The following is a 52,689-nucleotide window of genomic DNA, read 5'->3' on the forward strand; positions in this document are numbered from 1 at the left end:
ACATTGAGGTCTTTTATAATCGGCAACGTCGGCAGAAAAGGCTTGGATATTTATCCCCCGTTGTTTATGAACGGCAATTTTATGCAGGAAGGAAGGCAGCATGAATATGATTGGTGTCCACTATTGACATCAGGGGTCAGTAAATGCATTTACTTGCGTCCCAGCGCAAGCGGACGTCCAAGCGAACATAAGTGAGCGGACATCCTTCGTGCATACGGAAAGGTGGAGGGGGCGACGTGAGCCCCATTAAATGATCTTTTCTTAGCCCGTTCTCGGGCGAGAAGGGGAGGCTCCGACGGCTTGGCCGGTGGAGGGGGCGACGTGAGCCCCATTAAATAGTGAGCCCCATTAAAATAATAGAGGGTAATATGTCCGATAATAAGTTGAGAAGTGCAGACGGAGCAACTATTGAACTTCTGGACAAGGCTCAGAAGGAAGGGATAAGCACAGCCTTTTCCCGTGCAGATGAAATAAAGCCGTGTCCTATAGGCATGGAGGAAAGCTGCTGTAAGGTTTGTGCAATGGGACCGTGCAGGCTCCCCAGGTCTAAAAAGGATGAGCATAAGGAACGCAGGGGAGTATGCGGCGCTACAATCGACACGGTTGTTGCAAGGAACTTTGCCAGGAAGATTGCTGCAGGCTCTGCCTCTCATTCCGACCATGCGAGAGAAGTTGCGGAGACATTTATAAAAACAGCACGAGGCGAAGCCCAGGGGTTTGCGATCAAAGATGAAGTAAAGCTCCTTGAAGTTGCCCTTGATTTTGGTATTGAAATTGAAAATAGAGAGTTGAAGGACATAGCCGTTGAGCTTGGCAACAAGGCTTTGGAAGAATTTGGAAAACAACATGGTGAACTTGTTTACACAAAGAAAGCCCCCCTGAGAAGGCAGGAAATCTGGAGAAAATATGGAATTATGCCAAGAGGCATCGACAGGGAGGTTGTGGAGGTCATGCACAGGACACATATGGGCGTTGACCAGGATTACCGGCACATACTTCTTCAGGCAACAAGATGCGCTCTTGCAGACGGTTGGGGCGGTTCAATGATATCCACCGATTTACAGGATATTATGTTTGGTACGCCGGTGCCTGTTCTTGGCAGTATAAATCTTGGTGTTTTAAAAGAAGATCAGGTAAACGTGATAGTTCACGGCCATGAGCCTTTGTTGCCGGAACTTCTTGTTACTGCAAGCAGGGATCCCGAGATCAAAGGACTTGTCGAGAAGGTTGGTGCAAAAGGTCTGAACCTTGCAGGTATGTGCTGTTCTGCCAATGAAGTGCTAATGAGACATGGCATTCCATGCGCAGGTAATTTTCTTCAGCAGGAGCTTGCACTCGTTACCGGTGCCGTGGAACTGATGACTGTTGATGTGCAGTGCCAGATGCAAGGTCTCCAGAGTGTGGCAGAATGCTTCCACACAAGGCTTGTCAGCACATCCGACAGGGCGAAGATAGAAGGCGCAACCCATATGGAATTCCATCCTGAAAATGGTCTTGATACCGCAAAGAACATCCTGAAAATGGCGATAGAAAATTTTCCGAATAGAAAACACCAGGTATATATCCCTGCTTATTCACAGGACATTGTGGCAGGTTTCAGTCATGAAACAATCAATTACCTCCTTGGCGGACTTTTCAGGGCAAGCTATAGACCTTTGAACGATAATATCATAAACGGAAGGATCAGAGGGGTGGCTGGCGTTGTGGGATGCAATAATGTAAGGACGCCACATGATTCAGCGCACCTTGCAATGATAAATGAATTGATAAAAAACGATGTCCTTGTATTGACAACAGGTTGTGCGGCAATGGCATGCGGAAAGGCAGGACTCCTGACGCCGGAAGCAGCCCGTGAGTATGCAGGTGCCGGACTGGCCGAGGTTTGTGAAACAGTGGGCATCCCGCCTGTGCTCCACATGGGTGCATGCGTTGACAATTCGAGGATTCTCATAGCTGCAACTGCCATGGTGAAGGAAGGGGGACTTGGCGACGATATCAGTGATCTGCCTGCTGCCGGTGCTGCACCGGAATGGATGAGTGAAAAGGCACTTGCCATCGGACAGTATTTTGTAGCCTCAGGCGTATTTACGGTCTTTGGAACAACCTGGCCGACAACAGGGAGCGACAATGTTACCCGCCATCTTTTTGAAGAATACGAGGATATGTTTGGCGGTACATGGGCATTTGAGAACGATCCTGTGAAGGCGGCCCATCTTATGATCGAACATATTGATAAAAAGAGAAAGGCCCTGGGGATTGACAAGGCAAGAGAACGGGTGCTTTTCGATATGGCCATGCGCAGAGCACTGGTATAAAGGCAGTGAATAGTGAATAGTGAATAGTGAAAAAGGCAAACAAAATACTCAAGAACCGGAACAATACAATAGTAACTTTTGACAATACCAGGTAAGAGGCAAGAGATGAAAAGCAAAAATATTAGAAAATCGATTTTACGGTGTGGGGGCTAAAATGTCCAAGATTATCGCATCTGCGGCTATAAGAGGAGCGCAGAAAATCTATCAAAAGGCGGAGGAGAAATATAAGAAGGTGCTGGAAAAATACGGTCCGGGACATGAAGTCGGGTTTCCGAATACGGCCTACTATCTGCCAATCATTTATGCAATAACAGGTATCGGTGTTTCCAGAATAGGGGACATGAGGCAGATTCTCGATATCTGCAAAAGACTTATTCCGCCTCCGGTAAAAGAAAAAACACCTCTGCCGTACCTTGCACCTGCCCTTGATGCAGGCATGGCCACTTTTTTTGCAGAAGAGATTATTGAAGCTATAAGATATCTTGAAGAGCCGGACTTTTACCTGTCGGACAGCGAAGAGACAACTGACAGCAATATATGGCTTGGCGCAGCAAATGATATAGTTTTCAGAAAAAGAGGGGTAGAGTTTGTAGACGGCACAGCGCCCGGTTTTGCCGCCATTGTCGGTGCTGTACCTGACCCGAAGACTGCTGCGAGGATTGCCCTTGAGCTTCAGGAAAAGAACCTCTATGTTTTTATGTGTGCCGAACATGAAGGCAAGAAATTCTCAGAGCAGCTTGTTGAATCGGGCACGCAGATCGGCTGGCCCACGAGGCTTGTATCCTTTGGTCCGGATGTATCAGCGGCCGTATTTGCCATAGGTTTTGCATGTCGTGTTGCCATGGCTTTCGGAGGTATAAAGCCGGGTGATTTCAGAAAAAATCTTATATACAACAAAGACAGAACATACGCCTTTGTCCTTGCTCTCGGGAATGTAACAGACGAGTGGTATGCTAATGCGGCAGGGGCCATCAACTGGGGATTTCCCACGATTGCCGACACACCTATCCCGCAGGTGCTGCCAACCGGCATATGTACATATGAGCATGTGGTTTCCAATATTCCCCATGACCAGATTACGCAGAAGGCAGTTGAAGTAAGGGGATTGAAGTTGCAGGTTGCAAAGGTTCCCGTACCTGTTTCTTACGGCCCGGCGTTTGAAGGTGAAAGGGTCCGCGGTGAGGATATCTATATCGAGATGGGCGGCGGAAAGACAATCGCTGTTGAGTGGACAACCTCGAAAAGGATGGAGGAGGTTGAAGATGGAAAGGTGGAAGTCATCGGAAGGAATGTGGCTGATGTAGCACCGGGAACGAGGTTACATTTTGCTATGGTGGCGGAAGTCGCAGGCCGTAACTTTCAGGATGATTTTGAGCCGATTCTCGAGAGGCAGAACCATCATCTTATCAATCAGGCACAGGGTGTTATGCATATCGGCCAGAGGGATATAGCATGGATACGCATATCTAAACAGGCAGTAGAAAAAGGTTTCAGTCTCGAACATATCGGTAAAATTATATATGCAAAGTATCATCAGGATTTCGGGGCAATCTTTGACAAGGTGCAGATTAAAATATATACGGATGAGGAGAAGGTGCGGGAAATCCTTGAACTTGCCCGTGCTTCCTATCACCACAGGGATGCGAGAGTTGAAGGCATGACGGACGAGACCATCGAAACATTCTATTCGTGTATATTGTGCCAGTCTTTTGCGCCGGATCATGTATGTATTATAAGCCCGGAGAGAACAGGGTTATGCGGCGCCTATAACTGGCTTGACTGCCGTGCTGCTTATGAGATAAACCCTGAAGGGCCGAACCAGCCTGTCCGGAAAGGTGAATGCCTTGATGAACGATATGGCCAGTTCAAGGGGTGTAATGAATATGTAATAAAAGCGTCGAGACAGAGGGTGCAGAGCGTGAGTCTGTACAGCCTCATGAATGACCCCATGACTACCTGCGGATGTTGCGAGTGCATTGCAGCAATTATGCCCATGTGCAACGGCATCATGACCGTTGACAGGGATTATACAGGGATGACGCCCTGTGGTATGAAGTTTACAACCCTTGCAGGTTCTGTGGGCGGCGGAGCCCAAACCCCTGGTTTTCTGGGTCACAGTAAATATAACATAGCGCAGAGGAAATTTTTACGTGGCGATGGAGGGCTTTTGCGCATTGTATGGATGCCGAAGCACTTAAAAGAAGAAATCCATGAACGCCTTAAAGCGAGGGGCGAAGAGCTTGGCTTCCCGGATTTTCCTGATATGATCGCCGACGAGACTGTGGGCACAACGGAAGATGAGGTGCTCGCCTATATCACAGAGAAAGGCCATCCGTGCCTGACAATGGAATCTCTGATGTAATCATTACGTTTTCTATTCTTCCAGGTTTTTTCCTTTGGACGGTCAACGGCATGGAAGGAATGTCCATCTGCGGCGGTCTGCTTCGCCTTGCGATCCTCCGACGTACGTTGAGTACGCCTCCGGCCTGCAAAGCTTACAGCCCATCCACATCTGAGCCATTCCTCCCATGCCGTTGACCACTCAATCCGGATTCACATAGGCCTCTACCACGCATATGTGAATCCGGAAATAAAAAGACAGATGTCTTCATTTTCAAGATTTTATTCTCCCTCTTTTTTTTGTATTAAGCCAAAAATTATTATATCGGTTTATAATGTTTATTATCATCGGAAGCGAATCTTAAACAGGATAATATGAATAATATTATATATTTATTTCTTGCAATTCTTTGAAATAGTTATGTATTATTGAAAGAAAAGTGATATCGTATATTATATTGTTGGGGCATAAACAGGTTCACATCAAAAAGGCTGGAGAATATGTCGATACAAGAAAAGCGAAACAGGAATGATTTGCCAAACGTAGATCATTTCGTAAACCAATATAATACTAAAAAACCACTCTATGAACAATTCACGGGTAAATTGAAGGAACTTCTCAAAGACCTCCTAAAAACATGCAGTATAGATATACACTTGATAGACGGCAGAACGAAAAATACTGAAAGCTTTAGGGAGAAAATAAACCGTTCTACCAAAAAATATGTAGATCCAACCAACGAGGTTAAAGACCTATCCGGAATCCGCATTATTGTGTACTATGAAGAAGACCTCAACATTGTGTGCCGGTTAATTGAGAAGGAATTTGAAATAGACAAATCTAATTCATTAGATAAAAGGACTATTTTAAAGCCAGAAGAATTCGGTTATGAGTCAATTCACTTTGTGGTCAAGCTATCTATCCAATCCTCGTTGTGATCTTCCAGAATGGCACCATTTAGCTGGTCTGCAAGCGGAAATCCAGGTTAGAACTGTTCTAAAGCATGCGTGGGCTGCCATTTCACATAAGCTTCAGTATAAACGTGAAGAAGATGTACCTCAGGTATTGAGGAGAAGGTTGTTCAGATTATCCGCGTTGTTAGAATTAGCAGATGAAGAATTTATGTCTTTACGCAATAAGACTACAGCTTTAACACAAGAAATAGAGCAACAGTTATCAAAAGGAGAGACCAACCTTGAAATAAACCTGCTTACAGTCGAAGAGTTTCTTCGTACATCTCAGGAAGTCATACAATTAATATCACACGCAGATAAGTCAGGCTTCTCTTTTGAGGATTACGAGTCTGGAGAAACAAGCAATAGTACTTCTGATATCGTGACTTTTTGTAAGAAAATAGGCCTTCCAAGCATCTCATCGCTTAAAACCGTGATACAGGAGTCACTTGAATGGTCTCAATCATATCTGCAAAACCAAAGGAAAGCATCAAAGTTGGGGTGGGAGGTTTCTCCTGGATTTATATGCACTTTAATTTTGATTCGAAAGTTCCAGGATCAGTTTGAAGTACTTGACTTAAGTAATCTCGGTTGGGATAAAGAAGTAGCTTTACGTGTATTGAGCATAGCGAAGGCAAAGGACCATTAGATGTGACCGAACGGAGGGGCGAAGGGGACATCTTAAGAAATCAAATAACTCTGAAAACAGAGGTATTATTGAAGACTGAGAGTAAATTGTCGACGACGGCTGGAATCTGCGGACACTGTGTCCGCAGATTTTTCAGCAACAGTTGCTGAAAAAGATTAACTCTTCGCAAAGCAAGGACTGGCCGTGGTTTGGAGCATTAATACTTTTTTCATTCAATGTGAATGAAAATATGAAAATACAGTGAAAAAGGAACCCCCCCTATGGTCGGTTCTTAATTTATTAGTTCTCTATGTTAATTGATCTTTATGGCTTGCCTTACTTCATTAAAAAATATATTATGGTAAAAAATATAAAATTGCTTAGAATAGACAATGAGACAGGTATTCGATGCCGGTGAATAATTCATAATAGCCGGCGTATCACTCATAAAAAGGAGGAAGGGATGGCAAGAATCGGTATTTTAACCTGCTCTAACGCTACACAGGATTTAGGCTGCTCGTCATATCTTTGCTTTCAGGACCTAAACGACGGCGCTGGTGAATTTGCCCGTTACACAGAAAGGGGCGATAAAGCGGTAATTGCAGGAATTATAAATTGTTCCGGCTGTCCCACTGCACATGCCCCGGAGAAGCTTCTTAACCGTATAAAATCATTAACTGAATTGGGGATTAACGCCATCCATTTTGCAACATGTGTAAAACTCCTGTGTCCCTTCAAAGAGAGATACCTCACAATGCTGAAGGAAAACTTTCCTGAAATTGAATTCATAGAGGGAACTCATGGACATGCACCGGGCGTGACGCCTGAAATGTTTGCGGGCGCAATGAAACGTATGCTCACCCAGCCAAAGCCGACACTTGCAAACATAATGAGTAAGACTGTAAAAAAATAGGATAAGCAAGGAATTTAACAACATATCTCAACATCAACTACTAAAGATCGGATTGCAGCCAATCGGCAATAAAGCCGTCTTTTGCTGATGTCTGTGCTATGTGCAAAATTAGCTTGACTATAAGTGACAATTGTGTACACAATTAATACACAAGTTGGAGGTTAGGTTATGAAATTTATAAGTGTGCGTGATTTACGAGGGAAATCTGCCGAGGTCTGGAAGAATCTCCCGACGGAACGGGAGATAGTTGTCACCAGTAATGGTCGGCCCATTGCCATTTTGTCGACAGTCAATGAATCAAACCTGGAAGAGTCTCTCTCCGCATTTCGACAGGCACGTGCTGTAGAGGCGGTTATGAGCCTTCAACGCCGGTCAACGGCACAAGGCACAGACGGAATCACCATGGAGGAGATTGACGCTGAAATCAAGACAGTGAGGAAAAAAAGGCAACGATGAAGATCGTCCTTGATACAAATGTCCTGGTCTCAGGTCTTCTATCGCCATTTGGTCCGGGCGGCAATATAGTTCGTATGCTTTTCTCCGGTAACCTGACTTTGTGCATTGATGCCCGTATCCTGTCCGAATACCACGATGTATTGAGGCGTCCCAAGTTTCATTTTGAAGAAGATAAGGTTATTGCCGTCATTGACTATATTGAGCATAATGGCCAAAACGTAGCAGCTTCTCCACTTTCCGCTTCTTTACCCGATCCTGACGATGAGCCGTTTCTTGAAGTAGCTCTGAAAGGTCGCGCAGAGTGCCTGATTACCGGCAATCAGGCCCATTTTCCTCCCGGCTTATGCCAGGGGGTTACGGTGATCTCACCGGCAGACTTTATAAAGTTTTTTCTGAAACGAAAAAAGACCGGGAAGTGATTGAAACGACCTTTCGGCTTCTTTCTCTTCTTTCTCTTCTTTCTCGTGGCCTTGCTTATAAAATAGGGTATGAAAACCCGAATTGTATTTTCAGACTAAAGAAGTAATATTCTAAACCGTTGCATAAGCAGAAGTATTAAATCAGGACACGAGTAAATGTTGCTGTCTTAAGCGTGATGAGCGTGTTTGTTTTAGGACAGCCTGATACCGATACTTATCTTAATGGAAAACATGGAATTATCAGATAAAAAAAGGCAGGGTCGAAACCCTGCCTTTTTGATGTTAACTAACGATGCTTATTTGCTGAATCTTCTTCTTAATCCTGCAATACCTATAAGGCCAGGTCCAAGAAGCCAAATCGCGCCTGGGATGGGGACGGGAGGATTAACCGGATCAAGTGTGAATTTGAAGTTACCTCCGAAATATCCATAAAAAACATTGTCAGGGTCGAAAGGAACAATGCTCTCCGGAAAAGCAAGTGGTGTCCCCACTGTATATCCGTAAGACTGATAGGTTATATGTCCATCATCGAATTGGATCTGAGATGGCTGATTAGTCCAACCATCACCAGTGGTGGCCGCCATAATGTAGTAAGTTTGATCCTTGTACAGATGTAGACCTTGCTGACTTTGCGGATATACCATATTGGTCCAGGCCCACCAGCCAATAGGGTCTTGTTTTGTTCCTTTAGGAAACGCTGCAGGAACCGTTCCCGAAACGAGAAGAGTTCCGGCTGAGTTATAAATACCGACAGCGTGCGAAACAGCTAAGCCATCAACATCGTAAGTCCCCAAGGCAGTCACAGTCATATTATCTGTTGGCGAAAATCCCCAGCCCATGGAATAGTCACCGACGCCAGGTGCACCAGGACCAGCAAAATTTACTGCCTGATAAGCTGTATAAGCGTGAGCGCGTATTGGGCCCATAGCAAGCATAATCAACCCGACAACTGCCAAAATAACAAAAAATCTTTTCATGTAAAACCTCCTTGTTTAATGTTTTTCCAAAATATCTGATTCAACTTTACATAAAAACAAACTTCTATCCCTCCCTTGTAAAAACAAACCTTTTTCTATTTTTCCCCTCCACCTCCTTTAAAAATGAATTATGCTTTACAAAATCCTATTATGCCTGTACATCTAAGTTCCTTACTCAATAACCATTTTTGCTCTATCACGCACATTTATTTTGCATATCTTATCCATGATTAACATTTGTATAACATTAAAAGTTTTTTGTCTGTAGGATAAGTAATACAAATTGTGTAGGTAAATATAGAATATTTTAGTAGCCTGATACTTACATTGCGTGTAGTCAGTGCCACCACTTTTTTGCCCTCCTTTTTTATAGTTTTAGAATATCACGCTGTATTTCCTTAAAGTTTCCATAAAAGGTTTTCACAAAACAGCATGATGTCCATTTTGGCAACCCGGCTGTCTCACTTGTAAAAAATTATCTTAGTGTTTGAGACCCGTTGGCTTTCCGTCCCATCCTCACGAATGGTTTGGCTTTATCATAACAGTTAACAATGTAAAACAATTTGAATTTATTGTATGTAGGATAAGTACTACAGTTTGTGTAGGACAAGTTGATAAAATGTTGTAATCCGGTGTCAAATCTTTACGACCTGTTGCCCAACTTTCCCTTTGATCCTGATCCCATGTGTATTCTTGCCGACTTTAGGCATTTTAGTGAGACCTGTTTCTGCGTAGCTCATGTTAGTGTGACAGGCGGAAAAAGAAGCGGGTTTATTGCCCCGCCGGGTCAATACCCCGAAGCTTGCTTAGAAATGGTTCCATATTCTTGCATTTAATACCCCGTCCGTTTGCGGCGGGGTGATTTATTTCGAAGCAACATCCAGCTTCATACGGACTATCTGGATGTGTTCTTCCAATATGAACAGCTCATCATAAAATGCAATGGACATGTGGATATTGTTGACAGCATCTTCGATACGATTAAGCCGGGCTTCATATGTTTCGGTATTTTTAATGGGCTGGTTCTCCAGAATCTCCTTCTCCAGCTTTCTCAATTCACGATACCAGGGATAATACTTTGATCGGTTTCGCCAGGTATAGATCCATGGTGCAATTCCTATCAGTGGCACAATAATCATCCCCAGCGGGATAAGAATCAGGGTCAGACGTTCAGCGAAAGCTGCCACCCAAAAAGGCATATAGGCATAGAGCCACGATCCTCCAGTTTTGTAAAACCTTCGCGCCTGTTCGCTGATCGGGTCATCCTGCTTTATAAGAGTAGGGAATTCCCCGGCTTTATTAACCCAGCTTGCACCGCCAAAATTTTCTACAGAGGCCTTCAACAGCAGGTAAACCAGTGCCGGGTGGAGGTCTTTGTGGACTATGAGATTTGTTGTTGGAGACAAAAGGTGGACGTCAGACAGAGGATTCCGTCTGCCCGGATCAATGATGCCCCTTGGCAGCACAACATGCGAAAGGTCTAAAAATCGGCGGGTATAAGCTTCTGCCTGGCCTATGCTCATCAGCTTGATGTTCTTCGCGTTGAGCAATTCCCAAATCAATCGGTTGTCCGGCGTACCGAAGGTCATTGCCACATCTACCTTGCCCTCAAAAAGTGCCTTATTTGCCTCGGCATACGGGAGATCAAAAAATTCGGTTGGTGGACTGGTCACATTGGCAAACTTCAATAATTCAAGGGAATATTTTCTGACGCCGCTTCCTTCCGGCCCGATGGCGATCCGCTTCCCCTGTAATTGCGTCAGATCGTCATAGGTATCTTTTCCTTTATAAAAGATCCACAATGGCGTGTATGCCAAACCGCCGATAGATACAAGATTCGATGATTCCTCAATACTGCCCACGGTACCCTGAACGAATCCCACCTTAACCCCCTGGGATCTGTCCTTGAGGAGTCTCAGGTTCTCTACGGCTCCGGCTGTTGGGTGCAGTATAACGTGAATACCATTCCGGGCCAATGCTTGTTGATACAACTCACCGAAAGTGGCATATGATCCACCTGCCATGCCGGTGGCCATAATCAGTGTTTTTGGCGGGAAAGGTTGGAGAAAACGATAACTCATCCAGAATAAAAACATAACAATCAACAGGATTGAAAAAATTGTAATGGACAATGTGCTTAATGTTAATTGCTTGATTTTTTGTCGACCCATTTTTTATCTCTTAAAAAATTTATTTATCACTTTCTTGCCAAAACCGATAAAGCCAGGCAATTATGATTCCCAAAACCATGATAATTCAAGTATATTATCCGATTATTTAGTCTACTTGTCAACCAGACCCGCCTCTGCAATGAACTTTTTGACACACTCAGGACAGTAGCCATTTCATTCCAGGGATAAGCCGTACGAGGATTGATATAAGGAATGATCCGGGTATTGAAAGAAACGATACTACAACAAAAAGAGTAAAAGCCCCTGCCTGCACAGGATAAAATGCGTACTGGAGCGCGACTGCTAACGGTACATGAAAGATGTACGTCCCGAATGTGTTATCCGCAAGTATTTGCATAATATATATCCAGTTCGATTAAAAAAAGTTTTGAAAAGAGCAAGAAGTCCGATACAGACCCCGACACATCGGTCATTTGTCATATATTTTGAGACAGAAAAAAAGTTAATCTACGTGTGTTGCGCGCGTATCATACCGGATTCAATCTTAACTTTTCATTTTAGAAATTTTCGATTTTTTATCTAATATTTTCAAATTTAATCAATACAAATATGGAATTCGTTTTCTTCAACTTTCGTGTTAATGAAATCTTTTTTTCAAAGTTATTTAATTTTTTACTTTCCTTAGTTTCCCCGATTCATCAAGCATTAAGGCTACAGAAAGCTGGACAGTCTATCGCCCATTTCCTCCGCCTGTTTACTAAATTCCTTCAAGCTGTATTTTAAGCCTTCGGTAGCCATCCTTGATAATTTCAGGGATTCCATATCATCAGGGATAAACTCGCTCAGAATACAAATTTGACTTGAAAGGCAGTATAATTTTTCCTGCAGCATTGACAGCTCTTCTTCACTAACAACTATCTTTTTGTTTTGAACTTTACTAACTACAAACATATTTCTTCCCTCCTCATTTTTTATGATACAGAATGCATACCTGTATTCACCAAATTTACATTGTACTGCAAATTTGTTTTTGTGGAGAAGACCAATTTCGTGGTCAGCAGGCTGCAGGCTTCCATTTTAGCCTTTTGATTATCAAGGCTAATCCCTTCTTTCGCTTGTTCTTCTGTTGACACTTGCACATAAACAACTTTTTTCACTAATTTATACCTCATTAAGGTAATAATACTTTGTTATCTTAGCGCTTTTTGTTTATCTTTGTTAAACAACATATTACAAATATTATTATAATTATCTACATGATGTCCTTTTGTAATTTACATTATATTATTATATGTGATATTTACTATATATTTGTCAACAATTATTATATTATTTGACAAAATTACTTTTATGTTATATTATAACAATGTAATACGTTATGGAGGTGAACATCGTGGTGAAGTCCATGGATAAGATTGAAAGAATTAATTACTCAGTGAGATTAAATTCTCATCTCTTGGATCAATTGAAGCATCTTGGTATCGATGAGAAGAAAACCGTTGGACAGTTGCTTGAAGAAGGAATCACGCTGGTCTTGAAAAGTCGGAAAAGAAGAAAACCGGCAGAATTTGTAGAATAACGACCAGAAGTGTCAAATTGTCCAAACCTCGATTTTTCAAAAATAAAATTGGTCAAATAAATCAGCAATAATAAAGACATTCCTTAAAAGGTTAAATTTTAACTTATAATCGTTATTGTTTATGAAAGAAAAGGGGCAAAGCCGGAAATGGCTTTGCCCCTTTTCTAGTGATTGGGTGAGAAGTATTTAAACTTTGTTTATTCTCTTTCTTATGAATACTACTCCTATGAGACCTGCACCTAAAAGATATACTCCAGGCGGAACAGGAACGGTAGCTAGCATATCCTGTCTTAGGTAATATCCATTATCACTTAGATCTCCGGCATGGTCTTTTACCCACAAAGTTACAACCATAACGGGATATGAACGAGTTTGAGTTGACACGTCGAAATTATCCTTCTTGGCTTCTGTTGAACTTGCAAACTGTGCGATAACATTGTTTCTGAATGTATTACCAATGCCAGGGTCAGACGCTTCTCCTTCGAGCCACCATATTGTTTTTTGTAAAGCATCGGCTGAACCTGTCCGTCCGGTTGGCGCATAATTGTAACCTGTCAGAGTATTCTGTGAAAATTGATAATAAAGCCATGCTGTGCCTTTGGACAATGGGTCACTTGGACCACCTTGTCCACCCTTAATTGCTGCGTTGCCAAGAATTACACTGTAAGTAGTACTCGGATATACATATTCATTTTCTTCTATACAGAATGTTTGAAAAGCATTGCCATATTTTGCATTTTCGTGATAATTACTGAGAATCCAATTTAAACCTGTATCAGGTGTGAATGTGAATTCTCCGCCTCGATCATACTGATACGGACCATAACCATTAGGGGCTCCGCCCACTGTAAGATAATCGGCTCTTGCCGTACCAGACAAAAACAATGAAATTATTAAAATCACTATCATTAAAATAAAACTCTTAAACTTCATAAAAACCTCCTATTTTTTTAATTACCCCTTTTTCATTCCATTCTTGCGGTTGGTTTGGAAGCATCAACGGCTTAAAACACAGTGCCGGCGCTAAGTGAGCTGAAACTTAAGAGCGTGGAAAGATCGTCGAAGTTCACGATTGCAGACTGCGCAACGTGAGCCATGAACAGTAACGGTAAAACAAGTAATGCCAAAACCAGAACCTTTTGAAACACAACAAACCTCCTAAATTGATTTGGTCTGTATGGGATCTTCCGGAAGAATGAAAACCTGTTACCCAGTCATTTTGTCATGCCAGCCCGGTTGTCTCATGCAAGACCTGTTAGCTTTCCGTCCTACCCTAACGGATAGTTTGACTTCATCGTAATTGCCTTATCATGCTTAACAAATAAATTTATTTTCATGTAGGATTATTACGACATCCAGTGTAGGACAATTACACCTCGTGTAGTATATTTACCACATCAAATGTAGGAAATCTACGATATTATTGTCAATAGTTTTTGATTTATTTTTGTTTTTGATGTATCAATAAAACCTTTGGTTTCAAAATAAATTACTTATATTAAAGATTGTCCCCTTTGTCCTTCCCAACCAAAAAAATCTGTGAAACAGTTTCACAGATTTCTGAAATCATTGTAAACTCAATACAGACTATGCTTCGCACGATATCTCTTTTAAAACTTTCTCCTGAGATTCAGACTTCAATAAATTGATTCCTCGAAGCTCTGCTTCGGGGTTACCACATTCCCTCGCCCCTTGAGGGAGAGGGCAGGGTGAGGGGGGATAATCATGTTCCCCATTCCTCTGATACCTCGCATCTCTGCTGCGGGGAGGTTCATTTGTTCCTTTGCAGCAAATTGAAATAAAAAGAGGGAGAACAGGGATTTAAAAATGAAAAAATATGTCTTTTTTTATGCTGTTGACCCGTCAAAGAACAAACCCGGGATACATTGAAGAGCGCTACAGAAATTCTATCCTGAGCATGGAGAAATCATCATCAAGATCTTTCCTGCCATGCATCTCCTGGAGGGCAGAGTATAATGCGTCTATCTCGGATGCATCATCCTTTGGAGGCTTTTTAATAAATTCTTTTAACTCGGCGAAACTCCACATGGAACCATCAGGTTTGCCTATTTCGAAAGCGCCGTCTGAAAAGATGTAGAGCCTTGAGGGGGTTTCAACTTCAACAGTACCGCTTTTATACACAATATCAGGCATACCGCCGATAAACATATTCTGTGATCCCAGTTCCTTTGTTTCTATGGAGGGAGATATGAGCAGTGCCGCCGGATGTCCTGCGCTGGCATATGAAATTGTTTTGGCAGCCTTATTAAAGACCCCGTACCACATTGTAAAATAGAGATTATTCTGCTGCTCCATCTGAAAGGTTTCGTTCAGGGTGGTCAGTACCTCTTCCGGTATTCTGAAATTCGTATTCGGCAATGTCTGCGACCGGAGCACGTTAAGCGCGGAAACCGAGAGCAGGGCTGGCCCCACGCCGTGGTCGCACACGTCCAGAAGATACATTGCAAAGTGGTCTTCATCAATCCAGTGATATCCGAGAGAGTCTCCGCCAAGCTGAGTTGAAGGCACATAACGCCAATCTGCGAGAATGCTCCCCTCCATAACAGGTTCTGGTAGAAGGGAGACGACATATTCGGCTGCACTGGCAAGCTGGGCAGCCAATACCTGTTGGCTCCTGAAAAGTGCCTCGTATGCTTCATTTCTCTGGAGAAGGGCAATGTAACCTTTTGAGTGATAGCGTATCCTTGCAATCAATTCGATCCTGTCAGGCAGTTTGACAAGATAATCGTTTGCGCCGACTGCAAAAGCATCGGCCTTGGTTATTGCTTCTTCCTTGCTGGACAGGACTATAAGCGGCACATCCTTCAGCGTCTTATGCGCTCTGAAAAATTTTACCAGGGTCAATCCATCGATCTCCGGCATAACAAGGTCCTGGAGTATCACCGTAGGTGAGACCTGGGCCGCCATTTTTATCGCTAAAGTTGGGTCCTGGCAGTAATGAAATATAATGTCCTGTTCCGGCTCAAGCATACGTCTTACCATTTCACCCACTATAGGCTGGTCGTCTACCAGAAGCACCGTAATGTCATGCCTGGTCAAAGGTTCAATAAATTGTTTGTTTTCAGGAGTATTCATGCAGCCTTCCTTGGTTTTTAATTTCTTGCTGATCTATGTTGTTATCTTGGTCGGTCAGCGGCATATCGGCAATTCTGATCTGCAGCGATCTGCTTCGCCTTGCGATCCTCCGATGTACATTGAGTACGTCTACGGCCTGCAAATCTCACAGCCCATCCACATCTGCAAAATTGCTGCTCAACACTGCCTTCGCAATTAAATCTTGCCGATATGTCGCCGCCCACTCAACCCGGATTCACATATACGTTATGTGAATCCGGAAATAAAACAACATATGTTTTATTTTCAAAATTCTTTTCTCACTGCTATTTACATTTGTTCGTTTAAGCTTGTAATTGCTCAATTTTCATATCCATTTTTCATGTAACCATCTTGATTTGTCGCATAACGGCTTCGGCGATATTTTCAACGGGAAGGATCTCCTTTGCAGCATTTATCTGGGCGGCTGCCTTGGGCATACCGTACACAACAGAAGTCTTTTCATCCTGAGCTATCGTATACCACCCCGCCTTCCGTAATGATAGAAGGCCCTGGGCGCCATCCCTGCCCATGCCGGTTAAAAGTACGGCTACACCTTTGCCGGGCCAGTGATGTGCAATGCTCAGGAAGAAGGCATCCACCGATGGTCTGTAAGGGTTATCCTTTGGCTCAGCAACATAATGAAAAGCAAGGTCGTCTCCCATTATCAGATGATCATTTGTCCCTGCTATATAAATTGTATTTGCTTCAGGGCTCATACCTTCTTTTGCAAGAACAACTTTTAGTTTTGTACGGCCTGCAAGCCATTCCACCAGACTGTTAACGAACTGAATATCCACATGCTGGATTATTACAACAGGTACATTCACCATATCCGGTATGTGCGATACAATTTCAGTAAGTGCCTTTGGGCCTCCTGTTGAAGAGCCTATTGCTATCATGGGCTGTAGGGATTTAAAAGAGCTTTTCCTCACCATCTGTTCGTTTTTTCCATTCATGCTATCCTTTCCGATCAGCCGCTCAATTACAGCGATTTTCTTAAGCAGTTCCTCTCCTCCCCTGATATTCCCCACGGAGTCGATTACGGGCATGCTCTGGGCATCCAGAGCCCCTCTGCCCATGGCTTCGAAAACCTTTGACGCATGTTTTGAAACCTCATCTGTAACTATGAGAATAGCACACGGATTATTCTTCATAATCACCTGAATGGCCTGAATGTCCCCAGTAACAGGAAGATCCAGATCCATCAATATCAGGTCGGGTTTGTCATTAGCGGTATTTTTAACCGCTTCAGACCCATTTGCGGCAATCCATGCAATTTCGTAACCCGGATGAGAAGAAACGACAGTACGAAGAATATCCGTTGCAGCCACATTATTGTTCGCTATTGCAATATGCATATTCTTATATTGCTCCATCAGTTTACATGTATGGTTTTAAATCAAACATTCAAAATCCAACATTCAAAATTATTTACGGTTCTCCGATCAGATCCAGAACCGCATTATTCAAGCTTTCATCATGGAAGCTGCTCTTCGTCAGATAATAATCGGCACCGGCCTCAAGACCCATCATTCTATCTTCCTCTCTGTCCTTGTAAGAAACTATAATTATTGGCAAACTTCTCAGGTTGGGATCACCCTTTATCTTCTTTATGAGTTCTATGCCGTTCATACGGGGCATATCTATATCGGAGATAACCAGATCAAATCTATTCAACGCAAGGGTATTCCAGCCATCCACGCCATCTACGGCTACCGTAACATCATAGCCGCTGTTTTCAAGGAGTCTTCGTTCCACTTCACGCACCGTCAATGAATCATCCACTACAAGTATACGTTTCCTGAAACCTCCTGCCACTTCCTTTCTGTCGCCGACCTTTTGAAGTTTGCTATGGGTCAGCAGATTATCAATAGAACGGACAAGGTCATCTACATCAAGAATAAGAACCGGAGAGCCATCCTCGAGGATTGTGCCTGCACTGATATTGGGTATGCTTCCGAGACGGGTGTCAAGGGGAATAACTACCAGTTCACGCTCACCGAGAAATCTGTCCACAACCAGACCATATTGATTTAAACGATCGCTGATAACCACAATATACAATCCGGGATAACGCTCATCAGAAGCAGGCATTCTAAGAACCTGGTGTGCGTCTACTATGCCGATATGTTCATTTTCAAATGTGTAGAATTGTTTATCCTCTAATATCTTAAGGTTGTTCTGATCGGATTGCAGAATACGGTCAATACGGCTTAATGGAATAGCATAGGGCTCACCGCAGATATCCACCAGCAACGCCCGGAGGACAGATAAGGTCAACGGGAGCTGTAAATAAAAAGAAGTGCCGCTGCCGGGTTTTGTCTCCACCCTCACTGAACCGCCCACCTTCTGAACCATGGATAGTACCACATCGAGACCTACCCCGCGGCCGGAAACCTCGGTAATTTTTTTTGCTGTTGTGAAACCGGGCAGAAAAAGGAAATCCAGAAGTTCTCCCTCAGTAAGATTAGCCGCCATTTCCTTTGATGCATGACCTTTTTCAACTACTTTCCGGCGGATCCTCTCTGCATCAATCCCCCTTCCGTCTTCAGTCAGTCTGATATTTAATGTGCCGGAACTGTGCCGTGCCTCAAGAATCAAAGTACCTTCAGGAGGTTTATTTGCTGTGATACGCTCTTCAGGCGTTTCCAGTCCATGATCTATAGCATTGCGGAGAAGATGGGTCAAAGGGGCTTCTAATTTTTCAAGGATATCCCTGTCTACTTTTGTTGACTCTCCAATAATCCGGAAGGCAACCTTTTTTCCCATACTCTTGGCAAGATCACGGACCATGCGGGGAAATCCAGGCAAACCATCTGAAAAAGGTCTCATCCTGATTGCAACAACCTCTCCGTATAACCTGTCGGCAAGGTGCTCAAGGTTGCGTGAAAAAAGCTCAAAATCCACTATCTGTGTAACGAGAAGATCTCTTATCTGGTCAAGTTGTTTTAAAGATTCACCAAATTTTTCCTGGATTTCTTTCGGGATAGATTTGTTTTTTGTAAATTCGAATATCTCCTCTAATGCGCTGCCCAATTCAAGATGTCCATCTTTCATTTTTAGCAAGGAGGTTGAAAAAGGTTTTGTCGATCTTGCCTGTACAAGACATTCGCCGGCAAATCCCATAAGACGATTTAAACTTTCCGAAGCAACACGAACAAAACTCTCTTCGCTTTTTTCTTCAGGCCTGGCCTTTAATGTTACATCCTGGTTTACAGGGGGACCGGATACCTCGGTCGCCAATATATTTTTCTCAGGTGCTTCAGGCAGAGTCAATTCTTTCTTTCCCTGAACCTCAGACCCTGCTGCCGCCGGTTTGTTTTCAGGCGCTGCCGTGGACTGGCCTGTGAGAATCTCTCTCAGATTGAGGCTTAATAAATCTATTGCTTCTGATTGACCGGCAAGCCATTCAGGAATGGCGGCGATATCGATTGTTGTGAGATGGAGGAATAAATCGTTACCGCGCAAGAGCATGTCAATATGCTCGGCAGCAAGCTTGAGCTTGCCTTGCTGAGCTGTAGAAAGAACGTCCTCCATGGCATGAGCAATCCCGACAACAGCATCCAGACCTACAATGCGTGCTGCACCTTTGATCGAATGGGCTGCGCGCATAAGGGGCTCAATCTTTTCAGGCGTCTGGTTCTGTTCGACCCCAACAAGTCCAGCTTCCAGTATTTTTGTATAATTTTCTGCTTCTATACGGAAGAGATCGAGCATGGAAAGATCGGCCATATCGATTTGGTTTTGTGTTGTCAATTTCCCAGGCTCCTTTTCAAAGCATGAATCAATTTATCCTCACCCAGCAAACCGACTTTCTTTTCATTCAAATTGAAGATTCCTTCAACGAGTGTCATGGGGGATTTGGACAATGTCACAGGGGGTTCTTTCAAATCCGATGACGGTATACGATATATGCCAAGGACTTCATCGACGGGAAAGACATATCGTTCACCGTCTTTATTTATTACCACCATACGCTTATAGACCGCTGTGTTGTCTTCCCCTTTTTCCTCTTCCAGTGTATATTCCAACAGATCGGCTAAAGAAATGCAGAGAAGCAGTTCTCCGTTTATATTCACAATCCCCTTAAAAACATTGTTCGTTTTAAAAGGTACATGGTGAAGAACACGCAAATTAGTAGTCTCCTGTAGAAAGATTGTTTTCAGCGCAAGCCACTCATTCTTTATCCTCATGATAATTACCGATATGGTATCAAGTGCCTCAGTTTCTTTAATGCCGGTAAGGTTTTTTGTCCACTCTTCAAGAAATTCCTCTGAAACCTCACGGTCAAAAAGTGTTCTGCCGGTTTTATTGTATTCGTCGCAGTTACGGCAGTGAACGATATCAACAAGCTTCGGACAGGAAAAATCTCCAAAAACACCGATTTGTTTCCAGCACTGTAGAAGACTGATATTGTTTTTCTTATTCATTATTTTCCTTAGACCTTTGTATCCGTCCTTTCATAGCCGAAGCCTTCGTGCGATCGCCCTTCTTTTCATACAGAAGCTGCATATGCATCAATGCCTCATAATGATAGGGATCTAAGTACAAGGTTTTTTGAAAAAATGCCTCAGCCTTGTCGAAAACATTTAACGCAAGGTTGATAAGCCCCATAAGGTAGTATGCCTCCTTATTCTGCTTATGCTTCTTTAAAAATTGCTCGCACATAGACAGAGCTTCATCAAGCGATCCTCCGTCAGCAAGTTTCCGGATCATAGAGATAGACAATTTATCATCACTTTTCTGTTTTTTCAGGTTTACTTCCGGAACTATTTTATGTATTGCGGTATCAACATTAATATTAGAAGATTTTGCCTCTTCTCTTTTGTAAAAAGACTTTTTCAGTTTTTCATCTCTTTGGAGATAACCGGGAGGATTCAGCCTTCCATAAAGGAGGGAGGATGGATCCTCCCCTGCCTCAGCTTTTCTGCATGCAAATGACCTTGAATGTTTTATTGGACTGAATCCAAATTGCAGAAAAGACATTATCTCGGCATGTCCGGTAAAAACAATACCATTCGGAAGCAGGAGATTGTTAATATTGTCAAATACCTTTTTTCTCGCATCATCGTTAAGGTATATAAGGAGATTTTTGCAGAAAATTACATGATAAGGTCCATGTTTCCACAGGGCATGAGGCTCCATAAAATTATCCCTGGAAAAATTTACCAATCCTGCTATGGCTGGATCCAGTAAAAACTCTTTTTTTAAATATGTAAAATACTTGTCCCTGTAATCTCTTTTTTCGCCTCGAAAAGCGCCTTTTCCGTAAAGTGCCAGCTTTGCCTTCCGTATTGCTTTCGTGTTTATATCTATTGCGTCTATTTCAAAATGCTCAGGCAATAAACCTGTTTCCAACAGCGTAATTGCTATTGAATAAGGTTCTTCTCCCGTAGAACAGGGTATGGAAAGGATTTTCAACATCTTTTTTTCAGGAACCTGGGATTTTATTTCATCTACGTATTTTTTTAAATAGTTATAGGATTCAATGTCACGGAAAAACCATGTTTCGGAGACGGTCAAATCCTCAATCAGTCCTTCAAATTCAGCAGGGTCTGTCTCAAGCTTTTGGAGATATTTATTCACATCATCGATCCGGGAAAGTTCCATACGTGTGTTCACTATATCTGCAATACGTTTTCTCCCTATGGACTCCGGTTCAAGCCCTATTTTCTTTGATAGCAGTTCTTCTGCATTAAGCATCCCTGCCTCATGGGCAGCTATTCCGGCAGGAAAATGATTTGAAGCTGCGCTGCCATGCCTGACGTCGTCCGGTTCTGCATGACAGGCATTAAAAAAAGTGCCTTCATAATATGGTAATGTCATTGTTTTCCTGTAATGCATCAAATTCATACCCCTGTATTGTTTCAGGAGGTAGTTTTTCTATTCTTATTCTTTGGATCATACCCTTCTCGTCAAAGATAACATCGCCGAGATATTTCGCCTCATCAACTTCTATCCCTGGCGGCTGGAATGATTCTTCGTTGCAGAATATTGTTTCCGTGGCCCGCTCAGCTAAAAGTCCGAGAATATGGTGATTCTTGTCAATACCCACATAATCAACCAATATTACGCGGGTGCTGAAAAACGGCTTTGAAGGTTTCCCGGAAATTAAAACCGAAAGATCAATTACAGGCACAATGGTTCCGCGGTAATTGAATAATCCTGAGAAGTACGCAGGGACGTGAGGAATTTTCTTAAAAACAACCATAGGCGTAACTTCAATAATGCTGGAAACTTCCAGGCAATAACGCTCATTATCTATCTCAAAAATAAGAAAAAGCATATATACCTATGAGTTTATGGAAAATCGGGTTACCTCATTCTCCAGATCTTTTACTGCAGTGTTAAGTTGTTCGGTAACGCCTCTGAATTCAATCAAGGAGTCTCTGGTCTGTCTGGCAGCCTGATTGAGATGTCCCATGGACTCACTGATTTGGGAGGCGCTCTGAGATTGCATCTGCATTCCCTGGTTTACAGACTCAAATTGTGGTACCAGCTCCTGAGTATGCTCAATAGCCCTCAATAAATCTACGCTGATTTCCGCAATCCTCTCTGTGCTTGTCCGCGTCTGGTCCGTATATAGTTCGACAGCACGGGCACCGTCCCTCATTGCTTCCCTGGTTTCCATGATCATACCTTCTATATCCAGAGCAGACACGGCAGTTTGATCTGCAAGACGCCTGATTTCCCGCGCGACTACGGAAAATCCGATGCCGTATTCTCCGGCTTTTTCTGCTTCAATAGCTGCGTTGAGAGAGAGGAGGTTAATCTGGTTTGCCACTTTTGTAATGGTTGTGATTACCTGGGTAATATTATCCATCTTTTCATTTACCACTCTTAATTTCCCGGAGCTTTCCGTTGTATTTTCCAGAAGCTTCTTCATGGTTGTATTTATATCAGACAGACTGGACATACTGGCGCTCGCCATCTCTGCGGCTTCCGAAGCCATTTTCGATACTATATTCATGGTTTTTGCAAATTCTTGTGAAGTAGCGGAAATTTCATTGCTTGTTGCACTTACTTCATTGATTGATGAGGCCTGCTCAGCAACAGTTGCTTCAAGCTGCCTTGCTGATGCTGCTATCTGAACAGATGATGTGCTCACCTGAATACCTGATTTGCCTACCTGTATAAGCAATGCATAAAGGCTTGAAGTCATAGTGGCTATTGCACGAAAAAGCCGGTGGATTTCGTTTCTATGATTTTCTATATGTCCTTCAGTTTTTTCTTGTAAATGGAGGTCAATTCTCCTTGTTTTATCAAGGTCTTCCATTGCTTTTTTTAAATTTCCTTCGGCAATTTCTCCGGCAATATCTATTACCCTTCTAAGAGACCTGGTAATCCCCTGGGAGATAACAACAACTATAACCGAAGCAAAAAACAACATGCTCAGGCTCATGAAAAGTGCTGAAAATCTCTTATTTACAAAACTTTTTTCTCTTTTATCGAGCAGTCCCTGCAACTCCAGCATAGACGTTTCCCTGAGTCTGGCGCCTGAATCAAGCACATTTTTTGCAGATTCAAAAAATTCCATAGCCGGTATTTTGAAATTAGGATCGTTGGAAAAACGTTTCAATATAAAAAGAAAAGGGATAATAGATGTTTTGTATTCTTCCAACAAAGGAGGAATGTTTTTTTGAAGCAAAGTATCGGCATCATGTAATTTTTTACTTTCTCTAAGTATTGTTTCCACACTCTGGTTGATATGCTTAAGTTCGTCTTCAAGCATGGCAGAAAAAACAGCAAATTTTATCCTGTCTTCCTGGGATGTATAACCCTTGTAAATCACAGATTCTGCAAAAAGCATGAATAAACCGAGTTTTTCCTGAATTTTCGGCATAGTGAGAAGCCCGATATCGATTAAATAGGTAGTATCCAAACTTGGATCAAGGACCATGTTTGATGTATCCCCAACCCTTTTGATTAACTCACAAACCGGTCTTAGTATCATTACTTCATGGGCGTCGTCATTCTCGGTGGTTCCGTTATTTTTCCAGTTAGAACGTAGTCCCTGCCATTTTTTGTATATCTCCGAAATATGACCATGCTCAATACCCGCAGCCTTCAGGTTCTTTTCACTAATCTGCAGCAGGTCTTCCGATTTTCTCCCCTCTGTTTGAAGAATGGAAAATTGTTTTTCTATATCCTGGGCGAGAAGGTTTATTTTTTCTTCCGCATTTTTATCTCCTTCAATATGGAGGCGTACCAGCAATTGATGCTTAGGGATGAGTTCAGCAATAGTTTCCAGGGGCATGAGCAGCTTATTTCCACAGGATTCGAGGCGGGCAAAACTAATGTCATGGTTAAACCCTGAAACCATATAAGAAAGGAGGACAATGATCGGCAGAGCAAAAATAATGCTTCCAACAAAGATTTTTTCTAAAATCGTAAATCTATTAAAGTATATTTTCATAAATTATCCGCGATTCAATTTAAAGCGTGATACTTCATTCTGTAAAACCTGCACTGCAGAATTGAGTTGTTCTGTAACCCGTTTGTACTCCAGGAGAGAATCCCTCGTTTGATCTGCTGCTGTCGACAACTGGTTCATAGCCTCACTTATATGTTGTGCTCCCTCAACCTGCATGTGCATCCCTTCATTTACCACCTCGAATTGTGGACCAAGCTTCCTTGCCTGATCAATAATATCGCCAAGCTGATCGCCGATAATTTCAACGGCTTCGACATTCCGTCGTACCCCCTCGGCAAATTTATCCATTTCCATAACACCGGATGAGACTGAAGACTGCATTTCCTTAACCATATATTCTATATCTTTTGTAGCTATCGCTGTTTGATCGGAAAGTCGGGTGATCTCACGGGCGACAACCGAAAACCCCTTCCCGTATTCTCCTGCCTTTTCTGCTTCAATAGCAGCATTAAGAGAGAGGAGATTGGTCTGGTCTGAAATCTTGTTGATTGTGGTAACAACACCGGAAATCTTGTTTGCTTTCTCATTAATAATGCCCAGTTTTGAAGATATGTAACCGGTAGCCTCTATAAATGCTCGCATTGACAATTGCATACGGTTAAGGGAATTACGCCCTTCTTCGGCCATACCGGCAGTATCTGAGGCTGTTTCACTCACGCCACCCATAGTCTGCATCAAATCTTCAGATGTACCGGATATCTTATTTGTTATTGCTGTAACTTCCCGAATTGATGCAGCCTGTTCTGCAACTGTTGACTCAAGCTGTCTTGCCGATGCGGCTATTTGTGTTGTAGATGACGTTACCTGTATGCCTGAGAGCTGTACCTGTCCTATAAGTGAATCGAGATTTCTCCTCATGTGATTGAGGGCGTTTAAAAGCTGACTGATTTCATCGGTCCCTCTGGCTTGCATCTCTTCCACAGCATTATTTATCCGCAAATCGCCTTCAGCAACCTGCTGTAAACTTTCCTTCATAACTGATAACGGTTGTGTGATGCTTTTCGCAATGAGCCAGGATACCGTCACAACAACAAAGGTTAATATAACCATTATCAGCGCCAGTTTCAGAGCTTTATTCAGGAATATCCTGTCGACATCATCTGTATAGACTCCTGAGCCTATTACCCAACCCCATGGTTCAAATCCTTTAACATAGGTAATTTTTTGGGTATGTTTTTCAGTACCGGGCTTTTTCCACAAATATTCAACAAAACCGGCTTTTTGAGCCCTTACCTTTTCAACAAATGCAACCACAATCTTTTTACCTGTAACATCTTTCAGGTCTGTTTGGTCTTTTCCTTCCAATTCAAAGTATGGATGAGCAACCATAAATGCCTTCATGTCGTTTATCCAGAAATATTCATTTCCTTCATAGCGCAAAGATCTTACAATATCTTTTGATTTTTGCTGAGCTTCTTCTTCGGTGATTTTCCCGTCTTTGGCAGAATTGTAATAGAACTGAACGACATCATATACTGTTTCTACAACGTTTCTTGTTCGCGTTTTTTTTTCTTCAAGGAGATCTTCTTTTAAAGAGACAAGGAATATGAACTCTGTTAAAAAGAGGCTGAACAATGCTATGCCTACAATAATCCAGAACTTGTACTTAATCTTTAATTTACCCATAAAATTAGCCATTTAATACCCCCATGCATAGCCCTTGAGACATATTATCATAATAAATCATAATAAATCATGAAAAATTGGTACATACGGAATACTATAGTATCACGGCTTGCATCACATTTTAACACATTTTTCAGCATCCGAGATAGGCTTCCTTGACTCTTGGATCGCCGATGAGTTCAGCCCCTGAACCGGAAATGGTAATCCTTCCGGTCTCAAGCACATAAGCCCGCGAGGCAATGGATAGAGCCATAAGCGCATTCTGTTCAACAAGGAGGATCGTGACGCCTGCCCGGTTTATCTCAGCAAGGACTTGAAAGATATTACGTACCAGGAACGGAGCAAGACCCATTGAAGGCTCATCCAACAGCATCATACTGCCTCTGCTCATAATTGCACGGGATAAAGCAAGCATCTGCTGCTCGCCTCCAGAAAGTGTTCCTCCAGGCTGTTTCCTTCTCTTATAAAGCTGGGGAAAAAGGGTAAAGATGCGGTTATAATCTTTTGAAACTTCTGCTTTATCCTTGCGCTGCCATGTAGCAAGCTTCAAATTTTCCATAATCGTGAGGTTTCCGAAAATGCCGCGGCCTTCCGGTACATGAGCAATGCCCATGGCCACAATCTGATGGGCTGGTACGTTGTGCAGATCCAGATGATTGTAATATATACTGCCCTTGTAAGGAGACATGCCTGAAACAGCACGCAGCGTGGAAGACTTGCCTGCACCGTTTGCCCCGATGAGCGTAACAATTTCACCTTCATATACATGGAATGATATGTTATCTACAGCCTTGATATTTCCATACGTAATGGTAAGGTCTTTTACCTCAAGTATAATCCCACTTTCGCTCATCCCTGCGTCTCCTTACCCAGGTATGCTTCAAGTACTAAAGGGTTATTCTGTATATCATAGGGTTTGCCCTGGGCTATAGTTTCACCAAAATCAAGCACTATAAGGCGTTCACAAATATTCATAACAAGGTGCATCTGATGCTCAATGAGCAGTATGGTAAGGTTAAAATCATTCTTTATCCTTCGGATCAGCTCCATAAGCCGGTCAACTTCGTTGGGATTCATACCCGCGGCAGGTTCATCAAGGAGTAGAAGCTTCGGTTCTGTGGCAAGAGCTCTGGCAATTTCCAGTCTCCGTTGCAACCCGTAAGGAAGATTTTTTGACAGTTCATCGGCGTTAGCTTCCAGGTTCAGATGGGCAAGCAAGTCCATGGAACGGGATATTATCTTTTCCTCCTCCCTGCAGAAACGTCCTGTATGAAGGAGCGCTTCAACAGGGTTGTATTTTACTCTCGCATAGTATGCAGTTCTCACATTATCAAGGACAGTCATCTCCTTGAAAAGGCGTATATTTTGAAAAGTACGCGCAATGCCGAGGGCAGCAACCTGGTTAGGCTGTTTTCCAACAATCCGAGTGCCTTCAAAGATAATGCTTCCCTCTGTTGCACTGTATACACCTGTTATGAGATTAAAAACCGTAGTTTTCCCTGCACCGTTCGGTCCGATAATCCCGACAAGCTCATGTGCTTTCAGATCCAGGTTGAAATTTGATACTGCTGCCAGACCGCCGAAATTGTGAGTTACCCCTTGGGCACTGAGGATGGTCATTGACTATCCCCATTTTTTTCACGCCACCGCATGCTTGCAAAAACATCGCGCACAGGGATAAACCAACGGAATTCCTTGAGGCCCATAATGCCCTTTGGCCGGAAAAGCATGAGCATTACCAGCATAAGCGGCATAAAAACCATACGCCATATGCCCATGGGTCTCAAAACCTCAAGCAGTACTGTGTAAATCGTTGCTCCAAGAATTGATCCGGCAATGGACCCGATACCGCCAAGGTATACCATAATAAGTATGTCCGTCGATTTAATAATATCAAAAGCACGGGGATTGATAAATTGCAAAACATGCGCAAAGAGGGCTCCCGCAACCCCTGCAAAGAAAGAGGATACAACAAATGCGATGATTTTTACCTCTTTTGTATTAACGCTCATCAAATCGCTTGCAATCTCGTCTTCACGTATTGAGAGTACTCCTCTCCCGAAATTTGAATAAACAAGGTTCCTTATTGCCCATACGGACATTGCTACCCAGAAGAATACCCATGGCAGCGTGGACAGTTTCTCCATCCCTAAAAAACCTCTGGGTCCGCCGAGGGCTTCAATATTTTCTATGGCTGACTTGACAATCATACCAAAGGCGAGGGTAACGATGGCAAGGTAATCGCCTCTTGTTTTGAATGACGGAAAGGCTACTATCAATCCGACCATGGCTGCCCCGAGACCTCCTGCAAAAACTGCAAGAGGAAAAAGCCATGCCGCTAAGTGAATCGGAAAAACTCTAACTGTAAGCCAGGAAGCAATATATGCGCCTACAGCCATGAAACCTGCATGGCCTACGGAGAATTCTCCCATATAACCGTTTATCAGGTTAAGGCTCAATGTAAGGATGATATTTATGCCCACATACATCAGGATAAGTTGTACATAAAGATCAAGGAGATCAAAACGATGGATGGCAAGAGCGGCAAGGAAAAAAAAGGCCAGAAGCGCCGGCAGGAGCCAGCGTGCACGCATCAACCTTCCCCGGAGTTGTTTAATTGTTTGAGCTATGCCTTCACGGTTTTCCACAATCTATACCTTTTGGGGATGTGGTTTGCCGAGTATGCCGTAAGGCCGGAATATAAGCAGTACGAGCAGGAGCGCAAAAGCAACAAAGTCTCGGTATGTAGAAGGGAAAAAAGCAACTACCAGGATTTCCACCATGCCGAGAATATAGCCGCCGATCATGGCACCCCTGATATTGCCGATACCGCCCACCACGGCTGATATGAAAGCTTTCCATCCTATCATGATACCCATATACGGGTCGATTACCGGATATGCCAGACCGTACATTACACCTGCTGCTCCGCCAAGACTGGCGCCGATGGCAAAGGTTGCAGAAATTATAAGGTTCATAGGCACCCCCATGAGAGGCACCGTTGCCTTGTCCCAGGAAATGGCGCGCATGGCTATGCCAACCATGGTCTTCCTTACAATAAGGTCCAGTATCAGCATCAACAATAACGAAAGCACAATTATAAACACCTGGAGAGAAGATATTGATAACCCGAGGATAGTCCATGTCGTATTTGACATAAGCTGGGGTATTTGTTTGGGGTAAGGGTTAAGAGCAAGTGTAAAATTTTCCAGAAAAAGCCCTACTCCCAATGCTGTAATAATTGCGGATACACGTGGTGCCTGCCTTAAGGGCTTATAGGCAAGACGTTCAATTAAAACCCCGAGCAGGGCCACGCCGAACATGGATATCAACATCACCGGCACAAAGGAGAGTTTCAGAAAGACCGCAGCGACAAAACAAAGAAAAGCTCCCACCATGAAAAGATCGCCATGGGCAAAATTTATCATAGTTAGAATTCCATAGACCATTGTATAGCCCAGAGCAATCAATGCATAGATGCTGCCGAGCTGAAATGCATTGATTAATTGCTGGAGAATATAGGACATTAAATCACCGCAATCCGAAAATGTATTTTGAATTTTTTAATTGCCCATCGGGTTTTATATCCCGGAGCTTGCTTCGAAAAAAAAATATGTTCACAATTCCTTATCGATCCCTCATTGAGGTTTGCCTCATGATGATTCGTTCTGTGTTTAAAAAACTGCAATCGAAAATCCTAGATCATTATTATGGGTTTGCGCTCACAAAATAAACAAATTTTCCATCCTTAATCCGGAGGATTACCGCGCTCTTTATGGGATCACCCGATCCTTCCTTAAACTGCATATTTCCTGTTACACCCTCGTACCTGGGTATTCCGGCTAATGCGTCGCGAATTGCCTGCCGGTCGATCCGGTTGGCTCCTTTAATAGCCTGCCAGAGCAGCCCGAAGGAATCATATGTAAGTGCTGCTACATCGTCAGGCATAACCTTATATTTTGCCTTAAAAACTTCAATAAATTTTGCCGCTACAGGGGTTGCAGCATCGGCAGCATAATGGGTGCTGAAATAACAACCCTCACAATCCTTGCCGCATAGCTTAAGCAGTTCCTGGCTGCCCCATGAATCGCTTCCAACAATCGGTACTTCAATGCCAAGGCGTTTTGCCTGTTGAATCTGCAAAGGTATCTCGCTGTAATAATTGGGCAAAAATATTATATCAGGGGAAGCCTTCCTGATCTTTGTCAACTGTCCTGAAAAATCCTTGTCGTTCGTGGTGTAAGTCTCAAAAGCTACGACATTACCTCCGCTCTTTTCAAAGGTCTCTTTAAAAAACTCGGCAATGCCTTTATTGTAATCAGAGGCCACATCATAGAGCACTGCAGCCTTTTTTGCCTTCAGACTTTCCATGGCAAACTTTGCAACAACCCGGCCCTGAAAAGGATCAATGAAGCAGGCCCGAAATACATATTTTTTTGGGGCACTTGTTTTGGCATCAAGGGTAGTTTTAGGATTCGTAGACCATGGACTTATAAGGACAACCTTTGAACTCTCGGCAATCTCCGACGCAGGGATGGCATAGCGGGTTGCATTCGGACCGACTATAGCATGGACCTTTTTCTGTGTAATCAGCTTCTGGGTTGCAGAGGCAGACTGGTCGGCTTTGCCGGCATTATCTTCAATAAAAAGTTCTACTTTATATTTTTTCCCGTCAATATCGAGTCCGCCTGCATCATTCAATTCCTGGGCAGCCATTTCTGCCGCCTTCTTGCACGACTCGCCTACCGCAGGCATATCGCCGGTCAATTCAGCGATTACGCCTATTCTGATGGTAGAACCCTTGTCGCCGCTGCAGGAAGTTAGAAAAACAGATACAATCATGCATAAAGCCATAAAGAAAAATGCCTTTTTCATAAAATCTCCTTGCGATAACATTTGTTAAGAATAGCAAAGCCGGAGGATAGTTGCCTCAAAGCTTATGTTGTTTCTTGTATCATAGAACAGTTAATGTGTAGTTAGCATAACAAAGATGGGACTTGATTGTCCACGATAAGTTAACGGATGATGTGATCATCCGGTCTTAAGGGATGGTTGAAACAATAATATGTTTTTATCCAATCTCCAAACTGTTTTTGATCAGTTTTTTAACTTCAGAGAGAAGTTCTCCCTTTTCTTTTTCAGAAAAACCCTTTAGCATTTTTTCCTGACATTTATCCCGATCTTTTTCTATATTTGCCAGGGTAACTTTTCCCTTTTGTGTAATTTCAAGTATCGTTACACGCTCATCTCTGGGATCTGATTTTCTTATAATAAAGCCATTCTTTTCAAGCCTCTTGGCAATGCCGGTCATGTTGGCGCCAGGGACAAGCATAATTTGGCTCACATGCGTAATCCTGCTCTGGCCGTTTTTTGAAGCATCCAACACCCTGAGGACATTGTATTGCGGAAAAGAAAGGTCGTAGTTTCTGAAAATAGCAGATATAGCCCTCTTAAAGGTTTCTGCCGCTCTCACCACAGACATAAGGACTTTTTCTTCAGTGCACATATCGTTTTTGTAGTTAGTAATTACCATAATATTTTATTCCCTTAATAACCGATATTTTATTTATATTAACTTTAACGTATTATATCAGAATACCTGGCGAATAGAAATACCTAATGTTATTAAGTATCAAGGACAATACAGGTTTTTCACCAGAGGAATTGCATATTATGGCTCATCTTAGAAAACCTATATGGCTGGTGGTAGCTATGGGTATGTAATAACAGGATGAGCCCATATTCATATATTTTTCACAATTAAATACGGTTTTCTTGAAGATAGCCCCATAATAAGCTATTTCACACTTACTGATGGTTATATAGGTATAACCAACCTTACAGTAACAAATCCCGTTCCCCATCCGCCTTCACTTCTCCTTCTCGCTCCGGGGTTTCTCGGTCTTGCAGATTTGAGAAAAAGATTCAGCAAATAGTTATCTTTAATATTCATAAGGCAGGGTTTTTCAAACCCTGACTTTTTTTATTTCCCATATTGGTTTTATATGATAATATTATCCGTTGAATTAATAACAGAAGCACTGTAGGCAGGCATGTCAGGAAAAAATAGAAAAAAGTCCCCTGAAACACACCACATCAGCCTCTTGGTCAATGGGCATATCTATGAACTGGACGTGGGGAGCGGCCCGGGTCAGATTGAGCCTTCACATACACTTGCTCATACGCTAAGAGAAACGCTCGGCCTTACAGGTACCAAGATATCGTGCGACAACGGGGCCTGCGGGGCCTGCACCGTTCTCATGGATGGAAAGGCAGTGCTTTCCTGCATGACTCTTGCTATTGAATGCGACAAAAAGATAATAACAACAATTGAAGGGTTGAAAGACCCTATCACGGGAATGCTCGATCCTATTCAGCAGGCTTTTATTGACCATACAGCCTTTCAATGCGGATTTTGCACACCGGGCATAATCATGAGTGCAAAGGCACTCCTGACCCAAACACCTTCCCCCACAGAAGAAGAAGTAAAGGAAGCCCTTTCTGGCAATTTTTGCCGTTGCATAAGCCATTATCAGGTTATTGATGCTGTTATGGCAGTATCAAAACAGACAGGGCAGGAAAAATGACCGGAGCATACCGGTTTATCGGCAAGGCTACTCCCCGCAAAGACGCAACCGATATTGTCACAGGCAATACGCGGTTTTTAAACGATATAAAAGTCGCGGATTTGCTCTATGGAAAGGTACTGAGAAGCCCTTACCCCCATGCCATAATTGCAAACATTGACAAAACGAGGGCGCTGAAACTGACTGGTGTAAAGGCAGTCCTTACCTGGGAAGATACCCCTGACTGGAAGGGCGGCACGCCGCGCAGCACGCGTGTTCTTGATCGTAAAGTCCGGTTTGTCGGTGATGCTGTGGCCCTTGTTGCTGCAACCAGCGAAGAAATAGCACAGGAAGCGCTCAGTCTGATAGATGTCAAATATGAAGTTTTACCTGCTGTTTTTGAAATGGAAGAGGCTCTTAAGCCTGATGCGCCCCAATTGTATGATGAGTTCCCCGGCAACATTGTAACCCCGGGTGTTCCCTTTTTCGGGCCAAAGAACCTGAAAGAAGTTGTTATGGGAGATGTAGAGAAAGGCTTCAAAGATGCTGACGTGATAACAGAAGGCACTTTCGGTTATGAGAACATACCCAACCCTATGCCACCTGAATCGCCAGGGGTTATAGCCCTGTGGGAAGATCCTGACAGTGTAACTCTGTGGGTATCAAATCAGGCGTCATACATGGACAAAATCACTCTTTTTCATGTCTTCGACAGAAAGGTGCAGGTGAGAACCATTGGCGGCCCTTGCGGCGGCAGTTACGGATCGAAATTCATGTCCTGGCAGGTACAGGCTCACGCCGTACTTCTCAGCAGGGCAACAGGTAAACCGGTAAAGGTCGTTTTTACCAAAGAAGAACACCTCGCAGCATTTACGCTTAGACCCGGATCGCGCATGCAAGCCAAAGTGGGCATGAAAAAGGATGGAACAGTCACAGCAATATCCGGCAGGTGGTTAATCGACACCGGTTACTATTCCATGACCACACAGTCACAGGTTGCTGTAGGCTGCGGCGAGGTGCAGATCATGGTACGTTGTCCTAACTGGGACTTAAGGCCCACCATTGTCTGCACAAACAGAAACGCCTCCGGTATTGTAAGGGGCTTCGGCGGCCAGGAGTTGAAATGTGCTCTTATACCGCTTGTAAGCCTTGCCATGGAAAAGGCAGGACTTGATCCCCTGGAATTTTTCAAAAAGAATTATGTTAAACCTGGTGACGGGTACTACTGGCGGGACGGTATCTGGTATACATATCGTGGCGTAGATTATACAAAGACAATGGATAAGGGTGCCGACGTATTCGGATGGAAAAAAAAGTGGAAGGGCTGGCTGAAGCCAACCAAAGTAAACGGTGCAAAAAGAACAGGCATAGGCGTTGGCGTACATGGAAACGCCGATATCGGAGAGGATGCATCGGAGGCATATGTGCGGTTGCACCCAAATGGAACTGCTATACTTTTTTCCTGTATAACAGAACACGGGACCGGACAGAGGACGAACTTTGTCAAGATGGTGGCTGAGGTACTGCAACTACCCATGGAACGGGTTTCCGTTGCACCTTCCGATTCGCTTATCAACCCCTATGAGTTCGGACCTGCAGGGTCACGGGGAACTTATGCCATTGGAAGCGCCGTCATAGCAGCAGCACAGGATGCAAAACAAAAGCTCTTTGAACTCATATCCCCCAGGATTGGCGCAGATCCATCCGACCTGGATACAATAGACGGAATGATCTTTATCAAGGACAATCCGGAAAAGCGGATACCCTGGAAAGCCATGAGCATAGACCGTACCATTACTGGCTATGGGCGTTTCGAACCGGATTATACACTGTCCAATTGTATGATGACATTTGTCGAGGTAGAGGTTGATACGGAAACAGGGAAAGTAAACCTGCTGCGTGTTGTAAACGCTACAGATGCCGGTCAGATCATAGACCCTCCGGGGCTCGAAGGCCAGCTTAACGGATGCCTCGGCTCAGGGGGCATTGACAGTGCCCTCTTTGAGGAAACCGTGATCGATTATAAAACAGGTCATATACTCAATGCCAACATGATTGAATACAAATGGCGGACCTTTTCCGAACTGCCAATAATAGACAACGTGGTGCTCGAAACACCTTTCCCCAGTCACCGTTTCCATGCAGTAGGGGTAGGGGAAATAGCCACATCTCCCGGCCCATCGGCAGTGCTGATGGCTGTATCCAATGCTTTAGGAGTATGGCTGCATGAATATCCGGTCACACCGGAGAAGGTGCTCGCTGCTCTGGGCAAGGTGACTCAAAAAGTCAAAAAACCGGGTACAATATGATGAGATCTTTCAAACATATCATCGCAGGATCAACTGAAGAAGCATGCACACTTCTTTTAAATTATAACGGTAAGGCCGTACTTAATGCAGGCGGGACAGACCTGCTCCTCACCCTTAAAGGAGAAAATCTCTTCGAATACCCCAAAGCTGTTATTGATATCAAAACCATATCAGGCCTCGATTATATCAAAGAGGATGACAAAACGCTGAAAATAGGGGCATTAACAAAGCTTTCCCGTATTGCAGAACATCCCCTCCTTCAGAACAGTTATCGGGTTCTTACAGAGGCAGCCCGGTCTGTTGCCACGCCCCAGATACGCAATTCTGCCACAATAGGAGGAAACCTCTGTCAGGATGTGCGCTGCTGGTATTACCGATATCCGCGCCATATCGGAGGACCAATCCTCTGCCTGCGGAAAGGGAAGGGCTCCTGTCTTGCTGTTGCAGGCGACAACCGCTACCATGCAATCATGGGAGGAAAGAAATGCTTTGCTGTTTGCCCTTCCGATACCGCCGTAGCCCTCGCTGCCCTTGATGCACAGATACTCATTGTTGGAACAAAAGGAGAAAGGAGGGTTCCGGTTACGGACTTTTTCAGCCCTCTGGGGAATGCAATTGCGCAGGATGAAATGGTCAGAGAAATAGAGATTCAAAAAGCCTTATTACCGACTCGACAAAGATTCCTCAAATTTACTCTGAGAAGCCCTGTGGATTTTGCAATAGTCAGTGTTGCATCAATTATAACCGCTAAAGAAGGCATATGCATTGATGCGCGTATTGCCCTCGGGGCAGTTGCCCCCGGACCTGTTCGTGCAAAAAAGGCCGAAGAAATCCTCAAAGGGCAGCCCAATAATAAAGATATTGCTGTACTTGCAGCAGAAAAAGCCCTTGCAGATGCGCGACCGCTCAGCAGGAATGCATACAAGGTTGAAATTGCAAAAACCCTTGTAAAAAGGGCAATATCAGGAGAGTGATATTGCTTCTGTAATCCTTTCGAGGTCTTCCTGTGAGTAAAACTCTATGATAATTTTACCTTTGTTTTTCCTGTATGTAATATCTACTTTTGTTCCCAGCATTTCTCTGAGAGACTCTTCCAGGTATGGGAAGGGAGATGTCTTTCCGACTGATTTCTTTTTAACTTCCCTTTCAAGTTCCCTTACAGAAACACCTTCTTTTAAAACCTTATCAACGAATCTTCTCTGCTCGTTTTCGCTGTTAAGTGTAATCAGCACCCTTGCATGGCCCTGAGAGATTTTCCCTTCAACAATCAGCTTTTTTGTCCATTCCGGGAGCTTGAGAAGCCTGATAAAATTGGTGACTGAGCTCCTGTTGATACCTGTCTTCTTTGCAATATCTTCATGGGTATAACCGAACTCTTCAACAAACCTGTCGTATACCACGGCAATTTCGACAGCATTAAGGTCCACCCTCTGGAGATTTTCGATCAAGGCTATCTCAAGAGCCTCTTTATCGTCAACATCTTTTATAACAGCAGGCACCTCATTAAGCCCTGCCATAATAGATGCCCGGTATCTTCTTTCCCCTGCAATGATCTCGTAGCCCTTACCTTTTTTTCTCAGTATAACAGGCTGGAGAAGCCCTTTTTCCCTGATAGATGCGGCAAGCTCGACAATAGAATCGTCCTTTATTTCAAATCGTGGCTGGGACTTGCCGGCAACAATTTCGCTTATAGGTACAACCCTTGTTACTCCTTTTTCTTCAATGTCCTTGAGTATGGCCGATAAACCTTTTCCTAACGGGTCTTTTTTCAGCATTAGGCCCCCTTTTCAAGTATTTCCGAAGCAAGTTCAAGATAACTCTCCGCACCCCTTGAACATATATCATATAGTATGGCAGGTTTTCCGTAACTTGGTGCCTCGCTCAGTTTTACATTTCTCGGTATAACCGTTTTGAATACACTATCGTTAAAGTAACTTTTTACTTCATCCATAACCCTGAAGGAAAGATTATTCCTCTTATCAAACATTGTAAGAAGCACCCCCATGGTATCCAGCTTCGGGTTCAGTCTCCTCTTAATAATAGTTATTGTTCTCAGAAGCATTGCTAGTCCCTCAAGTGCAAAGTATTCACACTGCAAGGGTATAATGACAAAATCAGATGCCACAAGCGCATTTATTGTCAGCAGGCCAAGAGAGGGTGGACAATCTATAATGGTGTACTTGTAGGTATTGTTTAGCTGTTCCAGGATATTCTTTAATATAAATTCTCTGCTTTCCGCATCGAGAAGCTCGACCTCGGCACCGATCAGATCAGGATGTGCCGGAACAATATCCAGATAGGGCACCGCTGTTTTCTTGATCACCTCTTTTATATCTTTATTGCCGATAAGCATATGGTACAGATGTGCATAAAGACCGCTGTATGTAATACCAAAACTTGTTGTTGCATTGCACTGAGGGTCTATGTCGATAATAAGAGTTTTTCTTTCGGATATGGCAAGGGATGCTGCCAAATTTACTGCTGTCGTTGTTTTCCCGACGCCTCCCTTCTGGTTTGCAATAGAAATGATCATGTGTCCAATAGATTATCACAAACAGTTTAAGTTGTAAAAGATTATAATAATTCAGCAAATAAATGTGCAGGGAATAAAAGGCGGGAAGCTGGTTGGGAACCATTCTTTGGAATCGGAATTACTTCCCGGTTAAACAAACCGAGACCTTGTTAACCTGATTGTTCTTAGTCCACCAGTACTTTTCCCAGAAAAGTTTATCTGTTTTTTGTTGGGTATTATTTTTTGTCCTTGCAAGGAATTTCTTGAATTGTCCCGGCCCGCCATTATACATGGCGTATACTGCCATTGCAAGTAAATCGTTACTGATATTTCGAGACTCAGGTTTGCGAAGGGCATATTTCCGCATATATAAATCTAGAATTTCTGAGCCTGCACGTATATTATATCGGGCATTCCATTGCAGGCTCTCGGGTTGGTATATACCGCGCCAAACCCTTTCATTTATCTGCATCATACCTACTGAGCTTTTATTATAAGAATAGATGGGAGATACCTTTCCTTGTTTTTCAACAAACTGCCTCCAACAGCTTTCCTGCCATGCCGTAGCCTGCATAATGAGCGGAAAAAGGGACTGGTATTTTGCGTCAAGCTTAGCTTTAGACAATATCTCACTACTTTGCCACTCCAGTTCAAGCCTTATTCTGCTCAAATATGGAACGACATTTTCCTTCTTAAATATCCATGCCTTAGCCTGTTCGAGTCCTGAATCAGACTCATCAGCATAGTAAGGCGCCTCACTATCCCCCTTCAAAAGACTGATTGCTGATATGTTCATGGAAAGCTCCGGATCATCAAGACTCTGGCCGAGGCCAAAGAATGTCTGTAAAGAACGATTGACCCCGGGGGAATAATGCAAATCAGTCTCTGCCTTTGTTCCGCCAAGAAGCTTCATCAATTTCAACAACCCGTCATGGTTGACATTGAGTCCTGAACCCAATCCTGTTTTGCTGAGAGCAACCAGAGCATCGGAAGTTGCAATAAAAGACAGATAATCTGCCGGCGAATTCGATAGCGTTTGAGCCAGGTGTTTCCTGTAGAAATCACTGAGTTTTTGCCAGTTTTCAGTAAATTGCCTGAGAATTAAATCCTGGCTCAATGCTCCATCTTCCAACGCCTGTACAAATTCATAACGTCTATCCAGGAGCGCCTCCAAGACATTATCTTTTTCATCATCTGTGACAGGCTGTCCCATGACAGCCTGGAGCTGATAAACAGAGAAAGCATCCCATTCTTCCCAGGTTTTTATAAGACGTTGTATTTCCGTTTTCGATTCGGGAGTCTTACTCACATCTCCCGATGGTTGCGCAGCATCCACGTCAATAATTACATCAAGGACAATTCCCTCCGGTTTTAACTGGGTTCCATTAATTCGTATGGATGAAAGCCACGCCCCAAGGCCGGATTGATAAGAGGTTGAAAAAAAATTTGGCAATTGATCCTGTAAACCCTTAAATGTCCCTGTCAAATCTATACTCATCTTGCCAAAATATGAGCTTAAAGAGGACTGTATAAGGTCTGTAAGCATTTTATTGACGCTGGCGTTTGTTTTATCCAAGCCCATGGGCTTGAATTCCATAGCTTGCATTGCCATTTTCGTGCCTTTTTCATCAACAACAATACGCTGCAAAATATCTATGGGGCCTTGCCATTCAGCCAACTGCATGCAATTCCCGGCAATGGGAAAACCGGTCTTTATTTTCATTGTACTGCTCAGTTTGAGAGACGACTTCTCCGGTCCGGCTTTTGGATCCCAGAGATCTATTTGTGTACATCCATCTTTTGTATTCAGGGGGGTAGCCCGACCACCAGGCTGGGTAAAAGCCTGTTGTATAAAGGCTGAGCGAATAAAGGAATAATCAATCACGACAGGGAAATGAATTATCTGTGTTGTACTCTGGCTGTCCATAGGCCAGCACAATAAGCCCATACACCATATCACAAATACTATAATCCATTTTGTGATTACCAAGACATCTCCATAATAATACGTTATATTATATCACAATTTTATTCCGGTAAAATAATAAAGGAGGAAATATGCCCATAGTTACTATTAACCCGGAGCTCTGCCGGAAGGATGGTCTCTGCGTCAGTATCTGTCCGAAGGTTTTATCCTGGGAGGGCAAAGGTTCAATACCTGTGGTAGCCCATGAAGGATCGTGCAACTCCTGTGGTCATTGTGTTTTAATATGCCCCTCAGGGGCGATCCGTCAGATCGACTGTCCGCCGGCAAGCATACATCCTGTGCAAAATAACCTTATGCCTTCATATGAACAGGTACATGAAATGATTGTGTCAAGGCGTTCCACAAGGACTTTTCAGGATAGACCGGTTGAAAAGGAGATGATCGAGAAGGTAATTGACGGTGCAAGATTTGCTCCGAGTGCCAAAAATGCTCAGAGCACCAGATTCATGGTAATTCAGGATAAAACGCTTCTTCACAACGTAGCCTCCAGCACGGCAGAATGGCTTGGCACGGCAGCAAAAAAATTGAAAAACCCTATCTTGAAAAAACTTTACCTCTTGCGTGAGGCACAGGATGTCGGAACAATTGCAAAATGGGTAGGTCAGTTCGAGCTTATTTTAGAAAAGATGCACCAGGATACGGATCTGGTTCTCTTTGGAGCGCCTGTACTGTTATTGTTTTATGCAGACAGTACAATTCGTTTTGCCAATGAAAATGCCAACCTTGCTATTCAGAATGCCACATTTGTTGCGTGCTCTCTGGGGCTCGGCAATTTTTATACAGGTTACGTTGTACTGGCCTGTAATAACGACAAAATCATACCAAAGCTCCTTGGGATACAAGGGAAACACAAAATATATGGCGGGCTGACTCTTGGATACCCTGAAATAACATTCTCGCAATGGATTGATCGAAGCCCCGCGAAAGTTACATGGATGTAAATATCTACAACTTCTGACCTGCTGGAAAATGAATTGCCAGCCAAATGGTTTTTTCATGGCTGGTTGTCCATTCAACTCTGTGTATAGTATGCGCAGGGATAAAAAGATGGTCTCCCGGCTTCATCACTCTTATTTCTCTATCTCCTTTGAAAGACAAACCGGTGCTCCCTGTAAGAACGATAACCCATTCATCCCTTTCCTGATCATACCACTCCCCGGCAGGCGTTGTCTGACCCATAGAGACAATCCTTTCTATTTTAAAATTGCCATTATCCAATAAGGTTTCAAAGACTTCTTTGGAAGTACAGTCTGGAATATTGGTAAAAATGTTTTTTATCTCTACTAAGGTCATCTACGAATGAGGAATCAACATTTTTAAAGCCCCATCCAATGCTTCTATTTTATAGGGCTTGATTACGGCGCCTTTAAATCCATAATCCCTAAAATTATCTATAATAGGGTCATCTGTGTAACCTGACGCAATGAGCGCATTCACATACGGGTCTATAGAAAGCAACTCTGAAATTGTATCTTTTCCTCCCATACCCCCTTGAATGGTAAGATCAAGTATCACTGCATTAAAAGGAGAACCAATTTCTCCGGCCTGTTTATAAAGTTCTACTGCCTCTCTGCCGTCTTCTGCACATACTACTTCATATCCCAGTTCAATAAGCATATTGCTTGTAACAAGCCTCACTTCCTCAACATCATCCATTACGAGTATTTTTCCCTTTGCAGAAATAAATTTGTCTGTGTCAACGCCTTCTGCTTCTTTTTTAAAGGCGGGCAGGTATATATGGACGGTTGTTCCTACCCCCAGGGTAGATTCCAACAAAATATATCCATTATGTTTCTTTATTATAGAATACGAAACTGAAAGGCCAAGTCCCATGCCCTTCTGAACTCCCAGACCTTTTGTACTAAAATAAGGGTCAAATATCTTCCCGAGGTGTTCCTCTTTAATCCCTATACCTTTGTCCTCTATGGATATTTTTACATAATCTCCATAAGTCAGAGGAATATTGTCCTTTTGATTAATCTCAACATTATCAGCACGTATTGTAATTATTCCCCCTGTAGCCATGGACTCTCTTGCGTTATTCATGATATTGTGAATTACTTGGCGAAGTTGAACTTCATCGGCATGTATCGGATGGATATTTTCGGATAAAAAATATTTACATTTAATGCGGGAGCCGCTCAGTACAAACCGGGCAGTACTCTTTATCAAAGGAGCAACCCCTATTACTTTTTTCCAGGGTTCTCCGCCTCTGGAAAACGTAATAAGCTGCTGGGTTAAATCTTTTGCTGCGATTGAAGCATTTTCAGCATCTGACAACCTTTCTATAACTTTATTATCAGGGCTCAAATGCATCTTCGCAAGAGAAATGTTGCCCATTATAACCATGAGGAGATTATTGAAATCGTGCGCTATGCCGCCTGCAAGTGTACCTATGGACTCAAGATTCTTCGATTTGATAAGCTCTTCTTCCATGCGTTTGCGGTAAGTAACATCACGGACTATGCATTGCGTGAAAAAAATATCTTTCAACTTAAACAGGCTGAGACTTACTTCCGCATCAAAAACCGTACCGTTGTGCCTTAAATGTTTCCAATCAAAAAATTGGGATTCGCCAGAAATTGCATTGTTTATTTTTTCAATGGACTTTTCTTTGGAATCCCTTCCGTCCGCTTGTAAAGGAGGCGAAAGGTCATACATCGTCTTTCCGATAACCTGCTGCTCGTTTGTGTACCCGAACATCTCAAGTGTTTTATTATTGCAGTCTGCAATCTTTTCGTCATCCAACAAAAATATCGCATCACTTGCCAGATCGAACAATGTACGGAATTTAGCTTCATTCTCTTTTAACAATTCTTCAGCATTTTTGCGTTTTGTAATGTCACGGGCATACTCTATTACTCCGCTCATTTCACCTGTACCCATATCGATGAGCGGAAAAGTAAACAAATCGAGCCATCTCATCGACTCTCCTTCGATGCCATGCTTCAACATTATCTCATGGGCGGGTTTACCGGTCTCGAATGTCTTTATACTGGGACATTCCTCGCAGGGTACTTCCTGGCCATGGTAGACCTCGTAACATTTTTTTCCAATAAGGGGCAATTTGTTTGAATAATAACGATTCATTGTCGGGTTAACACGAACGATGTTAAACTCTTTGTCAATAACACTTATGCCGTCCTGTACACTTGAAAATATATTAGATAGAAAACGTTCGCCTTCTTTAAGCCTGTCTTCCATCAGCTTCCGTTCTGTTATATCCACAATGATTGACTGATAAAGGGCAGCATCTTCATATTCATCTGTTAGAGCCGATGTATGGTCTTCAAACCAGCGGTATTCGCCTGATTTTATTTTTAGCCGGTACTGTTGAGTAAACTCTTGTATGCCCTGTTGTCTGTATAATGCATATTCGGCTTCGAGACCCGGAATGTCCTCCGGGTGCATTATATCAGGCAATAGGATGTGCCCTGAGATAAAATCTTCAACCGTATAACCGAGGATTTTTTGGACATTGTCTGAAACAAACTCAACTGAACGATCCGGAGCAAAACGCCATAAAAACACCACAACAGGTGTACGGTTAAATATTTGTTTGTAATCATTGAGTTTATTAATAAGTTTTTGCGGCATTTATCCTGCTTATAATTAAATATTATTACAGTCCAAGCCGGAAATAAAAATACAGAAATGTTAACCTTACATTTTCTGAGTCTTAAAATAAGCCGGTATATGTGCTGCTTCTCTCGGCCCTACAAGGATTTCCCATCCCTGAAGCTCTTCTTCAAGGTCGCCGAGGATCATTGCAGCATAACCCGGGATAATAAGCTTTCTATGTTTTACCTTATCAGAAATACCGGATTTTTTTATAAACATGCCTACAATATCACCGGAAAACTTACCTGCAGCCCATGCCGTCATTACCGACAGACCTTCTGTATCCATCACACAAAGCCAGCTTGGGACCCTCGAATTTTCTATCTCGCCACTTACAATAAAATAAGAAAGGGTAAAATTGCATGTAACCAGCACCGGTGAATTTTCATCCGGATTATTTACAGGATAGATGCCTTCCTGAGTTGTCATGGGTCTTTGTGGGTCTGTATATATATTCAGCCTCTGGAGAAGAAGTGGAAATATGCTTTCACCTTCAAAATCGCTCATAACTATAATCCCTGCATATTTAGCAATAAAACATGAGGCAATAAGTGTTTCCTTCATAAAGTTGCCAGTCATTTCTGCAGGGAAAACGATGGTCGGAAATCCAAACGGTTTATATTTACTCACGATAGCCGCACGCCTTATAATCAGCTGTTCCTGAAAACTCTCTCTTATTGTTCGGGTTGAGGTGTCAATTACAAGGTCTTTAAGCCCCATATCGGTAAGTTTTTCAGTCAGGTCAGCTACTTCTTCCATGCCTTGCCCGGCCACGGCAAGAGGGCAGGTATATTCTTTTGCAAGCTTGCCAAAGGCCTCATAGTTGTCTTTAGTTGCAGCATATATAAGGGGTTTTTTGTCTTTTGCAATTTCAAGGGCAGCTTTCATAACAGATTGATCAAAAGAAATGATAATTATACTGTAAGGCTTCTGGCAGGCCTTTTGTACAAGGTTAATGAATCTTTCTTTATTGCCCGTTTCTTTTAATGCAACAAGTTCGGGTCTTAGTGTCAGGCCGACCCTTTCATACTGAAGGGAGGCTATTTTTGCGAACCTGCTTTCAACTTCTCCATCATCCATACTGTCTGTAATTATAACTGCAAGACCTGGTTTATTGAAAAAGGTCCTCTCATGCCTGAATAGAACCGTTTCACCACCAATCTTTACCTCATAATCCCCTGTTCCTATTGTCAACTGCCTTATCGGGGGGGCGCTTGCATCAGACAACCGTTCCTTTGCATCATCAGACACATAAGGACATGCGTCGAGTTCAGCCTTGGCGGATGCCAGCGCCATTGCAAAGGCAAGACAGGTAGGGAACTTGCACTCTCCGCAATTTGTCTTGGGAAGAAGCTTAAAAATCTGTATTCCCGTAAGTGCCATTCTATTCTCCTTAATAGTATAATTTTCGACGTTTCTACATTATAGGATACTACAATTCATGAAGCAAGCTCATTTATATGACTCATCCGGTTCTTGCGTACTTTTTCTTTATGTCGTTCATTACTTTGGAGCTTAATATTTCTTCCATTCACAATACTTCATTCCCGATAATCCGATTTATTGTTTTATAGTCTTTTTATAAACTTTTCGATAATTTCCATATATTCATTTGCAGCCAGCATCATCAGGTCGTTATGACCGGCATGAGGCACAAAGAACGAGACCTTCTCCGAAGCCCCGGATAGCGCATAGAGCATCCTTCCCTCTGTGGAGGGGATAATATCGTCATCTTCCCCGTGAATAATCAAAGTCGGAATGGTTATTTCCTTTATTTTCAGGTCATTACCGAAACCTACAGGCTCTTCTCCTTCATTAAGGAGGTGGATGGCCCCCAGTCGTTTAAACTGGTTCCGGGCGACCGCAAAACCACTTTCCACGATTAATCCTTTTAACTTTTTATGATAATGATATGCTATTTCAAGTGCAGGGGCACTTCCAAGAGACCGACCCATAATAAAAAGACTTCCGGTAAAACCCCGTTCATGAAGCAAGTTAGTAAAACCTTGAAATATCGGATGGGCATCATTAATCATATTGCTGCATGTGGGGATTCCACCGCTATATCCGTATCCACGATAATCAGCTACAAAAAGATTAAGTCCCTGCTTCCCGTAAAGAGGGGCCACATAATCATAATCGAGGCAGGTTTCACCGTTGCCATGAAAAAATAAAATATTGGGTCCATCCATTTGAACCGGATAAAACCGGCAACCGACAGAAACACCTTTCTCTACCTCGAATAGGGGGCTTACCATATCAGGCAGCCCCAAACCTTCCACAGATTCCTTTTGCGGGAAAAACAACCGGTAAAGAATCTCCGGGCGATCCATCTGTTCCGTACCCTTTTTAAAATCTATCATACGCTTTCTCTCCTAAACAGATTATGATACAGTTCAAAGTTTTTTAGCCAATCCGGAAGTTTTTACAATAAACGACTTCTTCCACCTTCCGGAAAAGTAATAAATAAGGCTGACAATCATTGTTATTGCAAAGCTCAGCGACATGGCAATCCATATCCCTGTGAGGCCAAGGCTTGTCTTCGATAAAAACCATGCTAACGGTACTCTTATTGCCCACAGCGACAGAAAAGCAAAAAACATCGTTATCATTGTATGGCCTGCACCGTTTATAACACCGCTTGATATGGACATTATCGAAAAAAATACATAGCAGGAACCTACGATGCGCATATAGTCGATACCTATATCCATGACTTTTACGTCATTCCCGAGACCAAACATAATAAGTATAGGCCTGGCGAGGAAGACAACAATAAGCGATATAAAAACAGTTATAGATGAGGTCATTACATTTCCCCATATAAATACGTCTTTTATCCTTTCGGGTTTGCCAGCGCCGATGTTTTGCCCTGTAAGTGTGGAAACCGCCATACCCATAGACATTGCAGGCAAAAAAACAAACATATCTATCCGCCCGACAGCGCCGAAGGCATTTGTGGCCGCACTGCCGAAGGCATTAACAAAAGTTGTTATGAACATTACGCTGAGGGAAACGAGGGATTGCTGAGCCACTGACGGAAGGCCTATTTTAACAATCAGAGAGGTTATGTGCTTGTCGAAGATGAGTTTTTTCGGATTGAATGCTACCATTTTATCTTTTTTGTTGAGATAAATAATGCTTATTATCAATGATACAGCTTGTGATAATAATGTAGCATAGGCAGCTCCGTTAAGGCCATTTGAGGGGAAAGGGCCGAAACCTCCGATGAAAAAGGGATCAATAATAGCATTCATCCCCATGCTTATGCATGAAAATACCAGGGGGATCATTGTATTGCCAATACCCCTGAGTATTGAATGTATGAGAAAATCCATGTAAAGAAGGGTAAAACCGGCAAGGTTTATTTTGAGGTAGCTTGACGCCATGGCAAAATTCTCCGGCGGTGTTTCCATAAGTCTTAGAAGAAAATCGCTTGAGAGTATACCTGTAATTGTAAAAAATCCTCCAATTATCAATGATAATAAGAATGAATTGTTTACCACCTTTTCAACCATGTCGTATTTCTTTGCTCCGTAATACTGTGCAACAAGTATGGTTGTTGCCAGACACATGCCGATAAAAATCCCTATTAATGTGAAAATAATTGGAAAGCTGACGCCAACCGCTCCAACAGCATCTTTTCCTACAAGATGCCCGACCCATATGATATTTATAATGTGGTAACTTGTTCTTGCCAGATTACCGATAAGCATAGGGATTGAAAAAATCAAAAGATGTCTGGGAATGCTCCCCACCGTAAAATCTTTTCCAATTTTTAGGCTCAAATTTTTATCCTTGACTTAATCGGTTTTTTATTCTGTCCATAATGGTCAGGGCATTACTGTCCAATTCCAGTAATGTACGTAGCCTTTTCCTTGCAACACTGATGGCGCTATAATCAATCCCTGTACTATTCTCTGTTGCATGCAAATTGGTTTAGAATTTCATGGAGGGAGAAGAAGGACCAGCGCTTTTTCTCTGTAATATAATCAATAAAACTACTCCACCGATAACCTCTCAGGTATGTTATGCTCGCTTCCATTGAAAAATCGGATCGCTCCTTGATGCAAACGGGATTTAAATGGACACAACGTGATACTCCCGGAATATAGCTGTCAGCGTCAACAATAAAGGATTTATACCTGCCCTGATAGAGATGTCCTGTTCTATTATGTCTTTTGTCAAAAGATAATATATTAGGAAATATTAAAATGACGCATGAACTCCTGAAGATTTTACTTTGAAGTGAAAATGATTGTTTATCAGAACAAAGACCAGAATGTCTACCCGGTATACTTCACCTGATCGCCCAAGTAGGTCCATAGAAGTCTTCCGGTTTGAATTATTTAAAAATATCTTCCCCTGGGCATTCTTTCCTATGCATGTGACATGGTAATCAGCATCTTCATATTGACCACGAGGAGGACAAGCCATAATAAATTATGGTAAAGGGGAAAGGTGATAATGTCAAGGATAATTGCTGACCACTGTATCCTTACTGGCTTCTGCCTTTTTTTAATTTTAATTCGAATAAACCCCCAGTGGGTTTTCCATTAGGGGTTTATGTTATTTCTTCTATATGTATTGTTTGAAAATTAGTAAAAAAAGAGTTTCGGAATTTTATTCTCCAGCACATTCTCCTGAAACATTTGTTTTAAACTACTTTTTTTCTTATAAACCCTACACCCATTAATCCGGCACCGAGAAGAAGAATCGTAGGTGGAATAGGGACGGGGGTATTATATACATCACCACTATTGGCTCTCATACTATTAAAAAAATCTGGTTCAGCAACGCTCAATGAAGTCTCAAAGCTTATATTTAAATTGCCAACCCAAGCACTTTTTGTATCAAAACCGAAATACGAAACTAAAGTAGGGTCCTTTGTATCTGATAAATCTGATATGGCAGCTTTAAAAGTTGAAGAAGTTACAGGAGAAACCATTGCATTGCCAAGAATTCCGCTCATCAATACAGTACCTTCAGGTAATAGTTCAGAACCATCAGGTTTGTTGACACCGCCAGTTATCGTAATCGATCCGCCCGGTCCCCAACTCCATCCGGAAATATGATCGCCCGATGTAAAATTTAACATACCATTTATAATTACCAATGATATGCTTGGACCAACATCAGGAATTGCAGTGATTCTATCAACCCCTAAAGATGTTCCGATTAAACGATTTGTTTCCATTAAATAATTAATTTTTCCGGAACTATTGACATGATTGACATCAAAATCAAGCATCGTATATGTCGTATTTACTGCACTGGCAATCAATGGAACAAACATTAGGCTGATAATAGCCAGAATCGTTAAAAATCCTTTTTTCATACTTTGTTCACCCCTTTCGAATATTATTTCTAAACTATAGAGACTTTATCTTAATACTTTTTTATCAGTAGCATGTGTAATTTACACTTTATGCATTCGGTTGTATGTAGGAAAAGTACAGAATGTTGTGTAGGACATGTTATACAATGTTAAGCTATGTAAGATTACATTATTGGATAAGTTGTGTAGTCATGGGTATTTACCCTGGCCGCGAGAACCCTGGAGGATGGATATTCAGTGATATCTTATCTCGGCTATCCAGAGTACCCAGACGTTAATTCGATACATGTAAACATACAAAAGGGGTGCTTGTATTATTCCAGATAAGATCAATAATAGTGAGTTAAGTCGCAAGATGTATTCCTGTCCCGGATATCTCTTTTATAAAACGGTGGAAGTCCGGCAGACACAAATATTTATGATGAAAATGCAGTAAGGATGAACATAGGTAGGGTCAGGATTAAAGGGAGTTGGGCAACAGGCCCTCAATTGGTGATCCCTATACCCTTACTGACCTCTGCCTTTTTTTATTTTAATTCGAATAAACCCCAAATGGGTTTTCCATTTGGGGTTTATATTTTTTATTTCTATGTATTACTCTTTATGTATATTTTTTGAAAAAGGGGTTCTTGAATTTATTCTCCAGCTCATTCTCCTGAAACATTTGTTTTAAAATACTCTTTTTCTTACAAATCCTATACCTATTAACCCGGCACCGAGAAGAAGAATTGGAGGTGGGATAGGGACGAGGGCGTTATATACATCACCACTCCAGACTGAAGTGCTATTAAAAAAATCTCCTATAATAACGCCCCTTAGTGTCGAAAAGCTTATATCGAAATTGCCAGCCCAGGCACTATTTGTATCAAAACCGAAATACGAAACCAAAGTAGGGTTCTTTGTATCTGAGAATTCTGATACGGCAACTTTAAACCTTGGACCTGAAGGAACAACCTCTGCACTGTTGAAACTTCCGCTCATCAACATAGCGCCAATAGGTAATAGTTGAGAACCATCAGGGTTTTTGACACCACCGGTTATCGTAATAGATCCGCCCGAGCCCCAGCTCCATCCGGAAATATGATTACCCGATGTAAAATTTAACATACCATTTGTAATTTCCAATGATGTGCTGTTACCATAATCATCACTTGCAGTGATTCTATCAACCCTCAACCCTGTTCCATTTAACTTTAAGTAATACGGTCCATCTAAATTTAAATAACTAATGGTTCCGCCGTCAATGACATCAAAATCAAGTGATGTATATTCTGCACTGGCAATCAATGGAACAAACATTAGGCTGATCATAGCCAGAATCGTTAAGAATCCTTTTTTCATACTTTGTTCACCCCTTTCAAATATTATTTTTGTTTCTATCATGTCTAATTTACACTTTATGCGTTTGATTGTATGTAGGAAAAGTACAGAATGTTGTGTAGGACATGTTATACAATGTTATGCGTTGTAAGATTACATTATTGGATAAGTTGTGTAGTCATGGGTGTTTATACAGGCCGCGAGAACCCTGGAGGATGGATATTCAGTGATATCTTATCCCGGCTATCCAGAATATTCAGACGTTAATTCGATACATAAAAAGCCTACAAAGGGGGCGCTTGTGTTATCCCAGATAAAATAAATAATAGGGAGTTTACTCGCAAGATGTATTCCTGTCCCAGGTATCTCTTTTATAAAAACGGTGGAAGTCCGGCAGACACAAATATTTATGATGAAGATGTGGCAAGGATGAACATAGGGTCAGGATCAAATGGAGTTGGGCAACAGGCCATCAATTGCTGATTCCTATGCCCTTACTGGCTTCTGCCTTTTTTTAATTTTAATTCGAATAAACCCCTAATGGGTTTTCCATTAGAGGTTTATGATTTTTGCTTCTATGTATTACTCTCTATATATATTGTTTGCAAAAGGGGTTCTTAATTTTATTCTCCAGCTGATTCTCCTGAAACATTTGTTTTAAAATACTCTTTTTCTTATTACCCCTATACCCATTAACCCGGCACCGAGAAGAAGAACCGATGGTGGAATAGGGACAGGGACTGGGGTATTTACTACATTACCACTTAAGACCGTAGTACTATTAAAAAAATCTCCTATAATAACGCCCCTTGGTGTCAAAAAGCTTATATTGAAATCGCCAACCCAAGCACTATTTGGATCAAAACCAAAATACGAAACCAAAGTAGGGTTCTTTGTATCTGAGAATTCTGACACGGCAACTTTAAACCTTGGACCTGAAGGAAAAACTTCTGCGCTGCTAAAACTTCCGCTCATCAATATAGTACCATTAGGTAATAGTTGAGAACCATAAGAATCTTTGACACCACCAGTTATCGTAATCGATCCACCCGGTCCCCAACTCCATCCGGATCCGGGAATATGATCACCTGATGTAAAATTTAACATACCATTTGTAATTTCCAATGATTTGCTTGGACCATTATCAGAAATTGCAGTGATTCTATCAACTACTAACCCTGTTCCCTTTAAATAATATTTTCCATTTACATCTAAATAACTAATGGTTCCACCATCAGTGACATCAAAATCAAGTGCCGTATACGTATATTCTGCACTGGCAACCAATGGAACAAACATTAGGCTGATAATAGCCAAAATCAATAAAAATCCTTTTTTCATACTTTATTCACCCCTTTCAAATTTTATTTTTGTTTCTAACATGTGTAATTTACACTTTATGCATTTGGTTGTATGTAGGATAAGTACAGAATGTTGTGTAGGACATGTTATACAATGTTAAGCTTTGTAAGATTACATTATTGGATAAGTTATGTAGTCATGGGTATTTATACAAGTAGCGAGGGCTCTGGAAGGTTGGCTATTCAGGAATACCTTATCTCGGCTATCCAGAATATTCAGACGTTAATTCGATACATAAAAAGCCTACAAAGGGGGCGCTTGTGTTATTCCAGATAAAATAAATAATAGGGAGTTTACTCGCAAGATGTATTCCTGTCCCGGGTATCTCTTTTATAAAAAATGGTGGAAGTCCGGCAGACACAAATATTTATGATGAAAATGCGATGAAGGTAAATATGGGGTCAGGATCAAATGGAGTTGGGCAACAGGCCGTCAATTGCTGATTCCTATGCCCTTGCTGGCTTCTGTCTTTTTTTAATTTTAATTCGAATAAACCCCCAATGAGTTTTCCATTAGGGGTTTATGTTTTTTGCTTCTATGTTTTACTCTCTATATATATTGTTTGAAAAAGGGGTTCTTGAATTTATTCTCCAGCTCATTCTCCTGAAACATTTGTTTTAAACTTATCTTTTTCTTACAAATCCTATACCTATTAACCCGGCACCGAGAAGAAGAACCGTAGGTGGAATAGGGACGGGAACGGGGGTATTTACTACATTACCACTTAAGACCGTAGTACTTTTAAAAGTATTTCCTATTAAAACGTTTTTTGTCAAAAAGCTTATATTGAAATCGCCAACCCAAGCACTTTTTGGATCAAAACCGAAATACGAAACTAAATCAGGGTCCTTTGTATCTAAGAATTCTGATACGGCAACTTTAAACCTTGGGCCTGAAGGGTAAACTTCTGCGCTGTTAAAACTTCCGCTCATCAATATAGTACCATCAGGTAATAGTTGAGAACCATAAGAATCTTTGACACCACCAGTTATCGTAATCGATCCACCCGGTCCCCAGCTCCATCCGGATCCTGGAATATGATCACCCGATATAAAATTTAACATACCATTTGTAATTTCCAACGATTTGCTTGGACCAACATCAGCAATTGCAGTGATTCTATCAACCCTTAATCCTGTTCCATTTAACTTTAAATAATATGTTCCATTTACATCTAAATAACTAATGGTTCCGCCATCAATGACATCAAAATCAAGTGATGTATATGTCGTATTTACTGCACTGGCAACCAATGGAACAAACATTAGGCTGATCATAACCAGAATCGTTAAAAATCCTTTTTTCATACTTTGTTCACCCCTTTCATATATTATTTCTAAACTGTAGAGATATTATCTCTCTCTTTGCCTTAATACTTTTTTATCAGTAACATGTGTAATTTACACTTTATGCATTTGATTGTATGTAGGAAAAGTACAGAATGTTGTGTAGGATATGTTATACAATATTATGCTTTATAAAACTACATTATTGGATAAACTGTGTAGTCACGGCCATTTATATGGATTAAAGATGAAATCGCCGAGGGAACACACATCTGCATTAGATAAATTCAGTTTGATAGAACAACTCCAAAAATACATAATTCGTGTCCAATCCGTAAAGATTTGATCACAAATTAGGCTTAATACGATTTTTTAGGGCCGAAAATAGCTCCTAAATGCTATACTATCAACGCTTTATGCCATCAAAAATAAAAGGGGCTGTAAAATGGGTAAAAAAACTGTCCCTATTGCGGATCAAAGAATACCCAGAAGAAAGGT

At 42.3% G+C, this 52,689-nt stretch carries 45 protein-coding genes, 1 pseudogene and 2 riboswitches; of the genes and pseudogenes, 13 read left to right on the forward strand and 33 right to left on the reverse strand.

Annotated elements, in window-relative coordinates:
• From NT010_10535 to NT010_10570, 8 genes are all read left to right on the forward strand, one after another.
• On the forward strand, positions 1-195 hold a 195-nt coding region (locus NT010_10535; GenBank protein ID MCX5806485.1), incomplete at its 5' end, for a hypothetical protein.
• 173 nt (positions 196-368) lie between these two features.
• Positions 369-2,315 (forward strand): anaerobic carbon-monoxide dehydrogenase catalytic subunit, encoded by a 1,947-nt coding sequence (gene cooS, locus NT010_10540; protein MCX5806486.1) that lies wholly within the window; start codon positions 369-371, stop codon positions 2,313-2,315.
• A 154-nt stretch (positions 2,316-2,469) separates the two neighbouring features.
• Positions 2,470-4,677, forward strand: coding sequence for an acetyl-CoA decarbonylase/synthase complex subunit alpha/beta (gene acsB, locus NT010_10545; GenBank protein ID MCX5806487.1), 2,208 nt, complete (start codon positions 2,470-2,472; stop codon positions 4,675-4,677).
• A 479-nt stretch (positions 4,678-5,156) separates the two neighbouring features.
• Positions 5,157-5,594: a RelA/SpoT domain-containing protein gene (locus tag NT010_10550; GenBank protein ID MCX5806488.1), complete on the forward strand. Its 438-nt coding sequence runs from the start codon at positions 5,157-5,159 to the stop codon at positions 5,592-5,594.
• A gap of 184 nt (positions 5,595-5,778) precedes the next feature.
• On the forward strand, positions 5,779-6,258 hold the full coding sequence (locus tag NT010_10555; GenBank protein MCX5806489.1) for a hypothetical protein: 480 nt from the start codon (positions 5,779-5,781) through the stop codon (positions 6,256-6,258).
• A 442-nt stretch (positions 6,259-6,700) separates the two neighbouring features.
• A complete protein-coding gene (locus tag NT010_10560) occupies positions 6,701-7,150 on the forward strand; it encodes a CGGC domain-containing protein (GenBank protein ID MCX5806490.1) in 450 nt (149 codons plus the stop codon).
• A 168-nt stretch (positions 7,151-7,318) separates the two neighbouring features.
• The gene (locus NT010_10565; protein ID MCX5806491.1) at positions 7,319-7,606 is read left to right on the forward strand and encodes a type II toxin-antitoxin system Phd/YefM family antitoxin; all 288 of its coding nucleotides are present in this window, start codon (positions 7,319-7,321) and stop codon (positions 7,604-7,606) included.
• Positions 7,603-8,025, forward strand: a complete 423-nt coding sequence (locus NT010_10570) for a putative toxin-antitoxin system toxin component, PIN family (GenBank protein MCX5806492.1) — start codon at positions 7,603-7,605, stop codon at positions 8,023-8,025. The genes NT010_10565 and NT010_10570 overlap by 4 nt, the downstream gene beginning before the upstream one ends.
• A 296-nt stretch (positions 8,026-8,321) precedes the next feature.
• Here NT010_10570 and NT010_10575 read toward each other — a convergent pair whose 3' ends face one another.
• The 5 genes from NT010_10575 to NT010_10595 all read right to left on the reverse strand — a co-directional run bounded on the left by NT010_10575 (position 8,322) and on the right by NT010_10595 (position 12,291).
• On the reverse strand, positions 8,322-9,002 hold the full coding sequence (locus tag NT010_10575; GenBank protein MCX5806493.1) for a VPLPA-CTERM sorting domain-containing protein: 681 nt from the start codon (positions 9,000-9,002) through the stop codon (positions 8,322-8,324).
• A 443-nt stretch (positions 9,003-9,445) separates the two neighbouring features.
• Positions 9,446-9,544, reverse strand: a riboswitch (cyclic di-GMP riboswitch).
• 321 nt (positions 9,545-9,865) lie between these two features.
• Positions 9,866-11,173 (reverse strand): C4-dicarboxylate ABC transporter substrate-binding protein, encoded by a 1,308-nt coding sequence (locus tag NT010_10580; GenBank protein ID MCX5806494.1) that lies wholly within the window; start codon positions 11,171-11,173, stop codon positions 9,866-9,868.
• 157 nt (positions 11,174-11,330) lie between these two features.
• Entirely contained in the window at positions 11,331-11,531 is a 201-nt protein-coding gene (locus NT010_10585) for a hypothetical protein (GenBank protein MCX5806495.1), read from the reverse strand.
• A gap of 314 nt (positions 11,532-11,845) precedes the next feature.
• On the reverse strand, positions 11,846-12,085 hold the full coding sequence (locus NT010_10590) for a hypothetical protein (GenBank protein MCX5806496.1): 240 nt from the start codon (positions 12,083-12,085) through the stop codon (positions 11,846-11,848).
• A 20-nt stretch (positions 12,086-12,105) separates the two neighbouring features.
• The gene (locus NT010_10595) at positions 12,106-12,291 is read right to left on the reverse strand and encodes a hypothetical protein (GenBank protein MCX5806497.1); all 186 of its coding nucleotides are present in this window, start codon (positions 12,289-12,291) and stop codon (positions 12,106-12,108) included.
• A gap of 248 nt (positions 12,292-12,539) precedes the next feature.
• Here NT010_10595 and NT010_10600 point away from each other — a divergent pair, with 248 nt between their 5' ends.
• Positions 12,540-12,713, forward strand: coding sequence for a hypothetical protein (locus NT010_10600; GenBank protein ID MCX5806498.1), 174 nt, complete (start codon positions 12,540-12,542; stop codon positions 12,711-12,713).
• A 186-nt stretch (positions 12,714-12,899) separates the two neighbouring features.
• Here NT010_10600 and NT010_10605 read toward each other — a convergent pair whose 3' ends face one another.
• The 16 genes and pseudogenes from NT010_10605 to NT010_10680 form a co-directional block, all read right to left on the reverse strand.
• Positions 12,900-13,646, reverse strand: coding sequence for a hypothetical protein (locus tag NT010_10605; GenBank protein MCX5806499.1), 747 nt, complete (start codon positions 13,644-13,646; stop codon positions 12,900-12,902).
• 290 nt (positions 13,647-13,936) lie between these two features.
• Positions 13,937-14,013, reverse strand: a riboswitch (cyclic di-GMP riboswitch).
• Positions 14,014-14,609: 596 nt separating this feature from the next.
• Positions 14,610-15,275 carry a PP2C family protein-serine/threonine phosphatase gene (locus NT010_10610; GenBank protein MCX5806500.1) on the reverse strand — a complete coding sequence of 222 codons (666 nt, stop codon included), beginning with the start codon at positions 15,273-15,275 and terminating at the stop codon, positions 14,610-14,612.
• A gap of 63 nt (positions 15,276-15,338) precedes the next feature.
• Positions 15,339-15,809 (reverse strand): annotated as a pseudogene (locus NT010_10615) (response regulator).
• A gap of 359 nt (positions 15,810-16,168) precedes the next feature.
• Complete coding sequence (gene cheB, locus NT010_10620; protein MCX5806501.1) at positions 16,169-17,188, reverse strand: chemotaxis-specific protein-glutamate methyltransferase CheB; 1,020 nt, start codon at positions 17,186-17,188, stop codon at positions 16,169-16,171.
• Between the two features lie 73 nt (positions 17,189-17,261).
• Positions 17,262-19,586, reverse strand: coding sequence for a hybrid sensor histidine kinase/response regulator (locus NT010_10625; GenBank protein MCX5806502.1), 2,325 nt, complete (start codon positions 19,584-19,586; stop codon positions 17,262-17,264).
• A complete protein-coding gene (locus NT010_10630) occupies positions 19,583-20,260 on the reverse strand; it encodes a chemotaxis protein CheW (protein MCX5806503.1) in 678 nt (225 codons plus the stop codon). Before NT010_10630 ends, NT010_10625 begins: the two co-directional genes overlap by 4 nt.
• The gene (locus NT010_10635) at positions 20,253-21,656 is read right to left on the reverse strand and encodes a hypothetical protein (GenBank protein MCX5806504.1); all 1,404 of its coding nucleotides are present in this window, start codon (positions 21,654-21,656) and stop codon (positions 20,253-20,255) included. Before NT010_10635 ends, NT010_10630 begins: the two co-directional genes overlap by 8 nt.
• A complete protein-coding gene (locus tag NT010_10640; protein ID MCX5806505.1) occupies positions 21,637-22,116 on the reverse strand; it encodes a chemotaxis protein CheW in 480 nt (159 codons plus the stop codon). The genes NT010_10635 and NT010_10640 overlap by 20 nt, the downstream gene beginning before the upstream one ends.
• A 6-nt stretch (positions 22,117-22,122) precedes the next feature.
• On the reverse strand, positions 22,123-24,246 hold the full coding sequence (locus NT010_10645) for a methyl-accepting chemotaxis protein (protein MCX5806506.1): 2,124 nt from the start codon (positions 24,244-24,246) through the stop codon (positions 22,123-22,125).
• A gap of 3 nt (positions 24,247-24,249) precedes the next feature.
• Positions 24,250-25,902, reverse strand: coding sequence for a methyl-accepting chemotaxis protein (locus NT010_10650; protein MCX5806507.1), 1,653 nt, complete (start codon positions 25,900-25,902; stop codon positions 24,250-24,252).
• Between the two features lie 121 nt (positions 25,903-26,023).
• Positions 26,024-26,743: an ABC transporter ATP-binding protein gene (locus tag NT010_10655; protein MCX5806508.1), complete on the reverse strand. Its 720-nt coding sequence runs from the start codon at positions 26,741-26,743 to the stop codon at positions 26,024-26,026.
• On the reverse strand, positions 26,740-27,510 hold the full coding sequence (locus NT010_10660) for an ABC transporter ATP-binding protein (protein ID MCX5806509.1): 771 nt from the start codon (positions 27,508-27,510) through the stop codon (positions 26,740-26,742). The genes NT010_10655 and NT010_10660 overlap by 4 nt, the downstream gene beginning before the upstream one ends.
• Positions 27,507-28,538: a branched-chain amino acid ABC transporter permease gene (locus NT010_10665; GenBank protein ID MCX5806510.1), complete on the reverse strand. Its 1,032-nt coding sequence runs from the start codon at positions 28,536-28,538 to the stop codon at positions 27,507-27,509. The genes NT010_10660 and NT010_10665 overlap by 4 nt, the downstream gene beginning before the upstream one ends.
• Before the next feature lie 3 nt (positions 28,539-28,541).
• The gene (locus NT010_10670) at positions 28,542-29,417 is read right to left on the reverse strand and encodes a branched-chain amino acid ABC transporter permease (protein MCX5806511.1); all 876 of its coding nucleotides are present in this window, start codon (positions 29,415-29,417) and stop codon (positions 28,542-28,544) included.
• Between the two features lie 181 nt (positions 29,418-29,598).
• Positions 29,599-30,765 (reverse strand): ABC transporter substrate-binding protein, encoded by a 1,167-nt coding sequence (locus NT010_10675; GenBank protein ID MCX5806512.1) that lies wholly within the window; start codon positions 30,763-30,765, stop codon positions 29,599-29,601.
• A gap of 196 nt (positions 30,766-30,961) precedes the next feature.
• Positions 30,962-31,423, reverse strand: a complete 462-nt coding sequence (locus NT010_10680) for a MarR family transcriptional regulator (protein ID MCX5806513.1) — start codon at positions 31,421-31,423, stop codon at positions 30,962-30,964.
• A gap of 520 nt (positions 31,424-31,943) precedes the next feature.
• On the opposite strand from NT010_10680, the gene NT010_10685 reads away from it, so the two are divergent.
• From NT010_10685 to NT010_10695, 3 genes are read left to right on the forward strand one after another with little or no spacing between them, the layout of a single operon-like run.
• On the forward strand, positions 31,944-32,477 hold the full coding sequence (locus NT010_10685; GenBank protein ID MCX5806514.1) for a (2Fe-2S)-binding protein: 534 nt from the start codon (positions 31,944-31,946) through the stop codon (positions 32,475-32,477).
• Complete coding sequence (locus NT010_10690; GenBank protein ID MCX5806515.1) at positions 32,474-34,765, forward strand: xanthine dehydrogenase family protein molybdopterin-binding subunit; 2,292 nt, start codon at positions 32,474-32,476, stop codon at positions 34,763-34,765. The genes NT010_10685 and NT010_10690 overlap by 4 nt, the downstream gene beginning before the upstream one ends.
• Positions 34,762-35,739 carry a xanthine dehydrogenase family protein subunit M gene (locus NT010_10695; GenBank protein MCX5806516.1) on the forward strand — a complete coding sequence of 326 codons (978 nt, stop codon included), beginning with the start codon at positions 34,762-34,764 and terminating at the stop codon, positions 35,737-35,739. Before NT010_10690 ends, NT010_10695 begins: the two co-directional genes overlap by 4 nt.
• Here NT010_10695 and NT010_10700 read toward each other — a convergent pair.
• From NT010_10700 to NT010_10710, 3 genes are all read right to left on the reverse strand, one after another.
• Complete coding sequence (locus NT010_10700) at positions 35,728-36,540, reverse strand: ParB/RepB/Spo0J family partition protein (GenBank protein ID MCX5806517.1); 813 nt, start codon at positions 36,538-36,540, stop codon at positions 35,728-35,730. The genes NT010_10695 and NT010_10700 overlap by 12 nt on opposite strands.
• Positions 36,540-37,307: an AAA family ATPase gene (locus NT010_10705; GenBank protein MCX5806518.1), complete on the reverse strand. Its 768-nt coding sequence runs from the start codon at positions 37,305-37,307 to the stop codon at positions 36,540-36,542. The genes NT010_10700 and NT010_10705 overlap by 1 nt, the downstream gene beginning before the upstream one ends.
• Positions 37,308-37,416: 109 nt before the next feature.
• Positions 37,417-39,267 carry a lytic transglycosylase domain-containing protein gene (locus NT010_10710; protein MCX5806519.1) on the reverse strand — a complete coding sequence of 617 codons (1,851 nt, stop codon included), beginning with the start codon at positions 39,265-39,267 and terminating at the stop codon, positions 37,417-37,419.
• Between the two features lie 68 nt (positions 39,268-39,335).
• Between NT010_10710 and NT010_10715 the strand changes: the two genes are divergently transcribed.
• Complete coding sequence (locus tag NT010_10715; GenBank protein ID MCX5806520.1) at positions 39,336-40,205, forward strand: nitroreductase family protein; 870 nt, start codon at positions 39,336-39,338, stop codon at positions 40,203-40,205.
• 4 nt (positions 40,206-40,209) lie between these two features.
• Here the strand turns inward: NT010_10715 and NT010_10720 are convergent, their stop codons facing one another.
• The 9 genes from NT010_10720 to NT010_10760 form a co-directional block, all read right to left on the reverse strand.
• Entirely contained in the window at positions 40,210-40,557 is a 348-nt protein-coding gene (locus NT010_10720) for a cupin domain-containing protein (protein MCX5806521.1), read from the reverse strand.
• Positions 40,558-42,861 carry a PAS domain S-box protein gene (locus tag NT010_10725; protein ID MCX5806522.1) on the reverse strand — a complete coding sequence of 768 codons (2,304 nt, stop codon included), beginning with the start codon at positions 42,859-42,861 and terminating at the stop codon, positions 40,558-40,560.
• 66 nt (positions 42,862-42,927) lie between these two features.
• Positions 42,928-44,268 (reverse strand): acetyl-CoA decarbonylase/synthase complex subunit gamma, encoded by a 1,341-nt coding sequence (acsC, locus tag NT010_10730; protein MCX5806523.1) that lies wholly within the window; start codon positions 44,266-44,268, stop codon positions 42,928-42,930.
• A gap of 185 nt (positions 44,269-44,453) precedes the next feature.
• Positions 44,454-45,248 carry an alpha/beta hydrolase gene (locus NT010_10735; GenBank protein ID MCX5806524.1) on the reverse strand — a complete coding sequence of 265 codons (795 nt, stop codon included), beginning with the start codon at positions 45,246-45,248 and terminating at the stop codon, positions 44,454-44,456.
• Between the two features lie 33 nt (positions 45,249-45,281).
• The gene (locus NT010_10740; GenBank protein MCX5806525.1) at positions 45,282-46,673 is read right to left on the reverse strand and encodes an MATE family efflux transporter; all 1,392 of its coding nucleotides are present in this window, start codon (positions 46,671-46,673) and stop codon (positions 45,282-45,284) included.
• 869 nt (positions 46,674-47,542) lie between these two features.
• Complete coding sequence (locus NT010_10745) at positions 47,543-48,223, reverse strand: PEP-CTERM sorting domain-containing protein (GenBank protein MCX5806526.1); 681 nt, start codon at positions 48,221-48,223, stop codon at positions 47,543-47,545.
• Positions 48,224-48,892: 669 nt separating this feature from the next.
• Positions 48,893-49,606 carry a hypothetical protein gene (locus NT010_10750; protein MCX5806527.1) on the reverse strand — a complete coding sequence of 238 codons (714 nt, stop codon included), beginning with the start codon at positions 49,604-49,606 and terminating at the stop codon, positions 48,893-48,895.
• A 594-nt stretch (positions 49,607-50,200) separates the two neighbouring features.
• Positions 50,201-50,884 (reverse strand): hypothetical protein, encoded by a 684-nt coding sequence (locus tag NT010_10755; GenBank protein ID MCX5806528.1) that lies wholly within the window; start codon positions 50,882-50,884, stop codon positions 50,201-50,203.
• Positions 50,885-51,528: 644 nt separating this feature from the next.
• The gene (locus tag NT010_10760) at positions 51,529-52,212 is read right to left on the reverse strand and encodes a hypothetical protein (protein ID MCX5806529.1); all 684 of its coding nucleotides are present in this window, start codon (positions 52,210-52,212) and stop codon (positions 51,529-51,531) included.
• Between the last annotated feature and the right edge of the window lie 477 nt (positions 52,213-52,689).

It is taken from the genome of Pseudomonadota bacterium, assembly GCA_026388275.1.
In the GTDB taxonomy this organism is placed as follows: Bacteria; Desulfobacterota; Syntrophorhabdia; order Syntrophorhabdales; family Syntrophorhabdaceae; genus JAPLKB01.

What these genes read in the sequence shown, in the direction of transcription:
- cooS (MCX5806486.1), top strand. Translation starts at nt 369, where the DNA reads ATGTCCGATAATAAGTTGAGAAGTGCAGACGGAGCAACTATTGAACTT.
- acsB (MCX5806487.1), top strand. Translation starts at nt 2,470, where the DNA reads ATGTCCAAGATTATCGCATCTGCGGCTATAAGAGGAGCGCAGAAAATC.
- NT010_10550 (MCX5806488.1), top strand. Translation starts at nt 5,157, where the DNA reads ATGTCGATACAAGAAAAGCGAAACAGGAATGATTTGCCAAACGTAGAT.
- NT010_10555 (MCX5806489.1), top strand. Translation starts at nt 5,779, where the DNA reads ATGTCTTTACGCAATAAGACTACAGCTTTAACACAAGAAATAGAGCAA.
- NT010_10560 (MCX5806490.1), top strand. Translation starts at nt 6,701, where the DNA reads ATGGCAAGAATCGGTATTTTAACCTGCTCTAACGCTACACAGGATTTA.
- NT010_10565 (MCX5806491.1), top strand. Translation starts at nt 7,319, where the DNA reads ATGAAATTTATAAGTGTGCGTGATTTACGAGGGAAATCTGCCGAGGTC.
- NT010_10570 (MCX5806492.1), top strand. Translation starts at nt 7,603, where the DNA reads ATGAAGATCGTCCTTGATACAAATGTCCTGGTCTCAGGTCTTCTATCG.
- NT010_10575 (MCX5806493.1), bottom strand. Translation starts at nt 9,002, where the DNA reads ATGAAAAGATTTTTTGTTATTTTGGCAGTTGTCGGGTTGATTATGCTT.
- NT010_10580 (MCX5806494.1), bottom strand. Translation starts at nt 11,173, where the DNA reads ATGGGTCGACAAAAAATCAAGCAATTAACATTAAGCACATTGTCCATT.
- NT010_10585 (MCX5806495.1), bottom strand. Translation starts at nt 11,531, where the DNA reads ATGCAAATACTTGCGGATAACACATTCGGGACGTACATCTTTCATGTA.
- NT010_10590 (MCX5806496.1), bottom strand. Translation starts at nt 12,085, where the DNA reads ATGTTTGTAGTTAGTAAAGTTCAAAACAAAAAGATAGTTGTTAGTGAA.
- NT010_10600 (MCX5806498.1), top strand. Translation starts at nt 12,540, where the DNA reads ATGGATAAGATTGAAAGAATTAATTACTCAGTGAGATTAAATTCTCAT.
- NT010_10605 (MCX5806499.1), bottom strand. Translation starts at nt 13,646, where the DNA reads ATGAAGTTTAAGAGTTTTATTTTAATGATAGTGATTTTAATAATTTCA.
- NT010_10610 (MCX5806500.1), bottom strand. Translation starts at nt 15,275, where the DNA reads ATGGAGGGGAGCATTCTCGCAGATTGGCGTTATGTGCCTTCAACTCAG.
- cheB (MCX5806501.1), bottom strand. Translation starts at nt 17,188, where the DNA reads ATGCATATTGCAATAGCGAACAATAATGTGGCTGCAACGGATATTCTT.
- NT010_10630 (MCX5806503.1), bottom strand. Translation starts at nt 20,260, where the DNA reads ATGAATAAGAAAAACAATATCAGTCTTCTACAGTGCTGGAAACAAATC.
- NT010_10635 (MCX5806504.1), bottom strand. Translation starts at nt 21,656, where the DNA reads ATGACATTACCATATTATGAAGGCACTTTTTTTAATGCCTGTCATGCA.
- NT010_10640 (MCX5806505.1), bottom strand. Translation starts at nt 22,116, where the DNA reads ATGCTTTTTCTTATTTTTGAGATAGATAATGAGCGTTATTGCCTGGAA.
- NT010_10645 (MCX5806506.1), bottom strand. Translation starts at nt 24,246, where the DNA reads ATGAAAATATACTTTAATAGATTTACGATTTTAGAAAAAATCTTTGTT.
- NT010_10650 (MCX5806507.1), bottom strand. Translation starts at nt 25,902, where the DNA reads ATGGCTAATTTTATGGGTAAATTAAAGATTAAGTACAAGTTCTGGATT.
- NT010_10655 (MCX5806508.1), bottom strand. Translation starts at nt 26,743, where the DNA reads ATGAGCGAAAGTGGGATTATACTTGAGGTAAAAGACCTTACCATTACG.
- NT010_10660 (MCX5806509.1), bottom strand. Translation starts at nt 27,510, where the DNA reads ATGACCATCCTCAGTGCCCAAGGGGTAACTCACAATTTCGGCGGTCTG.
- NT010_10670 (MCX5806511.1), bottom strand. Translation starts at nt 29,417, where the DNA reads ATGTCCTATATTCTCCAGCAATTAATCAATGCATTTCAGCTCGGCAGC.
- NT010_10675 (MCX5806512.1), bottom strand. Translation starts at nt 30,765, where the DNA reads ATGAAAAAGGCATTTTTCTTTATGGCTTTATGCATGATTGTATCTGTT.
- NT010_10680 (MCX5806513.1), bottom strand. Translation starts at nt 31,423, where the DNA reads ATGGTAATTACTAACTACAAAAACGATATGTGCACTGAAGAAAAAGTC.
- NT010_10685 (MCX5806514.1), top strand. Translation starts at nt 31,944, where the DNA reads ATGTCAGGAAAAAATAGAAAAAAGTCCCCTGAAACACACCACATCAGC.
- NT010_10690 (MCX5806515.1), top strand. Translation starts at nt 32,474, where the DNA reads ATGACCGGAGCATACCGGTTTATCGGCAAGGCTACTCCCCGCAAAGAC.
- NT010_10695 (MCX5806516.1), top strand. Translation starts at nt 34,762, where the DNA reads ATGATGAGATCTTTCAAACATATCATCGCAGGATCAACTGAAGAAGCA.
- NT010_10700 (MCX5806517.1), bottom strand. Translation starts at nt 36,540, where the DNA reads ATGCTGAAAAAAGACCCGTTAGGAAAAGGTTTATCGGCCATACTCAAG.
- NT010_10715 (MCX5806520.1), top strand. Translation starts at nt 39,336, where the DNA reads ATGCCCATAGTTACTATTAACCCGGAGCTCTGCCGGAAGGATGGTCTC.
- NT010_10720 (MCX5806521.1), bottom strand. Translation starts at nt 40,557, where the DNA reads ATGACCTTAGTAGAGATAAAAAACATTTTTACCAATATTCCAGACTGT.
- NT010_10725 (MCX5806522.1), bottom strand. Translation starts at nt 42,861, where the DNA reads ATGCCGCAAAAACTTATTAATAAACTCAATGATTACAAACAAATATTT.
- acsC (MCX5806523.1), bottom strand. Translation starts at nt 44,268, where the DNA reads ATGGCACTTACGGGAATACAGATTTTTAAGCTTCTTCCCAAGACAAAT.
- NT010_10735 (MCX5806524.1), bottom strand. Translation starts at nt 45,248, where the DNA reads ATGATAGATTTTAAAAAGGGTACGGAACAGATGGATCGCCCGGAGATT.
- NT010_10745 (MCX5806526.1), bottom strand. Translation starts at nt 48,223, where the DNA reads ATGAAAAAAGGATTTTTAACGATTCTGGCTATTATCAGCCTAATGTTT.
- NT010_10750 (MCX5806527.1), bottom strand. Translation starts at nt 49,606, where the DNA reads ATGATAGAAACAAAAATAATATTTGAAAGGGGTGAACAAAGTATGAAA.
- NT010_10755 (MCX5806528.1), bottom strand. Translation starts at nt 50,884, where the DNA reads ATGAAAAAAGGATTTTTATTGATTTTGGCTATTATCAGCCTAATGTTT.
- NT010_10760 (MCX5806529.1), bottom strand. Translation starts at nt 52,212, where the DNA reads ATGAAAAAAGGATTTTTAACGATTCTGGTTATGATCAGCCTAATGTTT.